This is a genomic window from Microbacterium gorillae (genome assembly GCF_000826185.2).
Lineage (GTDB): Bacteria > Actinomycetota > Actinomycetes > Actinomycetales > Microbacteriaceae > Microbacterium > Microbacterium gorillae.
The window spans coordinates 227,493-283,605 of sequence record NZ_LN648873.1; the positions used below are offsets into that span (position 1 = coordinate 227,493).

The following is a 56,113-nucleotide window of genomic DNA, read 5'->3' on the forward strand; positions in this document are numbered from 1 at the left end:
TACACCGACGCACAGGACGTGCCGATCACGACGCTCTGCCGCGATCGCCCGGACGGCATGTCCGCCGTGCTGCGGGACCGCGACCTGGTGTCCCCGGACGATTCCGCCTACGTCCGGCAGAGCTGCCCGGCCGAGTGAGTCCGACACGTCACCTAGGCTGGAGGGTGCAGCACCCCCGGAAGGACAGCACGTGACACTCGTCGACCACTACGTCGTCGCCACTGACGGAGCCTGCAAGGGCAATCCCGGTCCCGCCGGCTGGGCGTGGGTCGGGGAGGACGGTCACTGGTCCGCCGGCTCGATTCCGGAGGGGACGAACAACATCGGCGAGCTGCTCGCGGTGCTCTACGCGATCCGGGACCACGGCAACGTGCAACATCTGCTGATCCAGGCCGACTCGATGTACGCCATCGACACGTACACGAAGTGGATGGACGGGCACTACAAGCGCGGATGGAAGACCTCCGGCAAGCAGCCCACGAAGAACGTGGACATCCTGAAGGCGCTGATGGCGGCCCGGCAGGAGCGTCGCGAAGCGGGTCTGGACGACGTCGAGTTCGAACACGTGCGCGGCCACGCGGGACACCGTCTGAACGGTTGGGCGGACAACCGCGCGGTGCGCGCCTCCCAGCACGCGGCGCAGGGAGAATCCCTGATCTGGACGACTCACCGGGGGCTCGATCCGGTGGACGTCAGCATCGACGCACCCACCGCCGGTGAGGACAAGCCGCGTCGCCGATGACCGCCTGTGCGTGATGCATGACGCGCCCGAATCACAGGCTTGTCATTTCGTGATCCAACTGAGATGATGCAGGAGTAATCGAACACGTCCACGGACTCCGTGACAGGTCGTAGGGGAAGACGCACCTGACGAACGGAGGCAGATCGTGGCGACACCACAGGCGCGCGGAGTGATCTACATCCACTCTGCGCCGCGAGCGTTGTGCCCACACCTTGAGTGGGCTGTCGGGCGTGCCCTCGGGCGGGCCGTGAACTTCGAGTGGAGTGACCAGCCGGTCCTCTCCGGTAGTCGGCGCGCCGAGTTCTACTGGGAGGGACCCGCGGGCAGCGGCTCCGCCCTCGCCACCGCCATCCGCGGCTGGGAGCACCTGCGCTACGAGGTGTCCGAGGATCCGACGCCGCGCAGTGACGGCGGTCGCTGGATGCACACGCCGGACCTCGGCATCCACTTCGCGCAGACCGACTGCGCGGGCAACGTCGTGATCGGCGAAGACCGCCTGCGCTACGCCATGGAGATCGCCGCCGGCGACGCTTTCGAACTGCAGCGCGAGCTGGACATCGCCCTCGGCACCGCCTGGGACGCCGAGCTGGAGCCCTTCCGCACGGCCAGCGACGACAGCTCGGTCGTCTGGCTGCACAAGGTCGGCTGAGCCGATCCCACAGACTCGGGCGGGGAGGCGCGAGTAACGGGCATCGGTGACGAGTTCCCGGAATCCGACAAAGCGAATCTCCGCCCGATAGAGCTGGAGCCCCCGCGGGGAAGCGGGGGCTCCGTCACTTTCCATCTGCGAAACACCCAAGCACGTCCGGAACACCGCGCGATGCGGGGAGTTTCGGACGTGCCTGGGTGTCTCGCGGACTGAGGGTCTTTCAGGCGTTGCGGAAGGCCACGACGGCGTTGTGGCCACCGAAGCCGAACGAGTTGCTGATCGCCAGCTGGTCACCGGAGCCGAGGTCCTGCGTGGTCCCGGACAGGCGGAACGGCACAGCCGGGTCCGGTTCGGTCATGTTGATCGTCGGCGGAGCGATGCGATTCTGCAGTGCCAGCACCGTGAACATCGCCTCCAGGGCGCCGGTGCCGCCGAGCAGGTGGCCCGTGGACGCCTTGGTCGCAGACACCGGAATCTGGTCGATCCGCTCGCCGAACACCTGACGCAGCGCGTTGTACTCGTTCGGATCGCCGACCGGCGTCGAGGTGAGGTGCGCGTTGATGTGCGTGACCTCGTCCGCCGAGGCGCCGGCCATCTCCAAGGTCTGCTCCACGGCGCGGACGGCTCCGCCACCCTCGGGGTCGTTGGCCGTGATGTGGTAGGCGTCGGCGGTCACGCCACCGCCCACCAGGTAGGCGTAGATCTTCGCGCCCCGAGCCTTCGCGTGCTCCTCGGTCTCGAGGATCAGCACGGCCGCGCCCTCGCCCATGACGAACCCGTCGCGGTCGATGGCTCCGGGCCGCGAAGCGGTCTCGGGGGAGTCGTTGCGCCGGGACAGCGCCTGCGCGGACGCGAAGGACGCCATCGTGATCGGGTGGATGGCGGATTCCGCACCGCCGGCGATGACCACGTCGGCCAGTCCGTCCTGCAAGTGCTCGTACGCGTTCAGGATCGATTCCGTGCTGGACGCGCACGCGCTGACCACGGTGCGGGCGTAGGCGCGCGCAGAGAACTGCAGCGACAGGTTGCCGGCTGCGGCGTTCGGCATCAGCATGGGGACCGTCAGCGGCATGACGCGGCGCGGTCCCTTCTCGCGCAGCACATCCCAGGCATCCAGCAGAGTCCAGACGCCCCCGATACCGGTTGCGAAGTCGACGCCGAGACGCTCCGGCTCGACTTCGGGCGAGCCCGCGTCCTCCCACGCCTCACGGGCGGCGACGAGGGCGAACTGCGTCGACGGGTCCAGGCGCTTGGCCTCGTGGCGGGCGAGGACGGTGTCCGGTCGAACGGTCGCTTCGGCGGCGAACGTCACCGGAATCTCGTACTTCGCCACCCACTCGTGCTCGAGCGTGCGGGCGCCGGAGACGCCGGCGAGGAGGTTGGTCCAATTGTCCTCGGCGGTACCCCCGAGTGAGGAGCTGGCGCCGATGCCGGTGACGACGATGCGCTTGGTCATGCGCTCTCCCTGTCAGTGTGCGTTAGCAGTGTGCTGCGAAAGTCAAATGGGTCGGGCATGCCGCATGCTCTCAGAGCCGGCGGCATGCCCGGAAAGGATGTCAGGCCTGGTTGGAGGTGATGTAGGTCACCGCGTCGCCGACGGTCTTGAGGTTCTTGACCTCTTCGTCCGGGATCTTGACGCCGAACTTCTCCTCGGCGTTGACGACGATCGTCATCATCGAGATCGAGTCGATGTCGAGGTCGTCAGCGAACGACTTCTCCAGTGCGACCTCGTCGGCCGAGATGCCGGTCTCGTCGGTGATCAGCTCGGCAAGACCTGCGAGGACCTCGTCGTTCGTGAGTGCCATGGTTACTCCTTGTTGTTGGATTGGGCGTGGGACAGTCTAGGGGCCGGTCAGGGCAGGACGACGACCTGCGCGCCGTAGACGAGACCGGCGCCGAAACCGATCTGCAGGGCCAGGCCACCGCTCAGTTCCGGGTGCTCCTCGAGCAGGCGGTGGGTGGCCAGGGGCACGGAGGCGGCGGAGGTGTTTCCGGTCGTCTCGATGTCGCGACCGATCACGACGGACTCCGGCAGACCCAGCTGCTTGGCGAACTCGTCGATGATGCGCATGTTCGCCTGGTGCGGGACGAAGGCGGCGAGGTCCTTCGCCTCGATGCCGGCGGCCTCCAGGGCGCGCTTGGCGACCTTGGCCATCTCCCACACGGCCCAGCGGAACACGCTCGGGCCCTCCTGGCGCAGCGTCGGCCACGGCGCGGTGCCGTCGCGGAACTCGATCAGGGTGTGGTTCATCGACACGGTGTCGGCGCGCGACCCGTCCGAGCCCCACACCGTGGCGGAGATGCCGGGGAAATCGCTCGGGCCGATGACGACCGCGCCGGCCCCGTCGCCGAGGAGGAACGAGATGCTCCGGTCGGTGGGGTCGACGACGTCGGACAGCTTCTCCGCACCGATCACGACGGCGTACGTCCCGGCGCCGGCGCGGATCAGGGCGTCCGCCTGGGCCACGGCGTACGCGAATCCGGCGCACGCCGCGTTGGTGTCGTAGGCCGGTGCCGGGTTGGCGCCGATGGCGTCGGCGACGACGGCGGACATCGACGGTGTCTGGCGGGCGTTGGAGATCGTGGCGCAGATGACCAGGTCGATCTTCGCGGGATCGATGCCACTGCGTTCGACGGCTTCGCGAGCCGCGGTGATCGCCAGGTCGGTCGCGCTGGTCTCCGGAACCGCGCGGGTGCGCGTCACGATGCCGGTGCGCTGGCGGATCCACTCGTCCGACGAGTTGATCGGCTCGATCAGGTCGTCATTGGTGACGAAGTTCTCGCCACGAGCGGCGCCGTAGGCGTAGATGCGGGTGTGGGCGGGGCCGGTGGCCTGGGTGAGCGTGGGGGAGGTCACTCGTTCTCTCCGTTCAGCAGGGCGACGGCCGCTTCCAGGTCGTCCGGGGTCTTGACGGCGACGGTCGGGACACCGCGCATGCCGCGCTTGGCGAGGCCGGTGAGTGCGCCTGCCGGGGTCAGTTCGATCATCCCGGTGATCTCGCGATCGATCATGCCCGCCATGCAGAGGTCCCACCGCACCGGTGAGGTGACCTGGTGCACGATGAGCTCCAGCGCGCGCATGCCGTCGGTCACGAGCGATCCGTCGCTGTTCGTCCACAGCAGCTTGTCCGGCGTACCGACCGGTCCGCCCACCTCGGCGGCGTCGACGGCGGCCTGCAGGACCGGACGGGCGTGCTCCATGTAGCGCGTGTGGAAGGCGCCGGCGACCTGCAGCGGAATGACGCGAGCGCCGCGCGGGGCGTCCTCGGCGAGTTCGGCCAGACCTGTCAGCGAACCGGCGGCGACGATCTGTCCACCGCCGTTGAAGTTCGCCGGCTGCAGGTCGTGCGCGGCGATGCGCTGCAGGACGTCCTCTTCGACGCCGCCGACGATGGCGCTCATCCCGGTGGCTTCCTCGGCTGCCGCGGAGGACATCGCCCGGCCGCGTTCGCCGACGAGCGCCAGCGCGCGGTCGCCATCGATGACGTCGGCGATCGCCAGGGCGGCGACCTCACCGACGGAGTGTCCGGCGACGCCCGCGGCGCGTCCGCGCGCCTCGCCGAGCGCCTGCCAGGCGATCAGGCTCGCCGCCACGATCAACGGCTGCGCGATGGAGGTGTCGCGGATCGTATCCGCGTCCGACTCCGTCCCGTGCGCGAGCAGATCCACCTTCGCGGCGTCGGAGAACGCCTGGACGCGTTCACGGACACCGTCCAGCTCGAGCCAGGGGGTCAGAAAACCGGGAGTCTGAGAGCCCTGTCCGGGGCATGCCACGACGATCACCGGTCCAGTCTGCCAAGGATTCTCCGGAATCGGTGGCAGGACCATCACAGAAAACGGATCAGGCTTTGTGTGAACCCGACAGCGTGGACGCTCCCCGGCGTGTCGGACGACGTCGAGCGGCCTCCAGGGACCCGATCGAGCCGAGGATGAGGGCCGTCTGCAGGATGAGGGCCTCCCGCGGGCCGGTGGCGTCCCAGCCGATGATCTCGCTGACGCGCTTGAGCCGATAGCGCACGGTGTTCGGATGCACGAAGAGTTCGCGCGCGGTGGCCTCGAGCGAGCGACCGTTGTCCAGGTAGCTCCACAGCGTCGTGACGAGGTCGGACGAGTGCGCCTGCAGCGGGACGAAGATCCGCTCGACCAGAGTCTTCTTCGCCAGCGCGTCGCCGGCCAGCGCACGCTCCGGGAGGAGCTCGTCCGCTTCCACCGGCCGCGGTGCCGCACGCCAGGCGCGGGCGACGGCGAACCCGGCGAGGGCCGCGCGGGCGGAGCGCCCGGCGTCCACGAGCGCCGGAACGGTCGGACCGAGGACGAGGTGTCCGGCGCCGAAGCACGGCTCCAACTGCGCGGCGATGTCCGCGAACGGTGTCTTCGGTTCGGTGGACTCCACGTGATCCGCGGTCTCGGCCGTGTCCGGGTCCTGGGCGCGACCGACGACGAGGACGAGGCGCGAGCCCTGGACGCCGATCAGGATGTCGACGCCGAGCTTGCGGGCGAGGCGGCGCACCTGGTCCACGTCGAACTGCGCCGGCGTGGTGCCGACCAGGACCGCGCATTCGCCGTGACCGTGCCAGCCGAGGGCCGCGATGCGGCTCGGCAGTTCCTCATCGGTCTCGCCGGTGAGGATCGAATCCACGACGAGGGCTTCCAGCCGCGCGTCCCAGAGACCGCGCGCCTCGGCGGCACGGGCGTAGACGTCGGCGGCGGAGAACGCCAGCTCGCGCGAGTAGAGCAGGATCGCTTCACGCAGATGGTCTCCGCGGCCGGCGACCCGCTCCTCGGTCACCTCCACGGTGACCTTGATCAGCTGCAGCGTCTGCTGCAGGCTCACGCTGCGCAGCAGTTCGCGCGGAGCGACGGCAAAGATGTCGGCCGCGATCCAGGGCGTGGAGTTGGGGTCGTCGTACCAGTCGATGAACGAGGTGATCCCGGCCTGGGCGACCAGGCCGACCGACGAGCGCCGTGCCGGGGGCATCTCGGCGTACCACGGAAGCTTCTCCTCGAGTCGCTTCGTGGTCACCGTCGCCAGTTCACCCGAGATGCGGCGCAACCACGCCAGCGTCTCGGCCTTGTCCTGTGCGGTGCTGTCCCCGGCAGGCGCGTTCGCCACCGGCGTCAGGCCTCGCCGCCCGCGTTCCCGCTGGTACCGGCATTGACGTTGGGCAGGTCGTACTTGTCGATGGCCTGCTTCACGACGGAGCGGTCCAGCTTGCCGTCCTCGGCGAGCGAGAGCAGCGTGCGGACGACGATCGACGGTCCGTCGATCTTGAAGAACCGGCGCGCGGCGGCACGGGTGTCGGAGAACCCGAAGCCGTCAGCACCGAGCGCGGCGAAGCGGTTCGGCACCCACTGGCGGATCTGGTCCTGAACGGCGTGCATGTAGTCGCTGACCGCGGTCACCGGGCCCTCGGAATCGGCGAGCTTGGAGGTGACGTAGGCCACCTTCGGCTCCTCCTCCGGGTGCAGGTAGTTGTGCTCGTCGGCCGCCAGGCCGTCCTTGCGCAGCTCGTTCCAACTCGTCACGGACCATACGTCGGCGGTCACGTTCCAGTCGTCCTTCAGCAGCTGCTGCGCCTCGAGCGCCCACGGCACACCCACGCCGGAGGCGAGGATCTGGGCGCGCAGGCCGTCACCCTCGCCGGCCGAGATGCGATGCAGGCCACGGAGGATGCCATCGACGTCCACGTCCGCCGGCTCGGCCGGCTGGACGATCGGCTCGTTGTAGACGGTGATGTAGTACATCACGTCGGGGTTCTCGTGGTTCCCGCCGTACATCTGGTCCAGGCCCGCGCGCACGATGTGCGCGAGCTCGTAGCCGTAGGCCGGGTCGTAGGAGATCGTCGCCGGGTTGGACGACGCCAGCAGGTGCGAGTGACCGTCGGCGTGCTGCAGGCCCTCACCGGTCAGCGTCGTGCGACCGGCGGTGGCGCCGATGATGAAGCCGCGCGCCATCTGGTCGCCGGCGGCCCACTGGGCATCTCCGGTGCGCTGGAAGCCGAACATCGAGTAGAAGACGTAGACCGGAATCAGCGGCTCGCCGTGCGTCGCGTACGACGTGCCGGTGCCGGTGAACGCCGCCACCGCTCCGGCCTCGTTGATGCCGACGTGGATGATCTGGCCCTGGGGGCTCTCCTTGTACGCCAGCAGCAGCTCGCGGTCGACCGAGGTGTAGTTCTGGCCGTGCGGGTTGTAGATCTTGGCGGTGGGGAAGTAGGCGTCCATGCCGAAGGTGCGGGCCTCGTCCGGAATGACCGGAACGATGCGGTGGCCGATCTTCTTGTCACGCAGCAGGTCCTTCAGGAGGCGCGCGAAGGCCATCGTGGTGGCGACCTCCTGCGTGCCGGAACCCTTCTTCGCGAGCTTGTACGCGTCATCGCCCGGCAGCTCCAGGCCGACGTGCGTGGTGCGACGCTCGGGGAGGAATCCGCCGAGGTCCTTGCGGCGGTCCAGCATGTACTGGATCGTCTCGTCCTGCGCACCGGGGTTGTAGTACGGCGGCAGGTACGGGTTCTCCTCGAGCACCGCGTCGGTGACCGGGATGTGCATCGTGTCGCGGAAGAGCTTGAGGTCGTCCAGCGTCATCTTCTTCATCTGGTGGGTCGCGTTGCGGCCCTCGAAGTGCGGACCCAGGCCATAGCCCTTGACGGTCTTGGCGATGATGACGGTCGGCTGGCCCTTGTGCGCCACGGCGGCCTGGTAGGCGGCGAAGACCTTGCGGTAGTCGTGACCGCCACGGCGCAGACCCCAGATCTGGTCGTCGGTGTAGTCCTTGACCATCTCCAGCGTGCGCGGGTCGCGGCCGAAGAAGTGCTCGCGGACGAACGCGCCGGACTCCGCCTTGTACGTCTGGTAGTCCCCATCCGGGGTGACGTTCATGAGGTTGAGGAGGGCACCGGAGTCGTCGTGTGCGAGCAGGTCGTCCCACTCGCGACCCCAGACGACCTTGATGACGTTCCAGCCGGCGCCGCGGAAGAAGCTCTCCAGCTCCTGGATGATCTTGCCGTTACCGCGGACCGGGCCGTCGAGGCGCTGCAGGTTGGCGTTGACGACGAAGGTCAGGTTGTCCAGACCCTCGTTCGCCGCGACCTGGAGCTGACCGCGCGATTCGACCTCGTCCATCTCGCCGTCGCCGAGGAAGGCCCAGACGTGCGAGTCGGACAGGTCCTTGATGCCGCGGTTGGTGAGGTACTTGTTCGTCATCGCCTGGTAGATGGCGTTGATCGGACCGAGACCCATCGACACGGTCGGGAATTGCCAGTAGTCCGGCAGCAGACGCGGGTGGGGGTAGGAGGGCAGGCCGTTCGGGGCGGCGGATTTCTCCTGGCGGAATCCGTCCAGCTGGGACTCGCTGGGGCGTCCCTCCAGGAAGGACCGGGCGTAGATGTCGGGGGAGACGTGGGCCTGGTTGTAGAGGGAATTGCCAGTAGTCCGGCAGCAGACGCGGGTGGGGGTAGGAGGGCAGGCCGTTCGGGGCGGCGGATTTCTCCTGGCGGAATCCGTCCAGCTGAGACTCGCTGAGGCGTCCCTCCAGGAAGGACCGGGCGTAGATGCCGGGGGAGGCGTGGCCCTGGATGAAGATCTGGTCGCCGCCGCCCGGGTGGTCGTGGCCGCGGAAGAAGTGGTTGAAGCCCACCTCGTACAGGGCGGCGGACGAGGCGTACGTCGAGATGTGTCCGCCGACGCCGATGCCCGGGCGCTGCGCGCGGTGCACCGTGATGGCCGCGTTCCAGCGGATCCAGGAGCGGTATCGGCGCTCGAGCTCCTCATCGCCGGGGAACTCGGGCTCGTTCTCCGGGGCGATGGTGTTGATGTAATCCGTGGTCGGGACCATCGGTACCCCGAGGTGCAGCTCGCGCGACTTGGAGAGCATGCTCAGCATGATCTCGCGACCGCGCTGGTGGCCCTTGGCATCGACGAGTCCGCTGAGGGACTCCTGCCACTCGGCGGTCTCCTCCGGGTCGGAGTCGAGGGGTTCCTGAGAGTACGGATCCTGATCGTGAACAGTCACCGGGCGACCTTTCGTCAACGGGCAGATCATGCCGAGGGGTGCGTATTCGTGCGGCCGGGGTCTTTGTCGGAACCGCACAACCGCACGCCTCTCCACCCTACTCATAGTCGGAGGCATGGGCGGTGCGGCGGCAGGAGAAAACCCAGCCGCGGCCGACTCTTCCGGTTAGCGGAATCCGGGCCTGCCGTCCCGAACACGCGTGCCCCTGCGGCGGCCGGTAGGATCGTCCGCAGGGGCCTTTAGCTCAGCTGGTAGAGCGCCACGTTTACACCGTGGATGTCGTCGGTTCGATCCCGGCAGGGCCCACCGCAGGACTGCCGTGCGCTCAGCCGAGGGTGAGGAAGCCCAGGATCGCGGAGACGATGGCGAGCACGCCGAGGACGGCCGGCACGAGCGTCGCCTTGGCCGGGTCCTTCATCGACACGTGGGTGATGATCGCACCGACCATCGTCAGCGCCAGGCCGACCGCCGCGAGCGGCGTGAGGATCGGGGCGATCCCGGTGGCGAGCGGGGCGATCAGGCCGATCGCGCCGAGCACCTCAAGAGCGCCGACGAGCTTGACGACGGCGGGGTGGGCGTTACGGACCCAGCCCATGCCGCCGGCGAGCAACGCGTCCTTCGATTTCAGCAGCTTCATGCCGCCGACCGCCAGGAAGGCGAGGGCGAGGACGATGTTGAGAATCCAGAGGGCGATGAGCATGGGGTTCCGTTCCGTGGGGTCGGTTACGATCAGTTACCGACCATGATGAACGAACGCGGGCACGCGTACAAAAGGCACACGGAGGTAACAGGGTGACATCGGTCGACGCTGCCATCGTCCATCCCTACGAGGGAGCCTGCACGGGGTCGCGGGCCGATCACGCCCCCGCGATCCGCGGCGTCCTGGATCGGATCGGCGACAAGTGGTCGCTGCTGGTGATCGGGACGCTGCGCGAGAGCACGCTGCGCTTCTCCGAACTGCAGCGACACATCCCCGGGATCTCGCAGCGCATGCTCACGCTCACCCTGCGTCAGCTCGAACGCGACGGACTCGTCACTCGCACGGTCTACGCGGAGGTGCCGCCGCGCGTGGAATACGCACTCACCGATCGCGGCCGCACGCTCGTGGATGTCGCCGTCGAACTGGCGAAATGGTCGGTGGAGCACTTCCCGGCGATCGAGCGGTCTCGTGCGGATTATGACCGCACGCACGCGGCGTGAGTCCAGGCGGGAGATCGCGAGTTCGTTGAGCCCCTTCGGTTCGGCTCACGGGGCCAGCCGGACGACCTTCCAGGTGTCGCCGTCTCGCTCATAGCGCAGCCGGTCGTGCATGCGGGCCGGACGTCCCTGCCAGAACTCGACGCTCGTCGGTTCGATGCGGTAGCCGCCCCAGTACGGCGGCACCGGCACGACGGCGTCGGCGAAGCGTGACTCCACCTCGGCATAGGACCGCTCAAGCGCTTCCCGATCCGGCACCGGGGTCGACTGCGCCGAGGCCCAGGCGCCGAGTTGCGAGCCGCGCGGTCGCGTGTCGAAGTAGGCCTGCACCTCCGCCGGCGTCAACGCGCTCGCCGTCCCCGCGACCCGGACCTGTCGCTCGAGGGGGTACCAGGGAAAGAGCAGAGCGCACCGCGGATTGGCGGCCAGTTCCCGACCCTTGGCCGAGGCGGTGCTCGTGAAGAGGACGAATCCGGTGTCCAGGCCCTTGAGCAGCACGATCCGTGAGTTCGGCACGCCGTCGGCGTCCGCCGTGGAGAGGACCATGGCGTTCGGCTCGTGCAGCCCCGCCGCGATCGCCTCATCCAGCCAGCGGCGGAACATGGTGAGCGGATCGCCGGCGAGGTCGTCGACGTCGAGGCCGGCGAGGCCGTACTCGGTCCGCAGGCGCGCGATGGAGTCAGGGTCGATCATTCGGATTTCCGGGTCGTGGACTCGTCGGTCGCGTTGCAACGCGGGCCGCTCATGGCGGAGAGCCTACCCGGGAGGCCCGACGCGTTCTCAAGCCGATGCTGCCCCCACGGTCGACAAATATCAGCGATGTGCTGATATTTTTGCAGTATTAGTCATATACTTCAGTCATGGACACCATCACGGCTGTGATCGTCGACATCGTCGGCTCCCGCAAGGCGAAGGATCGAACGGCCGCGCAGGCGAGCGTGCACGCGGCGTTCGCGGCGGCGGATGAGTCCGTCCCTCCGCGCCGGACGCTGTGGTCCACCGCCGGCGACGAGTTCCAGGTGATCTACCCCTCGCTCGCGGCTGCCGCTGCCGCGACGACCCTCGTCCTGCTTTCCGACGAGCCCGTGGACGTGCGATTCGGCATCGGGGAGGGCGAGTCCGTGACCGTGTCCGGTTCCGCCGACGACGTGCCGATCTACGACGGCAGCGCCTGGTGGAACGCCCGGGCCGCGATCGAGCGCGTGCACCGGACGGCCGGACGCTCGGGGACCTCACGCACGTGGGCGGTCCGGGACGGTGACGATCCGCGCGACCTGAACGCGGCACTCCTGTTGCGGGACGACCTGATCGGCGCGATGAGTGCGCGCGAGCGAAGGATCGCTCGGGCGCTCATCGCCGGGCGCGTGCAGGGGGAGATCGCCGCGACGGAGGGGATCACGCAGTCCGCCGTGTCGCAGAGCGCGCGCCGCTCCGGAGCGGGCACGCTCGTTCGTGTGCAGCAACTCTGGACGGGAGCCGACACATGATGATGCTCGCAGCACTGATCGTGCTCGGCGTGGCCGGCGCGGACGTGGTCGGTTGGTTCATCACGAGATTCGCCCGGGGGCGCGATGCCGTCCTGTCGGCGATGATCGGCGTGGTCGGCTGGGCCGTCCTCGTCGCCGTGATCTCGCTGCCACTCGGCGCACCCGTGTGGGGCATTCCGGTGATCCTGGTGGCGGTCGTGCTGTGGCCGGTCCTGACCGGACTGTGGGCGGCAGCCGCTCTCGCGTACCTCGGCGTCGTCGCCCTGCTCGTCCTGCTGGCCGGACCTCTGGTGGTGGACCTCGCATTCGTCGCCGGGTCCCCGTTCGGCGGGGTTTCGAACGAGCGGGTCGTGGCGCTGATCGGTGTCGCGCTCTTCCTCGGGCTCAGTGCGAACCTGATCTGCCGCGGAGCACTGCGCCGCGCGCGAGCCGCCGAGGAGCCGTCGCTCGTGACCTCGACCGGTCACACGCAGCAGGGCGCGCCGGGGCTCCGTGCCCGCCTGGTGGAGTCCCTGCGGACGCGCTGGCTGACCGAACCCCTGCGGCCGGGGGAGATGCGCGGCGGGCGACTGATCGGGCCGCTCGAACGGTGGATCATCGTGGCCCTCGCGCTCACGGGAGCGCAGGGCGTGGTCGCGGCACTGATGGCGGCGAAGGGGATCGTGCGGTTCCCGGAGATCTCGAAGAACTCCGCGGACGGGTCGAAAGCCGAGGAGTTCCTCGTCGGCTCTCTGATCAGCTGGGGTCTTGCCGGGGCCGGTGCGCTGCTGATCTGGATGACCTGACGACCGCCTCGATCAGCCCCGGGCTGATGAGTGGTGAATATCAGCCCTGCGCTTATGTAGCGGGGACGTCCACCACGACGCGAGGCATCCGAGACACGGGGTCGCACGCGGTAGATTGGACGGGTGAAAGCGAGCCCCCAAGATCAGCGTTCCCTCCTCGATGTCGCGGACATCGACCGCCGCCTGGTCGTGGCGAACGCCCAGCGCACGAATCCGCCGCAGGTCGCTCGCATTCATGAGCTCCAAGCACAGCGTCAGACGCAGACGCACGAGCTGACCGTCCGCGCCGGTGCGCGCGACGACATCCAGGCCGAGATCGCCCGCGTTGAGAGCGACGTCAACACCGCTCGCACCCGTCTCGAGCGCGACGAACAGCGCCTGACCGCGGCATCGGCGAAGGAAGCCGTGGCGCTGGAGAACGAGATCGCCAGCCTCCGTCGACGCATGTCGAGCCTGGAGGACACTGAACTCGAGGCCATGGAGCGTCTGGAGGCGGCGGAAGCGGAGGTCGAGCAGACGCGCGCGGCCATCGCCGCCACGAACGAGGAGGGCGCCCGCCTGAGTGCCGAGGCGAAGGAACTCGTCGCCGACGCGACCACGGCCATCGAAGGTCTCGATCGCGACCGTGCCGCCGTGCTGGGGCGGGTGCCGGAGGCGCTGTCGACGCTGTACGACCGGATCGCCCGCAATGGCGTGGGTGCAGGCCTCTTCCGAGAGAGCATGTGCAACGCGTGCCGCGTGATCCTCACCGCCAGTGACGTCGCGACGATTCGCAGCGCTGCCGACGACGAGGTCCTGTTCTGCCCCGAGTGCGGCGCGATCCTCGTGCGCACGGAGGACTCCGGTCTCTGACCGGTGACCTCGGGAGAATCCGTGACCGCGACCTGGGCGGTCGTCGGCGCGGACCCGGACTCCGACGCGATCGTCGTCGCGCTGTGGGATGACGCGGAGATCGAATCGGTGCGCCTGGCTCGGGCGGATTTCCCGGGCTGGGTCGCGGCGCGCGCGGCCGCGCATCGGTGGGTGTGGGGTGACACCACGGCGTGGTACCCGGACCTGCTCGCCGCCGGCGTCCGCATCGAACGATGCCAGGACCTGCGCCTGTGCCACGCGATCCTGCGCGACACGATGTTCGTGGACGCGACGGCCCTCCGCGCGGCGCACCACTGGGACATCGCCGCGGACGTGGACGGGGGAGCGCGTGTCCCGACGCTGTTCGACGTGGACGTGCCGACCGGCACGGTGCCGCGGGAGATCGGCGAGACGGTCGCCGAGTTCGTCCGACAGCGCGATGTCCTCGAGCGGACTGATGCTCGCCTGCGGCTGCTGACGGCGGCGGAATCCGCCGGCGCACTCGTGGCGGCGGAGATGCGTCACGCCGGGCTGCCGTGGAACGTCGCGGAGCACGAACGCATCCTCACCGCGGAGCTCGGCACACGAACCGCCGGCGGAATGCCGTCGAAGATGATCGAGACGGCGGCGCGGGTCCGACAGGCGCTGGGCGATCCCGCGGTGAGTCTGGACAGTCAGCCGAAGCTGCTGCGTGCGCTGCACCGCGCGGGCGTCCTCGTGGAGTCGACCAGCAAGTGGGAACTCGCCCGCCAGACGCATCCCGCGATCGAGCCACTGCTCGCGTACAAGCGGATGAGCCGCCTGCTCTCGGCCAACGGGTGGACCTGGCTGGACGAGTGGGTCCACGACGGCCGTTTCCGGCCGGTCTACATTCCCGGTGGCGTCGTCACCGGTCGGTGGGCATCCGCCGGCGGCGGTGCGCTGCAGCTTCCCCGGCAGCTGCGTGCGGCCGTGCGCGCCGATCCCGGCTGGCAGCTGGTCACCGCGGACGTCGCCCAGTTGGAGCCGCGCGTGCTCGCCGGGATGGCCCGTGACACCGCGATGGCGACGGCCGCGCGCGGGCGCGACCTCTACGCGTCCCTGGTCGAGCAGAAGATCGTGGAAACGCGGCAGGAGGCGAAGTACGCCATGCTGGGTGCCCTGTACGGCTCCACGTCCGGGGAATCCGGACGCCTCGTGCCGCGGCTGCGTCGCGCGTTCCCCCGTGCGATGGGCGTCGTGGATGCGGCGGCGAAGACCGGGGAGGACGGCGGCCTCGTGGCCACCCTCCTCGGGCGCACCTGTCCACCGGCGTCCGCGGAGTGGACGCGCGTGCAGCGCGCGGCCACGGACGCGGACGTCTCCCCGGGTGAGGAACGACTGGCTCGGTCCCGGGCACGCGAGCGGGGCCGCTTCACCCGCAACTTCGTGGTGCAGGGGACGGCGGCGGAGTGGGCCCTGGCGTGGCTGGCCGACCTTCGTCTGCGCCTCGCGAGGCTCGGCAGCGACGACGCCCCGCCGCACCTGGCGTTCTTCCTCCACGACGAGGTCATCGTCCACGCGCCCGCCGAGGCCGCAGAGGCTGCCGCTCAGGCGATTCGGGACAGCGCCGACGCGGCGGGGAAGCTCCTGTTCGGCGACTTCCCGATCGATTTCCCCCTGGACGTCACGATCGGCACCGACGCCGTCAAGGCGTGACGCCCGCCCACCCCGGTTGTCGACCGAGCGCGCACGGGTCCCAACGTGGTGAGCCGCTTCAGCGAACGGTGAAGGAGGCGCGCAGCAGAGCCGACTCGCGCGAGGACGGGCCGACGCGCAGCTCGAAGGCGCCGGATTCGACGCGGCGGATGCCTTCGGCGTCTACGATCGAACACGCGGCCACGGGGACTTCGATGTCGACCGTCACGGACGCGCCCGGCTGCACGTCGACCTGGCGGTACGTCTTCAGTTCCTTGTCCGCCCAGCTCACCGTCGTCACGGTGTCGCTGACGTAGACCTGGACGGTCTCGCGCGCGGGGCGGTCGCCGGTGTTCGTCAGCGTGACGCGCGCGCGGACCGTGTCGTCGGAGTCCAGTTCCGACTCTTCGAGCACGAGATCGGAGTATGCCACCGTGGTGTACGAGCGGCCTTCGCCGAACGCCCAGGCCGGGCTCTGCGTCAGGTCGGCGTAGCGGTCGCCGTGCTGTCCGCGGATCTGGTTGTAGTACGTCGGCTGCTGGCCGACGTGACGAGCGAACGAGATCGGCAGACGCCCGCTCGGCTCGATGAGTCCGAGCGCGAGTTCTGCGATCGCCCGGCCACCGGCCATTCCGGGAGACGCGACCCAGAGCACCGCGGCGGCGTGGCGTGCCGACTCCGGAAGCACGAGGGGCTTGGACGCCATCAGCACGACGACCAGGGGAGTGCCGGTTTCCGCCAGGGCGTCCAGCAACGCCACCTGGCCGCCGACGAGTTCCAGGGTGGCCGTGGAGCGACCCTCGCCGACCAGTTCGATGACATCGCCCACGACGGCGACGACGTAGTCCGCATCCCGGGCGGCGGCGACGGCCGCGGCGATCTGGTCGGCGTCCGGCGGGGTGGGGCGCACGACCTGCGGGGTCCGGGAAGTGTGTGCCGGCCGGGTCATCCTGCAGCGTCAGGATCTCCGCGCCGCGTTCGTACGTGACCGTCCAGCTCTCCGGGCTGAAGCGGTGGAAGCCGTCCAGCACGGTCGTGATCATCTCGCGCGGGTGCCCGTCCGGCATCCAGCCGGCCTGTCCGGAGTTGCCGGCCCAGTCGCCGAGCTGGGTCTGCGCGTCGTCGGCGAGGGGACCCACGACCGCGATGCGGCGGGGCTCTGCGCTGACGGCACGGCCGGAGTCATCCGCGCTGAGGCCGCCGGCGAACGGCAGCACGCCGTCGTTCTCCAGCAGCACCAGCGAGCGGCGGGTGAGCTCGAGGTTGAGCGCGGTGTGCTCAGGGGTGGCGAGCTCGGTCGCGATCCGCTCCGGGTCCGGGTGGCGCGGGTTCTCGAACAGCCCGAGCTCGAACTTCAGGGTGAGGATGCGCGCGACGGCGGTGTCGAGGTCAGACTCCGCCAGCAGGCCCTGCGCGATGGCGTCGAGCGCGCCCTGGTGGAAACCGGGCGTGGTCATGATCATGTCGTTTCCGGCGCGAACGGCCGCGGCGGCGGCGTGCGCGTAGTCCGGCTGCACCTGCTGCTCCCAGACCATGCGACCGACGTTGTCCCAGTCCGTCACGAGGGTGCCGGTGTAGCCCCACTCTCCGCGCAGGACGTCGGTCAGCAGCCAGTCGTTGACGGTGATCGGCACGCCGTCCATGGTCTGATAGCCGAGCATGAACGTCCGGCATCCCTCCGCCGCCACGCGTTGGAACGGCGGAAGGAACCAGGACCGGAGCTTGCGGCGGGAGATGTCCGCCTCGCTGGCGTCACGGCCGCCCTGCGTCTCGGAGTAGCCCGCGAAGTGCTTCGCCGTGGCGAGGATCGCGGTCTCGTCGGTCAGTCCGTCGCCCTGGTAGCCGCGGACCATCGCCGAGGCGAACTCGCCGATCAGGAACGGGTCCTCACCGAACGTCTCATCGACCCGGCCCCAGCGGAGGTCCCGGCTGATGCACAGCACGGGGGAGAAGGTCCAGTGGATGCCGGTGGCGGCCACCTCGACGGCCGTCGCCCGTGCGGCACGCTCGATGAGCGCGACGTCCCAGGACGCAGCCATGCCCAGCTGGGTGGGGAAGATCGTGGCGCCGTCGAAGAACGAGTGGCCGTGAATGCAGTCCTCTCCCACGATCAGGGGAATCCCGAACTCGGTCTGCGCGGTCAGCGCGTGGGCCTGGGCAAGACGCTCCGGCGAGGCGTGCAGGATCGAGCCGACCTCCACGCGCATGACCTGATCCTCGATGTCGTCGCGGGCATCCAGCTGCATCATCTGGCCGACCTTCTGCGGCACGGACATGCGGTCGATGAGGTCGGCGACGCGCTCCGGAATCGGCAGTGCGGCGTCACGGTAGGCAAAGGTCACGGGATGCTCCAGTGTGGTGATGCGGCGCCCGAGGGCAGCGGGGGAGTCAGTCTTCGGGGTGCGTCGCGAGGGGGTCGAGCACCGGGATCTCGGCGTCCGGATCCGGCAGCGGGTCGGCGACGATCGGATCAACGGGAGCCAGGTCGGTGCGCACGGCGGTCACGCCGCTGTGGGGCTTGATGCCCTTCTTGCGCTGGGCGCGCGCTCGTTCGCCGGCCGATCGGAGGCGCGGGTTGACATACTCGTCGATGCCGAAGTTGATCAGGGACAGGGCGATGCCGATGAGCGCGATGCACAGACCGGCCGGGACGTACCACCACCAGTAGTCCGGGAACGCGCCGTTCTGCTGCGCCCAGAACAGGATCGTGCCCCAGTTCAGGTTCGTGATCGGGATGACCCCGATGAAGGCGAGGGTGGTCAGGCCCAGAATCGCGGCGGTGACGGTGCCGACGAAGCTCGAGGCGATGATCGCGATGAGGTTCGGCAGCATCTCGACGGTGATGATGCGCCACAGGGACTCGCCGTTCGCGCGAGCCGCCTGGACGAAGTCCCGGTTGCGCAGGGACATCGTCTGCGCGCGCAGCACGCGCGCGCCCCACGCCCACCCCGTGATGGCCAGCACCGTCGCGATCACGAGCAGGGGCGGGTCCTCGTACTGGGAGGCGATGATGATCACCAATGGCAGGCCGGGCACGACCAGGAAGACGTTGGTCAGCGCCGAGAGACCCTCGCTCTTCCACCCGCTGACGTAGCCGGCGGTGACACCGACGGCGACGGCGATGATGGTGGCGATGATGCCGGCGGCGAACCCGACGATCAGCACGCCCCGCGTGCCGTAGATGATCTGGCTGAGCACGTCCTCACCCATGTGGGTGGTGCCGAGCCAGTGCGCGGCCGATGGTGGCTGACGCAGGGCGCTGTAGTCCTTCTCGAGCGGGCCGTACGGGGCGATGAGGTCGCTGAACAAGGCGACCAGGACGAACACCCCCAGGATGATCAGTCCGGTCAACGACTTGCCGTTGCGGAACATCGCGAACGAGCGGCCGAGCTGTCCGAAGAACGTCAGTCGCTGGGGCGGTTCGGCGGGCGCGGAGGCCTGCGCGAGGGTTGCGGTCTGGCTCATCTCAGGACTCCATCTGGCGGGTGCGCGGATCCAGCACCGCGTAGGCGATGTCGGCGACGATGTTCGCGACGAGAACGGTCAGGGTGATCACCAGGAACAGCCCCTGCATGAGCGGATAGTCCTTGGCCGACGTGGCATCCAGCAGCAGCTTCCCGACGCCCGGGTAGGAGAAGACCAGCTCCATGACGAGCGTGCCGCCGACGATGAACCCGAGCGAAAGCGCGAAGCTGGACAGCTGGGGGAGGACGGCGTTGCGAGCGGCGTAGGCCACGAGGACGCGGCGCGGCGCGAGGCCCTTCGCCTCGGCTACGGTGACGTAATCCTCATCCAGGACGGTGACCATCATGTTGCGCATGCCGAGCACCCAGCCGCCCAGCGAGGACACCACGATGGTGATCGCCGGCAGCGTGCCGTGCTGGATGACCTGTCCGATGAAATCGAGGTTGAATCCGGGAACCGAGCCCTTGTCGTAGGCGTGCGAGGCCGGGAACCAGCCGAGCCCGGTGGAGAACACGGCGATCACGATCAGGCCGAGCCAGAAGTACGGCACGGTCGAGAAGAACGTCGTGATCGGAACGACGATGTCCGCGCGGCTGCCGCGTCGCCACCCGATCCACGCACCCACGGCAGTACCGAGGAAGAACGAGATGACCGTCGCGATGCCGACGAGACCGATGGTCCAGGGCAGTGCCTGGCCGATGACCTGCGTGACGGGGGCCAGGCCGTTGGAGAACGACTGGCCGAGGTCGCCGTGCAGCAGCAGGTTCCAGTACTGGATGTACTGCTCGAACAGCGTCTTGTTGGTGTCCAAGCCGAACAGGATGCGGAGCGATTCCGCGGCCTCGGGGGAGATCCGGCCCTGGTTCTTGTTGATGTAGGTGGTGACCGGGTCACCCTTCATGAACCGGGGGAGGAAGAAGTTGAGGGTGATCGCCGCCCATGCGGTGAACAGGTAGAACGCGCCGCGGCGCAGGAAGAATCGCATCAGGCTCGGCCTCCGTCGGTTCCGGCGAAGTGCTTCTCGGGGTCGGGGGAAGCGTCCCGCAAGGCGCGGGTGTACTCGTCCTTCGGGTGCAGGATGACGTCGTCCGCGGGGCCGTGCTCCACGACGCGGCCGTGGTGAAGGACCATGATCTCGTCGCTGAAGTGTCGCGCGGTGGCGAGGTCGTGGGTGATGTAGAGGACCCCGAGGTCGGACTGGCGCTGCAGGTCGGCGAGGAGGTTCAGCACGCCCAGACGGATGGAGACATCGAGCATCGAGACGGGTTCGTCGGCGACCAGCAGTGACGGGCGTGACGCGAGCGCCCGAGCGATGGCGACCCGCTGGCGCTGACCGCCGGAGAGCTCGTGCGGACGCCGATCGATGGTCTGCGTCGGGTCGAGCTGGACGAGCTCGAGGAGACGGCGGACCTCGGCGTCGACCTCTCCGCGCGGCACGACGTGGTCCAGTTCCAACGGCCGCTCGATGTGGTGGCGAACCGTGTGATAGGGGTTGAGCGACGCGAAGGGATCCTGGAACACCATCCGCAACTGCTGGCGGTAGTGGCGCAGGCCGCGTCCGCGGCGGGGGATCGGCTTGCCGTCCAGGAGCACGTCGCCCGTGGTGGCGCGCTCGAGCTGAGTGAGGATCTTCGCGATCGTGGACTTGCCGCTGCCGGACTGGCCGACGAGGGCGATGGTCTGCCCGGACTTCAGAGTGAATGAGACGTCATCGAGCGCGAGCAGGGAACCGGAACCGCGGATGCGGTAGCGCTTGGTCAGGCCACGGACTTCAAGGGTCGTCATGCCTTCTTCTCCTCGCCGCGAAGGAATCCGCCGCGCTCGCCGGTGAGGGACGGGAACGATGACAACAGCTTCTGGGTGTAGGGGTGTGTGGGGTGGTGGTAGATGTTCGACGCGGTGTCGAGCTCGACGATCTCGCCGGCGCGCATCACCGCGATGCGGTCCGAGATCTCCAGCAGCAACGGCAGGTCGTGCGTGATGAAGATCACGGAGAAGCCGAACTGGTGACGAAGCTCCGAGATCTGCTCCAGGATCTCCCGCTGCACGAGCACATCGAGCGCCGTGGTGGGTTCATCCATGATCATCAGCTGGGGCTTGAGAGCCAGAGCCATCGCGATCATGACGCGCTGGCGCATGCCGCCGGAGAGTTCGTGCGGGTAGGACTTCAGGCGATTGGCGTCGATGCCCACGATCTGCAGGAGCTCCGCGGAAGCAGCGGTGCGCTCGGCACGCGACATCCCCGGGCGGTGCGCACTGAACACGTCGGCGAGCTGCTTGCCGATCTTCATGACCGGGTTGAGAGAGTTCATCGCGCCCTGGAAGACCATGGACGACTTGTCCCACCGGAACGCGCGGATCTGGCCGACGCTCAGCGTCCCGAGGTCGATGGTCTCGCCGTCGGCGTCGTGGAAAAGCGCCGTTCCGCCGGTGATCACCGCCGGGGCCTTCAGCAATCGCTGGATGCCGTAGGCGAGGGTGGTCTTGCCGCATCCGGATTCGCCGGCGAGACCGAGGATCTCACCGCGGTCGAGGTCGAAGGACACGCGTTTGACGGCTTGAACGGGAGGATCGACGTCGTAGGTGACGCTGAAATCGGACACGCTCAGGAGGGTGGAGGTTTCGGACACGCTGCTTCCCGGGGTCGAAGTGGACGGGTGGGGCGGGGCCGCGTGCGCGACCCCGCCCCGTGTCGTCAGTTGGCGGGCTTGAGCTTGGTCAGGATGTAGGCCACCGACGGCTTGGTCGGGTCGGCGGAGGCGTACGGGTCCTCATCCGTCGGCCAGCCGACATAGTTGCGCGTATTGTACTGCGCGATGTCGGGGCGGGCAGCGATCGGCATCGCCGGGACCTGGTCGACGTAGATCTTCTCGATCGTCGCCAGGGCACTGGTGCGGGCCGCCTCGTCGCTCGTCGAGGCGTACTCGGCGAGCGCCTTCGTGGCGTCCGCGTTCTGGAACTTGCCGAAGTTGTACTGCAGCTTGCCGTCCGCGGCGCCCGTGACCCACTTGCCGTCCATCTGGTCGCTGTAGAAGTCGTACGGCGTCGAACCGCTGTCGGTCCAGTGCAGTGCGGCGTCGAAGTTTCCGGTCTGGATGTTCTGCGTCCAGGTGTCGGCGTCCGGGGTGTCCGTCTTCGCCTCGACACCGATGGACTTCACGGCGTCGGCGATGAGGCTGATACCCGTGACGTAGTCCGTCCATCCCTGGGGAACGGTCAAGGTGAACGAGACGGCCTTGCCGGACGGGTCCTTGAGCTTGTCACCATCGAAGGTGTAACCGGCGTCCGTGAGCACCTTCTTGGCGCCGTTGACGTCGACCTTGAGGTCCTTGCCCTTGAAATCGCTCGCGACGAACGCATCGCCGGCCGGGCTCGGCAGTCCCGTGACGCTCTTCAGCGGGTCGACGCTGCCTTCGCGGGCGATGTCGACGTACTGTCCGCGGTCGATCACCATGTTCACGGCCTGGCGGAACGCGACGTTGTCGAACGGCGCCTTCGCGGTGTTCACGAACAGGGTGTCGATGCCGAGGTTGGCCGGTGCCCAGTAGACGTTGTGGTCCTTGTCCTTGTCCAGGTAGGCGCTCTGGCGGTTCGGGATGTTCGACTGCGCCCAGTCGACCTCACCGGTGGCGAGGGCGGTGGTCAGCGCCGTGTTGTCGTTGTAGGACGTGTAGAACAGCGTCGGCACGGCGAGCTTGCCGCCCCAGTAGTCGTCCCGTGCGGTCAGCTCGACGCTCTGGTTGGTGAACTGCTTGAGCTTGTAGGGGCCGGTTCCGACGGCGTCCTCGACGTTGTCCTTGGCCGGGTCCTTGACCTTTTCGAAGATGTGCTTCGCCACGATCTGGCGGTTGAGCACCTTCTCCTGCTTGACGAACATCGGGTCCGTGAAGGTGACCGTGACGGTGTCGCCGTCCGTGGCCACGGAGGCGACGCCGATGCCCTGCGTGTCGAGGCCGGGGACGTCCTTGAGCAGCTGGAAGGTGTACGCGATGTCGTCAGCGGTAAACTTCTCGCCGTCGTTCCACGTGACGCCGTCGCGCGCGACGATCTTGATCGACTTGTAGTCCTCAGCCCAGGTGAACTCCTTCGCCAGCCACGGCACCGGGGCTTCGCTCGGCTTGATGGCGTTCGTGATCGCGAGCGGCTCGTAGATGGCGTTCGTGTATCCGAGTTTGTTCGCCGAACCGTCGACGAACGGGTTGTTGTTCTCCGGCGGGATCGCGCCGTCCGGCTTGGCGACGGTGATCGACGCGCCGGCCTTCGGGCTCTTCGCATCGCCCGAGTCGCCGTTGCCACCGGAAGAACATCCGGTGAGCGCCGTGATCGAGAGCGCGACGATGATCGCTGCCCCCGTGAGAGTGGACTTCAGCCTCACTGCTGTCTCCTTCGTCGGGGTTCGGCGACTGCGCCGAACGCTCGGAGCGATGTGCTGGTGCCGTCATCGCTTGGTGGTTATCCTTACTCATGAGTAAGTAAGTTCGCAAATAACGATCCGGCCACGCAGTTTCACCCCGTGAGGTCACCGCCCGATGGTGGCGAGTGGGGCAGGATCTTCTCGAAGGTGAGGTGGGATCGGAACCATGGTGGACGTCAAGAAGGCTTCTGGCCCGCGCCCGGAAACGCTCGCGAAGCGGCGCGCGATTCTGGCGGCGGCGACCGATGTGTTCGGCAGCAAGGGATATGCGAACGGCACGCTCGCCGAGATCGCCGATCAGGTCGGCATGACCCACGCCGGGATCCTGCATCACTTCGGCTCCAAGGATCAGTTGCTGCTCGAGGTGCTGACCTACCGCGACGAGTCCGACGTCGACCACCTGGACGGGCGGCACATCCCCGGTGGCGCGGAGCTGTTCCGCCACCTGGTGCGCACGGCGGAGCTCAACGAGAACCGGGCGGGCATCGTCCAGGCCTTCGCCGTGCTCTCGGGGGAGTCGGTCACCGACGGACACCCGGCGCAGCAGTACTTCATCGAGCGGTACGACCGGCTGCGCGAGGACATCGCGTCGGCGTTCCGCGAGGTCTGCGCCCAGCGCGGTGTGTCCGAGCCTGCGCTCATCGATTCCGGTGCGGCGGCGATCGTCGCGGTCATGGACGGCCTGCAGGTGCAGTGGCTGCTCTCGCCCGGCGCGATCGAACTGGCCCGAACGACGCGCTTCGCGATCGAGGCCATCGTGTCGGCTGTGCTCGATCACACCCCGGCCGGCATCGACCCCTCGGTCTGACGACGCGCCCGAGCGAACTGCATTCGGCGTGAATTTCCGCGTGCCCGCGGCGGGATGCCGTAGCTCGCGGAGGACGGGCGTTCAGCCGCGGAATTCCGTCCGTTTCGACGGGGCGCACCTCGTCGTCGGCACCATCCCGGTGAGGTCGGCAGCGGTCGATTTCGGGTACTACCCCCATCCGGGGGTATAGCAGGAGTCTGAGAGTTTCCTACGATCGTCCGCAGTCGAGACGACGCCGTCTCGATGTCGATTCCGGCGACGACGCCGGTGCGACGAGGGCGAGGAGGCCTTTCTATGACGGAGACATTCCACCCGACACCCGGTGAGGAGTCGATCGACTACATCGAGGTCCAGACGAGCGCGCGCTTCGGTGAGCTGCGTCGTCGTCACCGGAGCTTCGTGTTCCCGCTGTTCGCGCTGTCGCTGGTGTTCTACCTGGTGTTCGTGCTGCTCGCCGGCTTCGCGCCCGAGTTCATGTCCATCCGCGTGTGGGGCTACATCAACATCGGCCTGCTGATGGGGCTGTTCCAGTTCGTGTGGACGTTCTTCGTGACCGGGCTGTACGTCTGGTACGCGAACCGGAAGCTGGACCCGGTCGCGACGGAGATCCGTGACGAACTCGAGGCGACGGAGGCTCGCGCATGAACGGGATTCTGGCGGCCGTGGAGCCCACGCAGGTGGAGAACAACCCGGTCCTGAACATGACCATCTTCGGCCTGTTCGTCGCGGTGACGCTGTTCATCGTGATCCGAGCGAGCCGCAACAACAAGTCGGCGGCGGACTACTACGCCGCCGGTCGCTCTTTCAGCGGCACCCAGAACGGGTTCGCGATCGCCGGTGATTACCTGTCGGCGGCGTCGTTCCTCGGAATCTGCGGCGCCATCGCGATCAACGGCTACGACGGGTTCCTCTACTCGATCGGCTTCCTGGTGGCGTGGATCTGCGCGCTGCTGCTGGTCGCCGAGCTGATGCGCAACACCGGCAAGTTCACGATGGCGGACGTGCTGTCCTTCCGCCTGAAGCAGGGTCCGGTCCGGATGGCCGCAGCCATCACGACGCTCGCCGTCTGCCTGTTCTACCTGCTCGCGCAGATGGCAGGTGCCGGTGGTCTGGTGTCGCTGCTGCTGGGCATCGATGACAAGGTCGGTCAGTCGATCGTCGTCGCGGTGGTCGGCGTCCTGATGATCATCTACGTCCTCGTGGGCGGTATGAAGGGCACCACCTGGGTGCAGATCGTCAAGGCGGCTCTGCTGATCGCCGGTGCGATCATCATGACGGTCTGGGTGCTCGCGCTGAACGGCTTCAACCTGAACACGCTGCTCGGTGCCGCGGTCGAGGCGTCCACCACGACGCCGCCGGACGCCATCCTCGACCCGGGTCTGCAGTACGGCCACAACCCGTGGGACTTCCTGTCGCTCGGTCTCGCGCTCGTGCTCGGCACCGCCGGTCTGCCGCACGTCCTGATGCGCTTCTACACGGTTCCGACCGCGAAGGAAGCCCGAAAGTCGGTGGTGTGGGCGATCATCCTGATCGGAATGTTCTACCTGCTCACGCTGGTGCTCGGCTACGGTGCCGGTGCGATCGTCGGTCCGGATGCCATCAAGAACGCGCCCGGTGGCGTGAACTCGGCGGCGCCGCTGCTCGCGAACGCGCTCGGTGGCCCGATCCTGCTCGGCCTGATCTCGGCGGTCGCGTTCGCGACGATCCTCGCCGTGGTCGCCGGTCTGACCATCACGGCGGCGGCGTCGTTCGCGCATGACATCTACGCGAACGTCATCAAGAAGGGCAAGACCCAGCCCGACGCCGAGGTCAAGATCGCCCGTCGCACGGTGATCGTGATCGGTGTGCTGGCCGTCGCCGGTGGTATCGGCGTGCAGGGCCAGAACGTGGCCTTCCTGGTCGCGCTCGCCTTCGCCGTCGCGGCTTCGGCCAACCTGCCGACGATCCTGTACTCGCTGTTCTGGAAGCGCTTCACCACGCGTGGCGCGGTCTGGAGCATGTACGGGGGGCTCGCCAGCGCGCTGATCCTCATCGTCCTGTCGCCGGTGTTCTCCGGCGCGGAGACGAGCATCTTCCCGAACGTGAACTTCGCGATCTGGCCGCTGAACAACCCGGGCATCGTGTCCATCCCGCTCGGATTCATCCTGGGCTGGCTGGGGTCGATCACCGACCGCCGTGCCGAGGACGCGCGCCTCGCGGCGGAGATGGAGGTCCGCTCGCTCACCGGTCACGGCGCCGAGGGTGCCATCGACCACTGATCCGTATCGGAACGAACGGCGGGCGGCGCAGTGAATGCGTCGCCCGCCGGCGTTCTAGAATGGACGGTGAACGGGTCGGCTGGACGGTCGCGTGGCGGGCAACCGCACCGAGGAACGTCCGGGCTCCGCAGGGCAGGGCGGTGGGTAACACCCACCCGGAGAAATCCGCGAGACAGTGCCACAGAGAGAAGACCGCCGGGACTCGTCCCGGTAAGGGTGAAAGGGTGGAGTAAGAGACCACCAGGGGCCGTGGTGACACGGTTCGCTCGGTAAACCTCGCCCGGAGCAAGACCAGACAGAGGATGTTGACGCGGCTCGCCGAGTCCTCGGGTAGGTCGCTGGAACGGCACGGCAACGTGTCGTCGAGAGAGATGGCCGTCGATGGGACTTCGGTCTCGGGACAGAACCCGGCGTACAGGCCGGCCCGTTCCCTGACGTGAGAAAGGCCCCGGCACTGCCGGGGCCTTTCGTCATCGGGTCATCAGTCGCCCGCGAGGCTCGCCGCGCCGATGATGCCGGCGAAGTTGCGGTGCACAGCCGGCACGATGGGCGTGTCGAGCTTGAGCAGCGGCAGGAATTCATCGGCATGCTTCGAGATGCCGCCGCCGACCACCAGGAGGTCGGGGGAGAAGAGGAACTCGACGAGCGAGTAGAACACCTGCAGACGCTTGGCCCACTTCTTGTAGGACAGCTCCTTGTCCTCCTTGACGGAGACCGCAGCGTACTTCTCGATGGACTTGCCCTTGTAGAGCAGGTGGCCGAGCTCGGTGTTCGGCACGAGCACGCCGTTGTACAGGAACGCGCTGCCGATGCCCGTCCCGAGAGTGGTGAGGATCGTCAGACCCGGCTTGCCCTTCGCGGCGCCGTATCGCACCTCGGCCACACCGGCGGCGTCGGCATCGTTGACGAAGTGGATGTCACGGCCCAGGCCCTTCTCGAAGAACTTCTCCGCCTCGAAGTCCTTCCAGTCCGCGGACACGTTCGAAGCGGACAGGGTGCGTCCGTTCTTCACGATGGCGGGGAAGTCGATTCCGATCGGCACGCGGTCTTCGGCGACGCCGAGGGTCGTGAGCACCTCTTGGACGGCGCCGAGAACATCCTGCGGCTTCGCCCCCGACGGTGTCGCCACCCGCACACGGTCGCCGATGAGCTCGCCCTTCGCGAGATCCACCAGACCCGCCTTGATTCCGGTTCCCCCGATGTCCACACCCACCGCACGTGCTGAAGTCATGGGGCCAGATTATCGGCTGGACGCGGACCGTGGTGCGCTGCGCGCGTTCCGCTTTCGCTTTGACCGGACTGTGGATGGTGGCGTTCCGCAGGACGGGTCGCGTTCTCGTCGGGCCGGGGTCTTCCGCCTAAGACGTGCGCGTGGGTGGGGACGTTGCGGACGCCGGGTCGCGTTCTCGTTGGGCCGGGGTCTTTCGCTTATGACGGGCCCTCGGGTGGGGACGTTCCGGACGTCGGCTCGCGTTCCGTGCCGCGTCAGGTCTTCCGCTTAAGACGGCCCCGCGGATGGGGACGTTCCGCTCGCCGGCTCGCGTTCCAAATCGGGGCCGCGGCGCTGGTCGTTCGGCGAGCGTCAGCGAGACGAAACGACGGTCAGTTGGTCGGCGGGATCGGGGGTGAGAGAAACCTCATCTCCACAGGCCGAAATCCATCCACAGCCTGGGATATTCAACGTCGAATGTCGGTGCCCCGGCGTAAAATATGGGTTATGAACACGACGATGGAACGGACCCGGGAAACGATGGCTCATGCCGTCGCCGACCTCCGCTCCATCCTGGTTTCCGGCACCCTCGACACGGCCGACCGGGACGATGTTCTCGGGTTCCTGATCGGAGTCGGCGATCTGTACCGGCAGGTCGAAGCCACCCTGGTGGTCGGCACCGGCGTCATCGAGAAGCGCTCCGCATCTGCAGAGCGCTTCGACGTTTCTTCCGACTGCCGTTCAGCGAATGAAGTGATGCAACGCACCACCGGTGCCGCACCCACCACCGTCAAGCGATGGAGCCGACTCGCGGCCGTCGTGAAGCCGAAGCGCACGCTCGCGTCGGGTGAGATCCGGCCGGCTGAGTTCCCCGCCCTCCGTGAAGCGCTCACCACCGGAGCCATCGGGGCGGACGGGCTCGAGGCCGCAACCCGGCCCCTGCGGGAGGTCAAGGACCGCGTCGACGCGGCCGACCTCGCGGAGGCCAATGAGGTTCTCGCCGCGATGACCACGACCACCGGTGCGCCGGTCATGTGCGACACCCTCCGGGACGCTTCCCTCCGCCTGGCCACCGACCTGGACATCACCGGTGCCGAGGCGGAAGAGGAGAAGGCGTTCCCGGGTCGGGCCTTGCGGCTCGGGGTCAAGCGGAACGGGCTCGTGCCGATCACCGGTCAGCTCGTCCCGGATGTCGCCGGTGCGCTCTCGGTGCTGCTGGATTCGATCAACAACCCGCACGGCCAGCCCGCGGGCGTGAAGTTCCGGCCCACCGACGAATCCGACGAGAACGCGGATGTGCGGACGATGGCGCAACGCAACCACGACGCCCTCGGCACGATCCTTGCCGCGGTCCCCAACGCTCCCGACATGCCGACGAACGGCGGCGGCGCACCCGTGCTGGTGATCCACGCGACGGAAGACACCGTTCGTGCCGGTGAGGGGTGGGCCACGATCCCCGGGGCAGATGCGACGGGCACGGATGTGCCGGTTCCGTTCGCCGCGGCGAAGCATGTCGGATGTTGTGGCACGATCCAGCACCTCACCACCGCCGCCAACGGACGGATCGTCAAGCTCACCATCGACAAGCGGGTGTTCAGCACTGACCAGCGGCGTGCGATCAGTGCCCGGGACCGGTCCTGCGTGATCCCGGGATGCCACACCCCGGCACGGTGGTGTGAAATCCACCACGTCACCGGATGGGCGCAAGGTGGTGAAACCGATGTCGATAACGGGGTGCTGATCTGCTGGCACCACCACCGATTCATCGACCGAATGGGCTGGGACATCCGGATGACAGAGGGCGTCCCCGAAGTGCGACCACCCGACTGGATCGACCCCACGAAGACCTGGCATTCGACCGGCCCACGGGCCGCGGGACTGCCGAAGCGGGGTGCGTGATGTCCGGGGAGAACTCCGCCTCCACCACGCCCACGGCGCGCCCCGCGACGTTTCGTTTCTCCGGCGCTGACCCAACGACCGAGAACGGGGTCGCCAACGGGATCGCGGCCGGTGACGGGGTAGCGACCCCAGGGGCGACCGGCGTTGGGATGCCGACCGGTCGGCCAATGCCCACCCCAGGAACGCGACCCGGCGACGGGAGCCGATCCGCGACGGGCGGTCTTAAGCCGAAAACGCAACCCCGCCGGAACCCTCAGCGCAGAACGCAGAGCAGCCACGGCACCCCGAGCGCATCCAGCGCAACCACCCCGACATCCGTGCGCCGACACGTGAACAGCACCACCCCGAAAACCCGTGTCGTCTTAAGCCGAAATGAACGCGACAAGGCTGGAACGAGAGCCGGCCACCTCCGCCACGCACGGGCCAACCTGTCGCAAAGAGGGCACTCGCGCAAAGACAGGGATCGCGACCGCGCGCCGACCAATGAAAAACAGCACCGCCCCCAAGAATCCGGGTCCTCTCGGCGAGAAGAGCGCGAGCACCAGAGCCAGTGCAGGTCCCCAGCAGCGCCCGCACGCGCCACGCGAACGGAGGAACCTGCCCGTGGCGAACATCCCGCCAAGCCGACACACCCTCGCTCGACCCGGCGAGCGCCCATAGGCTGGCCCTGAACGAAGGAGGACTCATGTCCGAGAAGGAATTCATCGACCCGTCCGACGACGACGCCTACTGGTACAACTCCGACACCGGCGAGGTCGAGCATGGTCGGATCTCGCCCGCACCGGAGCGTCTCGGCCCATTTGCGACCCGCGAGGAGGCGGAACGCGCGCCGGAGATCATCAAGGAGCGCTCCCGCGCCTGGGCCGACGAAGACGCCCGCGAAGACGACTGGGGCAAGGACTGACCGGGGCCGGTGACCGGGGCGGGCATCCCGCCCCGGTAGCCTGACAGAAGCACGACGAGAGGATCCGGATGGACAAGCAGCGCGACTTCGTTCTTCGCACCATCGAGGAGCGCGGGGTGAAGTTCGTCCGCCTCTGGTTCACGGACGTCACCGGCACCCTGAAGTCGGTCGCGCTCGCACCCGCAGAAGTCGAGGGAGCGTTCGCCGAGGGCCTCGGCTTCGACGGCTCCGCGATCGAAGGCCTCACGCGCACCTACGAGTCGGACCTGCTCGCGCAGCCGGACCCGTCCACCTTCCAGATCCTGCCGTGGCGCGGCGAGATCGACCCCACCGCCCGCATGTTCTGCGACCTGACGACGCCGGACGGACAGCCCGCCGTGGCCGACCCCCGCCACGTCCTCAAGCGCACGCTGGCGAAGGCCGCCGACCGCGGCTTCACCTTCTACACGCACCCCGAGGTCGAGTTCTACCTGCTCAAGTCCTCGCGCCTCGGGGCGAACGGCCAGCCGGAGCCGGTCGACTCCGCGGGCTACTTCGACAACGTCCCGGGCGGCACCGCCCACGACTTCCGCCGCCGCTCGGTCCGGATGCTCGAGGACATCGGCATCTCCGTCGAATACAGCCACCACGAGGGCGGCCCCGGCCAGAACGAGATCGACCTCCGCTACGCCGACGCGCTCGCCACCGCGGACAACATCATGACGTTCCGCACGGTCATCAAGGAGGTGGCGATCGAGCAGGGCGTCTACGCGACCTTCATGCCGAAGCCGCTGTCCGGCCAGCCCGGTTCCGGCATGCACACGCACATGTCGCTGTTCGAGGGCGACAGCAACGCGTTCTACGAAGAGGGCGCGGAGTACCAGCTCTCCCGCGTCGGACGCCAGTTCATCGCCGGTCTCCTCAAGCACGCCAACGAGATCACCGCCGTGACGAACCAGTTCGTCAACTCGTACAAGCGCCTCTGGGGCGGCGACGAGGCGCCGAGCTTCATCTGCTGGGGACGCAGCAACCGCTCCGCGCTCATCCGCATCCCGCTCTACAAGCCGAACAAGTCGCAGTCGACCCGCATCGAGTACCGCGCCCTCGACTCCGCGGCGAATCCGTACCTCGCTTACTCGCTCATGCTGGCCGCCGGCCTCAAGGGCATCGAAGAGGGCTACGAGCTCCCCCCGGAAGCGGAGGACAACGTCTGGTCGCTCACCGAGACCGAGCGCCGCGCCCTTGGCTACGCGCCGCTTCCGGCCAGCCTCGACCATGCTCTGGAGTACATGGCCGAGTCCGAGCTGGTCGCGGAGACGCTCGGCGAGCAGGTGTTCCAGTACTTCCTGAACAACAAGCGCAAGGAATGGGCCGACTACCGCGCCCAGGTGACGCCCTTCGAGCTGAATACCAACCTCGAGATGCTGTAGGTCGCCGTGGCGACCAGCGCCCGATCGGGTTCCCTCACCGACCTCGCCCGCCGCGGATTCAGCGAGCTGAGCGCGGCGAACGAGATGCTCGATGAGCTCGCCACCGCCACCGGCCTGTCGCGCGAGACGATCCTCGTGTCCGCTCCCGAGGCGGCGGACCCGGACGCCGCGCTGCGCGCCATCATGCGCGTCGTCCGTCGCGACGGGGACCGCGCTCGCGCGGACCGCCTCACCGCGGACAGCATCGCGAACCTGTGGCGCACCCTGGGCGCCTCGGACGGCCTCGCCGACTTCGCCTACCGCCACCCCGAGCAGCTGGTGCTGCTGGCGGGCGTCCCGAGCGCACTTCCGGAGGAAGGCGAGATGGCCGACGTGTTCACTGCGGCGCTCGGCATCGTCGACGGATTCGCGGCGTCCGGTGACGAGTCCGCCTGGAACGACCTGCGGGTGTCGTACCGCCGCCAACTCGCTCGCATCGCGACGTGGGACTTGGCGCAGGAAGACCCGATCGCGGCGGTCTCTGACGTCAGCGCGGCCCTTGCGGACCTCGCCGGAGCCGCCATCGAGGCCTCCCTCGCCGTTGCTCGCACCCGCGTCGCCGCTCGGGCACGCTTCTCCCGGGCCGAGGTCGACGCCACGCGGCTCGCCATCATCGGCATGGGCAAGACCGGCGCCCGCGAGCTGAACTACGTCAGCGACGTCGATGTGATCTACGTCGCCGAGTCCGCGGACGAGAACGTGCTCAGCCAGGCCCGTGCGATCGACGTGGCCACCGCTCTCGCCGTCGAGACGATGCGCGGCGTGTCCGGCATGGAACGCGAGCCGGCGCTGTGGGAGGTCGACGCGAACCTCCGTCCGGAGGGAAAGCAGGGCGCCCTCGTGCGCAGCCTGGAATCGCACGTGACGTACTACGACCGCTGGGCGGCCAGCTGGGAGTTCCAGGCCCTGCTGAAGGCCCGTCCCATCGCCGGTGACCCGGACCTCGGTGACGCCTACATCGCCGCCGTTCGGCCGAAGGTGTGGCAGAGCTCCGGGCGCGACAACTTCGTCGAGAGCGTGCAGCGCATGCGCAAGCGCGTGACGGACAACATCCCCGCCGACGAGGTCGACCATCAGCTGAAGCTCGGGCCCGGGGGACTGCGAGACGTCGAGTTCACCGTTCAGCTGCTGCAACTCGTGCACGGGCGTCACGACGAGTCCATCCGGGACCGAGGGACGCTCGACGCGCTCGATTCCCTCGTCGCCGAGGGATACATCGGACGAGAAGACGCCGCGGTGTTCGCCCGCGACTATCGAATCCTGCGTGTTCTCGAGCACCGGCTGCAGCTGCGTCAGCTCCGCCGCACCCATCTGATGCCGGACAGTGCGGAGGGGATGCGATTCCTCGCCCGCGCTTCCCAGCTCGCCGAGACGGGCCCCGCCGTCCAGAGTCTCTGGGAGCGCGTCAAGCGGGAGATCCGAGAGATCCACGTGCGGCTGTTCTACCGGCCGCTGCTGTCCGCTGTCGCGGCCCTCGGCACGGATGAGCTCGTGCTGACCAGCGAGCAGGCCCGCGATCGACTCGCCGCCATCGGCTTCGCGGACCCCGCCGGTGCCCTGCGCCACATCGCGGCACTCACCGCCGGATTGAGCCGCAAGGCCACGATCCAACGGCACCTCATGCCGGTGATGCTGCTGTGGTTCAGCGACGGCGTCGACCCGGACTACGGGCTGCTCGCGTTCCGGCGCATCTCGGAACGACTGGGGGACTCGCCCTGGTTCCTGCGCATGCTGCGCGACTCCTCGGCCGCCGCCCAGCACCTCACGCAGGTGCTGTCCAGCTCACGATACGTCGGTGAACTGATGGAGTGGATTCCGGAATCGGTCGCCTGGCTCGACGATGACGCGGCGCTGCGTCCGCGCGGCTCCGTCGCGCTGCTGGATGAGGCGCGGGCGATCCAGAAGCGGCACGCGACCATCGAGAGCGCGATGCGCGCGGTCCGCGCCCTCCGGCGTCGGGAGCTGCTGCGCACGGCGATGGGCGCACTCCTGGACGTCCTCACGATCGAGGACGTCGCCGAGGCGCTCACCTCGATCACCGAAGCGACCATCCAGGCGACGCTGCGCGCGGTGTTCCGCGAGGTCGTTCCCCCGGAATCGGACACCCTCGATTTCACCGTGATCGCGATGGGTCGCTTCGGGGGACGAGAGCTGGGCTTCGGTTCGGACGCGGACGTCATGTTCGTCTTCGACCCGCAGGAGGTCGACCCGCAGGAGGCCACCACGCTCTCCCTGCGCATCGTGGCCGAGCTCCGTCGCCTGAGCGAGGACCCGCGGGTGCCCCTCGATCTCGATGCCGATCTGCGACCGGAGGGGCGCAACGGCCCGCTCGCGCGATCGTACGACGCGTACGTCGAGTACTACGCGCGATGGTCCGAACCCTGGGAGGCGCAGGCGCTGCTGCGCGCCGAAGCGTCCGCGGGCAGCCGAGCGCTGACGGCGAAGTTCATGGCCCTCGCCGACTCCGTCCGGTACCCGGTCGACGTCGATGAGCGCACGATCCGGGAGATCAAGCGGATCAAGGCGCGGGTCGAGAGCGAGCGCCTGCCGCAGGGTGCCGACCGATCCCGGCATCTCAAACTGGGTCCCGGGTCGCTCAGCGACGTGGAGTGGCTCGTGCAGCTGTGGCAGCTGGAGAACGCACACGCCGTGCCCGCGATGCGCACGACGTCCACTCTCGGTGCCCTCGCCGCAGCGGAAGCAGCCGGCATCGTGGGGGCGGAGGACGCCGAGAAGCTGCGGGAGGCCTGGCTGCTTGCCAGCCGCCTGCGGTCGGCCAACACTCTGCTGACCGGGCGGACCAGTGACGTGCTGCCGACCGACCGCAAGGCCCTGGACGGCATCGCCCGATTGCTCGGCTATCCGCAGCACTCCGCCACGCAGGTGGAGGAGGACTACCTCGCCACCACACGCCGGTCGAGGCGCGTGTTCGACCGGCTCTTCTACGGCTGAGTCGGGGCCATGACCTACGCTCGGTAGTCGGAGGTTTCGTCATGCCGTTGGACCCGTTCTTCGCCGAACGATTGCGCGTGCACCGTCGCTATCTGCTGGGGCAGGCGTGGGACGGCGCGCGCGAGAAGGCCACCGCGGCCTGGCACCGGGTTCGTCCCGGCCATCGGTCCGTGGCCGCATCGGTACCGAACCCGGTCACGCCGACGCCGAAGAAGGCGCGCGGGCCGCACGACACCGCACGCGCGAAGCATCGTCGCGCCGCCCTGCGCTGGGATGCCAAGGAGCTGGAGACGGTCGGAGCAGTCGGACCGGAGGTGTCGATCTCGGAGCATGTCGTTCCCGTACCCGGCTACCCGGACGTGCGCCTGCGGGTGTACCGACCGCTCACCTCCATCGAGCAGACGCTGCCGGTGGTCCTGGCGTTCTTCGGCGGGGCGTTCCGCATCGGCGGCATCGACTATCCGACGACCGACGCGGCGTATCGCCGCCGGACCGCCGACGCGGGGGTCGTCACGATCGCCGTGGACTACGCGCTGGCTCCGGAGCACCGGTTCCCGACGCAGATCGAGCAGGGCTATGCGGCGCTGTGCTGGGTGCGCGACCACGCGGACGCGCTGGAGGTGCGCGCCGACCGGATCGCGGTGCAGGGCACGTCCGCCGGCGGCTGCATCGCGGCCGCCGTGACGCTGATGAATCGCGATCGCGGGGGAGCGCCGCTCGCTCTGCAGGTGCTTGAGGTTCCGGTCGTCGAGCTGACCGGCCGGACGGTGGACTTCCGGGCGACGTGGGCGCTTGGCATCCCGATGTTCATCGCGGTCAAGGAGCTGCTGTCGGTCGCGAAGACCTACCTCGGCGACCGTTCTCGCGCCACCGATCTGTACGCCTCACCGCTGCTGGCGAGCAGCCACGCCGGTCTGCCGCCGGCCGTGATCCTCACGGCCGAGTACGACCCGCTGCGCGGTAACGGCGACGCCTACGGCGCCGCGCTGCGCAAGGCCGGCATCGACGCCAGCGTGGTTCGGTACCAGGGTGTCAACCACGACGTCGCGATCTTCCTCGGCGCGCTTCCCGCCGCCCGCCGCTGGCACGCGGACGTCGTCTCCGCCCTGCGCCGCCTGCACGCCTGAGATTGGGCTGTCGTTCAGTACCCGAGCAGCTGCTTGGCGATGCTGATGGCTTGTTCGGGGGTGGTGGGCTGATCGGCGCTGAGGCTCGCGCCGCCGATACTGATCTCGACCTCGGGCGTCTCGATCTTCGTGATCAGAACAGTCGCCGACTCCGGACTGGCGTCGAGGTAGTAGGCGATCCCTCCATGCTGCGCCAGGACGGCGTCCTCAACCACGGTCAGGCCGCCGGCGATCAGGTCTTCGACTGCGGTGACCTCGAGATCGTTGGAAGCGAAGTTGGCCCCGAAGTTGCTCTCGCCGAACGATTCGAGCGTCGTGTGCCACTCGCACGATGCGCCGCGCTCATCCACGAAGTTGCGTTCCTCCGGCTCCAGTCCCTCGATGAGGGGACCGACCACCGCGGCCACGTCGTCGCAACTGTCGATCAGCGTGAAGACGACATAGCCCTCCTCGTCCAGTTCCACCCCGGCCGGTACCTTTTCGGCGGGCGCCGGTTCGGCCGGTTGCGGAGCGGCCGGAACCGCGGTCGGACCGGCGGAGCATCCGACCAGAGCGAGCACGAGGGCGAGAACCGGAAGGACGACGGCGCGGCGGAGCATGGATCGAGCCTAACCTCTCCCCGTCACACGTCGGTGAACGACGGAACGGCCCCGCAGCCACGCTGCGGGGCCGTTCCGGATCGGGGTCAAACGCCGTAGTAGAGCTCGAACTATCCGTGGGGTCTTGGGTGGTGACGGGGATGGGTGAGTTCCGCGGAATCACGCGCTTCGCTTGATGTGAGCGAACGCGTCGACACGCGCACCGCTGAGACTTTTGCGGACCAAATGCGGACTAACGGGTGGATACGGCGAGACCCACCCTGCTCCAGTCGATGCTCATGACAGACATGCACGCGTCGAAGAGACGTTGCGCGATCGCAAAGAGGTCTGCCTGGTCGACTGTGTCGATTGCGTCTGGGTAGCGTGGGTGAAACACGGCGGAGCGACCGTTCGCGTCATTGCCGAGGATGACGCTGTGGAGCATCTTGTTTCGAGCGACGAGGGCGTCGGTGGCCTGCTCAAGTACGCTCAGCGCAAGATCGTCGGGGTCGGCGGACCGGCTTACTAGTTTGCGCATGGCATTGACGATGTCGGATGACTTCATTCGGTGGACATCCGACACGAGCGGTTCGGCGACATCAGGGTGATCGGACATCATCATGCACGATTGAGAGATGGCATGTTCGAGCCAAGCCGCCCAATAAGCGATAAGGCCGAGCATCTCGGCGCCTTGGTTGGCAAGCGGCTGGGTTAGGGCTGTCCACTCCGCGCCGAAGCCGTCTCGCCACTCAATGACTCCGTCGACTTCACGGCGTTCCATTCTCATGGTTGTCCCTGGCCAGGCCAAGCAGCGACGTCGAACGTTCGATTGACCATCCAGTAGGAATTCGTGAAGGCGGTGAACTCGTAAGTCGTGAAGGAAACCTTGCACTCAGTGCTGGTATTCAGAGGCGGGTTGTCGTCCTCGCAGTCGAGCCGAGGTTGTCCCCAAGCCTCATTCATCGCGGCCGACTCGGGACTCTCGCCGGGCTCGAACCAGAACGAGACACCTTGGTCGATGTCCCTGTCCGGCCATGCGTCTTGAATGCGGGCGACCGTCACCACCGACGTCATAGTGGCGGTCCGCCAGCCATCGTCGGAAGTAATTGTCGGTGGTTGAGCGATAGTGAGCGCGAAATCTGAAGCTCGAAGATCAGAGTTGACGAACGACTTGCCAATTGGGTGAGCGACCTGCTGGCCGAACCCAATTCGTTCATTTAGCCAGTAGTCGCGCTCAGGCCAGACACCGTCCGTCGGCACCCAGCTGGGTATGGTGGCCGGCGGTTCCGTCGAGGGCACCGCCGTGGTGGTGGTGTCGTTTGACGTCGGCGACGCCCCCGAGTTGGCTGTTTTCGCCTCCTGCGGTGTCGACGGCACCTGTATCGCACATCCGACCAGAGTGAGGGCGAGGGCCGGGATTAGCGCTACGTGGGGCGAACGCCGCGAGAAGTTCATGCCTGCATGATGGCATGTCCGGCGGACACGATAGTGCCGCGTCACCAGGTGTGTGCGCGCCGGCCACCATAGTGGGACCGCGCCGGCCGTTCCCAGATGTCGATGGGCTTCTCCTGCTCGGCGCGCAACGCCTCGCGAACCTCCGATGCGAGGAATCGATGGTGTGTGCCAATCCGGTATGTCGGCACAGCGCCTGTGTTTGCGAGGCGGTACACGTACGCGCGGCTGCATTGAAGCATCGTCGCTAGTTCCGCGGCCGTCAGGAACCGCTCGGGCTCGTCCATGCTCTCGATGATACGAACCCGAGCAGATCACCTGACGCGCGTCCTTACGCGCTGCCCGCTACCCGGTGAACTTTGCCCGATGAGTTCACGCCGACCCAGTCCAGGCCTTCGCCAGAGTGGGGCGGTAGCGACTCGAAGAAGTGCCCGTCATCGGTGATGGTCATGCTGTAGATCCCGGCCCCGATTTCGGCTCGGCCGTCGCCGACTGTGATGCTTCCGCTGGTGTCGGAGAACAGGCCCACGAAGTTCTGCGCGTTCTGCTGGAGCTTCGCCCCGGCGGGGAACTCGATGCGCGAGTTCTGGATGACCATGTCACCTGACGCGCCGGAAACGGTGACCTTTCCTGCGCCCGCGCCGGGTTCGAGGGTCACGCCGGTCCCGACCTTGATCTTTCCGCCGGCGAGAACCGACAGGATGCCTTTGACGTCCACGGGGCCGATGAGTGTCGCGCGTCCGGTCGCGGTGAGGTCTCCTGCCATGTCGACGTCTCCGTCGATCTTCCCGTTTCCGATCAGGAACCATTCGCCATCGACGTAGAGCAACCCTCCGCCGGTGATGCGGAGGTATCCGCCGTCATCGATCTTGATACCACCTCCGTCGTGGAAGCGGACACCGCCGCGACCGACCGCGGCGTTTTCGAGCATCGTGTTCGCTTGGAGCCTGTGCACGTCGCTCTGTAGTTTTCGGAGTTCGGCGTAGAGGTCGGAAAGGTCATCAGCCATGGTCGGGTTCCTTTGGTTCGTTGTCGGGCTGGTCGGGTCGGCGTTCGAGTGCTGCGGCGGCGTTGAGTAGAGCGCGGCGCCGGGCGGCGGCGTCGCGGAGTCGCGCGGCGATCAAGGGTGCGGCGCGGCGGTGTTCGTCCCACAGCGCCGTGAGGTAGCTCGTCACGTGGGACTGGGTCTGCTGCGCGAGCCGGTCGAGGTCGCGAGCGACGAGCGTGCGTGCGGTGATCGTGGCGGCGACAGTCGCGCTCGACGCGGTCGCGGCGGGAATGTAGCCGGTGATCCATCGTTCGTTCGGTGTCCACCCGAACGGCTCGCTGGGGCCGCTGTACGGCCACCAGACGACGCCGCGCATCAACTGGTCGTCGGTGGCTGTGACATCGGCACGCAGGGCCGTCCAGTCGACGACGGGGAGTGTGATGGTGGTGGCATCGTGGATCATGCGGTCGAGGTCGAGCGCGTCGAGTTGGGCGAGGGTGGCGCGCTCGATGACGCTGCGTGCGCGGTGCTCTCGCGAGTCGAGTTCGTCGGCGAGGGTAGTGCGGGAGAACAGCCGTTCGGTCACAGCGACTGTCGGTGTCATGGTGGTGGTTCCTTTCACCAGTTCTGGCCGGGGCGGCGCGGTGCTCGCGGCGGCGGGGTCGATAAACGCGGCTGGGGGCGCGGCACACGTGTGTGTGAGGGGCGCGTGCTGGCGCGGCTCACGTGTGTGTGAGGCGGTCGGGAATGCGTGCGCCCGCCTGCCGGTCGGAGAGGGTCGGCAGGCGGGCGGCGGGTTGGTGTCAGCCGTCCATGTCTGACACCTGGGTCGGGGCGCCCCCGCTCGCGCGGATTTCCAACGGGCGCCCCGGCCGGGTCAGGGGGTCTTGGTGATCTTGACGATGCCCGCGGCGTGCGGGAATCCGAAGCCGACGCGGCACACTGCACGAATCACGGTCTGGTCGAAGCCGAAGCGGAAGGACTTGTCGACGGCGATCTCCGCGCGTTCGCGCATGATGATCATGCTGCGGTCGCGAGGAATACCCCAGACGGTCCCCGGGAGCACGTACGGAGACACCACGAGAGGGACACCGAGCACCTGGCGGGACGGGCCGTTCTCGGCGCCCTGGCCGAGCAGGAACACGTTCGAGCCGGTGCCGGTTTTGAGCTTGGCGAGTGCCTGAGCGGTCGCGGGGTCGGTGACCCATGTCGACGGTTCGGTTCCGACTGCTTCGGCGGCGGCGAGGGCGTCGACCCATGCTTCGAGGGAGGTTGCCGGGTTGGCGTCGATGTGGGTGAATTCGCCGGTCGGGATGGATTCGAGCCCCGACTGCTGGACGACGTTCGCGCTCTCGGGTCCGAAGAATGCGGCGTCGATCTTCTTGGCGATGTCTCGCGCGAGTGCGAGTCCGGCGATGCCGGCGGCTGTCGGGTTCGAGTCGTTCGCGATCTCGTTGCTGATGTGTGTCAGCCCCGCGAGCTTCGTCGGCTTGATGTTGATCGAGGCGCCTGCGGCCTCTGACATCGGGATCTCTTCGTTCTCGGCGACCCATGACGCACTCGGGTCGGTCGTGATGATCGGGAAGCTGATCGATTCGTCGCGGATTTCCATATACGTGGATGCGGCGATCGCGACCGACTCCGTCTGTAGCGGACGGATGAGCAGTGGGGCGATCGCGGCGCCGGTGAGGACTTTGAGGCTTGGGATGTTGGGATGGGTGTCGGGCATGATGAGCCTTCCGTGAGAGTGCGCAGACCAGTTGGGATGTGTCCGACGTTCCGCGTCTCGCGTTCTTCGTCGGTGCCCTCTGGGCGCTTCGGCGGTGGATTCGAGAGAGCCTGCTCAACCAGGAATCCCCGTCAGAATCAAGCGTAGCCAGTTCTGACGGGGTTTCCTGGCGTCACAGGTGGGCTGTTCGTTACCGCTTGACTGCGGCACCCCATGCCGCGTAGGGGTCGCCGGGCGCGTTGGACTCACCGGTGGTCCGCAAGATGGCGTTCAGAAGAGCATGCGGATCACCCGGGCCGGGAACCTCCTTGCCAAGGTAGGGACGTTCCTGGGTCATCGTTTCGGCGGCGGCGCGAACCTTCTCCGGATCGATCCGGCCGTCCTCGCCGGTGAGGTCGGCGGCGTCGTACCCGCCGATGTCCCAGAGGTCCGCGGGGCGTTGAAGACGCATCGTCTGGTCGTGCTCGATGGCGTGTTCAGCCATCTGGCGGCGCAGGACGGACACGCTGGCTGTCAGGGCGTCGACCTGTCCGCGGTAGTCGTCGCGCTCGGCTTCGGCGGCGCGGAGCTGCTTGCGGCGGCGTGCGGCTTCGGCGTTACCGTCCCGCGCACCCCGCTCGCGTCCTTCGTCGTCGGCGTCCGCGTCCGCGTTGGTGTCGAGCTCGATCGCATCGTCGTCGTGGGTCGTCTGTGTCGTGTCAGCCGACAGGTCGCCGTCGTCGGATGGGCCGGTGGTCGTGGCGGTGGTGGTCATTGGTGCTCCTTCGATGGTGGGTATGGCTTGCCGGCCCAGTAGCCGGCGGTCGGTCGTTCTGCGTCCGCGAACGCGCGGCAGAGGGTGCGGACGGGGCAGGAATGGCAAATGGTCGCCAACTCGGTGAGTTCGGTTGGCGACCATTCGTCGTGAGTGAATCGGGTATCTCCGGTGCACGGTGGTGGGCTGTCGTGTAGCGCGTCGTGCAACGCGCGAGACTGCCGCAGGCTGCGCGTGCTCGGACGTCCGCCGCCGATCATGCGGCTCGCTCGCTGATGGCGTCGCCGCAGGCCACGCATTCCGATCGACCGTTCCGGTCGGGGGCCGTTTTCATCACGTGCTTGCAAACCCCCGTCCCTGACCTAGACGGTCGGGACGGGTTGGGTAGGGGTGGTGTTACTCCCCGGCCACGTTTGGTGTCACGTAACGCGTTACACGACGTGCACGTGCTGTGGTCGCCCGCCTCGTGCCGAGCCATTCGGTCACGGTAGGCGCGCTGTCGATCTGCGTTTCCGCCGCGCCTGATCTTGACGCGCTCAGCCGGTTCCTGGTCCTTCCATTCGACCTGATACCCGCCGTCCGCGGCCTGCCACAGTCCGGCTGTGCAGAGGGCTTCGACATGCGTTGCCGTGCTGTCGTCGACGGCGATACGGTGGAGCGCTTTCATCGGGATGAGTCCGTCCGAAAGCGAACGGTTCGACCACACGAGCGCGTGCATGTGTAGGCGGAACGCGGCATCCGATAGGTTCATGACGTCGACACGGTCGGTGAAGTCGTCGCTGAGGCGCGTCCACGTCATGGGTCTACCTCCCCGGCGGAAACCCGCGCTGGCTCAGGGAGAATGGTCATTGGGTTACTTCGAGGAACCGCCGTCCGATGGTCAGTCGGGCGGCGGTTTTGGCGTTGCGGGGTCATGCCGCGGGTGTCGCGGCGCTCTCGCTGGCGCCCTCGGCGGAGAGCTGCGCGGCCACGTCAATGAGGCGGCGGAGCTCGTCAACGTAGATCAGCGCGGTTTCGATCGTCATCCCGTCGAAGACGGGGACGGGAGACAGTCGAAACTCGCCCCCTTCGGCGTCGACGTAGTGCGCCTGGCACGGCCGGATTCCGCTGGCGAGCCCATACCGCGTCACGCCTTCGGTGTCCTCCGTGGTGACGTAGTAGTTCGGGAACCACGTGACGCGCTGAGAGTAATGGTTCCCCGAGTGCGCAGGCTTCCCGATGCATCGGGTTCCGGTCGGCCCCGCGACGGTGCACGCGCCGGTGTAGTCGTCGCCATACCACTCGGCGGGCGGGGCAGTCAGTTCGAGGTCAGTCATGGTGTCGGGCCGGTAGGGCGATCGGCGAGAAGGCGTGGTGGCGGGTACAGTGGGCATGTCGAATCCTTCAGTGACGTGGTGGTTTTGGCTTGGAATCCGCGGCTGCAACCGCGGATTTTCTCTTTCCCCAGATCAGTCCCTTGCGGGACATCCGGAAGTGGAGGCGGGCGAGGAAGGGGCGGACATCGTCAACGTCGAGGAAGATGGTTGCCCCGTTCTCCCATGACATCTGCACGGTCCGGCCCGAAAGGTTCCGCACAGCCGTTTCCCCTGTGGGGTCCCGGTAAGTCAGGGGGTAGAAGTTGTCGCGCGAAATGTCAGCGCCACGTGGGGAGTCGGTCATCCGGCGTCTTCGGCGAACGCATCCGCGAAGAAATCGTCGAGCTGCTTCTGCGTCACCACTCGTCGTCCTGCGAGCTTCGATGACTTGAGTGTCTTGGTCTGAATGAGCCACCGAACGGCGGCTTCTGAGCGGCGGAGCTCCCGCGCGATCTCAGGTACGAAGAAGAACCGCGGGTGGGGTGGGAGCGTGGGCATTGACTTGCCTCCTGTGTTTGAGTGCGAACACAAATGACGATATGCCGAGATGTGTTGATTGTCAATGCTGACTCGTGAGAGGATTCATCCGTGACTGAGAATCAAGGGCGCAGGCCGGACCTCACGGCGATTATCGACGGATCGATCGGGCGCAATATCAAGGCGCTGCGCGAACGTAGGGGCTTGTCCCAGGCGGAACTGGCTTCGCGCTTGGCAGAGCTTGGCGTACGTGGGATGCATCAAACGACGATCGCGCGCCTGGAGTCCGGCGGACGACAGCTCCGAGCGTCCGAGGCGATCGCGTTCGCGCGAGTGCTTGGTACGTCCGTGGAGGATCTGGCGGCACTTGAAGGGGAGTCGTCAATAGGCGTTGCGTTCGAGGACCTGCGCACCGCCCAGCGAGTGTTCATGCAAGCACTTCACACCCTCGGCGTCGAGCGAATGACGCTAGCAGGTCAGTTGGACGACACATGCGTGTGGGGCGGGCGGCCCCCCACGCGCGACGAGATACTCGCTCAGACGACCACCAATCCCGACCTGATTCTCGTGGCCGACGACGTGCTAGCCCTCTCAGAACTCCATCACGTGCGCGCGGGAATTGAAGCCCTCGTCGCCACATACCGGGATGAGCTTGGCGATGCCACGCCTACCGAGTCCAGGATGGCGAGCGTGCTCGCCGGGTGGAAGCGGGCGCTCGAAGAGGTGTCGGGGGCAGATGATGCCGACATATAACGTCAAGCAACGCCCCGACGGCGTGTGGCGCGTCCGGTGGCGCGATGACGCTGGCAAAGAGTCGTCGAAGCACTTCAGGCTGAAGCGTGACGCAGAGGCGCACGGTGCCGCGCAGGTCGCGGCGCTTCAGGCAGGTACATACATCGACCCCCGGCGAGCGAAGACGACGGTCGCGGATTGGTGCGATACCTGGATCGTCGGATACGCGAAGCACCGTGACTCGACAGTGAAACAGGCGCGCGTACACCTCGCGGTCATCAAGAGCGATCTCGGCTCCCGACTGCTGCGATCAATCCGCCCATCTGACGTGAAAGCGTGGGTCGTGGAACTACAGACCCGCGGGCTGGCACCGTCGTACGTGTACGCGCTTCACGCCAGACTCGCCCAGGTGTTCACGGACGCAGTCCACGATGGTCTCGTCAGCAAGTCCCCGTGCTCGCGGCGCACATCGCCGGCGGCGGCGAAGCAACGGGCCTACGTAGCCACCACGGATCAGGTGTGGGCGCTACATGATTCGATCGACCGAGGCTTTCGACCGGCGATCCTGCTCGGCGCGTTCGCGGGCCTGCGGGTCGCGGAGGCGGTCGCACTGCGCGTCGAGGACGTCGACTTCATGCGCGGGGTAGTGACGCCGGCGATCCAATACCCGGACCTGCCATTGAAGACCGAGATGTCGAAGACGCCGATCCCGATCCCGCCCGAACTCGCGGTGATGCTGAATGCGAACGTCGTCGAGTGGGGGAGCGGCACGATCGTCGTCGGCACATTTGGTCGAGCCGTCACGCCGTACCGGATGGAAGAAGCATTTCGGCAGGCGCGGGCGAAGGTCGACGGCCTTCCAGACGGGTTCCGATATCACGATCTCCGCCACTACTTCGCGTCACTGCTGATTGCGGCGGGGCTGGACATCAAGACGGTTCAGGCACGTCTCCGCCACGCATCGGCGAAGACGACGCTCGACACCTACGGGCACTTGTGGCCGGACAAAGATGAGTCCTCGCGTGCGGCGGTCGCGGCCGCGCTCGTTCGTCCCTTACCCAAAGAAATGGATATCACGGCATGACCTCTCCCGAAGATCGCTACTACGAAATCTCCGAAGAGATCGCGGGGGTCCGTGACGGGCTCATGCGTGCTGATTCGATGCTCGACACGCTCGCGATGACGATCGAGAAAGTCGAGTACGGGGACCGTGGCCACGCGCTCAGCGGTGCGACCGAGGTGGCGTTGGACCTTCGTGAGGTCTCGGCAGAACTCCGCCGAATCGCCGAGTGGGCTGATGGCTGCGCGCACGTTCTCAAACCCAGGTGAGAACAGCGAAGCGCCCGCCCTTCACAGGGCGGGCGCTTCGTTTTTTGCGGACTAGATGCGGACTACGTGCGATCTACGCCGCGTCCACCCCCGGAAAATCAGGGCGACGGAATTAGACGCCGTAGTAGAGCTCGAACTCGTAGGGGTGCGGGCGAGCGGCCATCGGGCGGATCTCGTTGTCGATCTTGTAGTCGATCCACGTGTCGATGAGCTCCTGTGTGAACACGCCACCCTCGAGGAGGAAGTCGTGGTCGGCGCGCAGTGCCTCGAGCGAGTCCAGCAGCGAGTTCGGCACCTGCGGGATGTTCGCGGCCTCCTCGGGGGGCAGCTCGTACAGGTCCTTGTCGATCGGCTCGAGCGGCTCGATGCGGTTCTTGATGCCGTCGATGCCGGCCATCAGCTGCGCGGCGAAGGCGAGGTACGGGTTGCCGGACGCGTCCGGAACGCGGAACTCGATGCGCTTGGCCTTCGGGTTCGAGCCGGTCAGCGGGATGCGGATGGCGGCCGAGCGGTTACCGGCGGAGTAGGCCAGGTTCACCGGCGCCTCGTAGCCCTTCACCAGGCGGTGGTAGGAGTTCAGCGACGGGTTCGTGAACGCGAGCACGGCGTTGGCGTGCTTGAGCAGACCACCGATGTACCAGCGGGCGATGTCGGAGAGCTGGCCGTAGCCCTTCTCGTCGAAGAACAGCGGCTTGCCCTCCAACCACAGCGACTGGTGGGTGTGCATGCCCGAGCCGTTGTCGCCGAACAGCGGCTTCGGCATGAAGGTGACCGTCTTGCCCCAGAGCTCGGCGGTGTTCTTGACGATGTACTTGAACTTCAGGATGTCGTCCGCGGCGTGGACCATCGTGTCGAAGCGGTAATTGATCTCCTGCTGGCCGGCGGTTCCGACCTCGTGGTGCGAGCGCTCGAGCTCGAGGCCCGCGTCGATCAGACGCAGCGACATGTCATCGCGCAGGTCGGCGGTCTTGTCGACCGGTGCGACCGGGAAGTAGCCACCCTTGAACGGGGTCTTGTTGGCGAGGTTTCCGCCCTCTTCCTTGCGGCCGGTGTTCCACGCGGCCTCCTCGGAGTCGACGGCGTAGAAGCTCTTGCCGGCGCTGACCTCGTAGCGGACGTCATCGAAGATGTAGAACTCGGCCTCGGGGGCGAAGAACGCGGTGTCCGCGATGCCGGTGGAGGCGAGGAACTTCTCGGCCTTCTTGGCGACCTGACGCGGGTCCTTGCTGTAGACCTCGCCGGTGCGCGGGTTGAAGATGTCGAAGACCATGATCAGCGTCTTCTCGGCGCGGAACTGGTCGATGTAGGCCGTGGACACGTCCGGGATCAGCTGCATGTCGGACTCGTGGATGTTCGCGAACCCACGGATGGAGGAACCGTCGAAGAGCTGTCCGACCGAGAAGAACTCCTCGTCCACGGTCGAAGCGGGGATGTTGAAGTGCTGCTGCACACCGGGCAGGTCGGTGAAGCGGATGTCAAGGAACTTGACGTCGTTCTCCTTGATGTAGGCCAGGACTTCGGACGGTTCGCTGAACATTCAGACTCCAATGATTTCGCCGGTGGCTCCGGGAGTTGAGCTACGCCGACGATAACGAGATGGGATTGCTCAACCGTATCCCGAATGTTTCGGGTGTGTTACACGCGCGGCGATAGCCTGGAGGGGTGAGCACCGATGTCAACCTCTACCCGGGCGAACGCCTCGGCCTGCCCGAAGACGGCCCCGGATCGATCGGGAAGCTCGGTCGCCGCATCGCCGCCCTGGCCATCGACTACATCCCGGTGATCATCATCGCGATCGCCTTCTTCGACTACGACTCGATCGCGGTCATCGTGCTCTTCGCCGTGATCCAGATCCTCTTCATCCCGACCATCGGCGGCAGCCCCGGGCACCGCATCATGGGCTTGCGGCTGGTCCGCTCGGACGGCGCCTGGACCGGCGTCTGGCGTCCGATCGTCCGCACGATCCTGCTGGTGCTCGTGATCCCGGCCGTCATCTGGGACGCTGACCACCGCGGCCTGCACGACAAGATCGCCGGCACGATCCTCGTTCGTGCTCGCTGACGGCGCCACGAGAGCGCAGAACGGCCCCGGCGATGCCGGGGCCGTTCTCGTGTGTGCGGGACTCAGCGCGGACGCGGAGCGCGGACCTTGGTCGGGTCGATGCCCTTCGGGATCGGCAGCGAGCCGAGGCCGGAGTTCATCGAGGCGAGGCGCTGGATGACGGCGGCGCGCGTGGCGCGGTCGATCTTCTTCGGCATCGCCTTGATGGTCTTGGCGAGCTGCGCGATCGTGACGTCCTCGGGGCCGTCGCCGACGTAGAGAACGGTCACGGGGACACCGCTGGCGACGCGGCGCGCCTTCATCCGCTCCTCATTGACCAGCCGCGTCAGCCGCGCACGGTGGCCCTCGCCGACGAGGACGATGCCCGCCTTGCCGACGGCGCGGTACACGGCTTCCTGGGTCTTGGCGTTGACCTGAACGGGCTCGTCCGAGGCGGTCCAGGACCGGGGCAGGCCGGTCGACAGGACGTGGCCGCTGGCGCCGGGCATGCCGTCGATCTTCTTGTACATGGCGCGCGTCGCGAGGCGCGTCATCAGGATCATCGAGGCGAGCACGCCGAGCATGAGCCCGGTGATGCCCCACAGGATCACACTCCAGATCTGGGCGGGCGGGATCAGGGACCCGATACCGACGCCGACGGCGATGCCCACCACGAGAATCGCGATGAGCACCCACGGGAGCCAGGAGTAGACATCACGGGTGAACGTGAACAGCGTCTTGAGCTGGGAGAAGAACCCCGGACGTTTCTCGGGGGCAGCGGAGCGTGCAGCCATGCATCCAGGATACCGGGCTCGACGGGCGACTCCTCCCCAGTGCAGACGGATTCCACGTCCTTCCGTGTGCGGTCCGTTCGCCCTGCGCGGACGTGCGGGACCGACGAGGCTGTCCCGATGACCCAGAACCTCCTTGACGGCGTGTACCGCCCGGTTCGATACATCGCTCCACCCGACGTCCCGACGGCCGGCCTCCTCGCCGCCATCGACGAGGAGTCCGGCGAAGGCGAGCGCGTGCTGCTGATCGACGTGGACGCGGTGCCGGAGGTGCTGTGGCGACTTGATGCCGCGGAACACCTGTGGGCGCCGACGGACCTCGCGAGCAGCCCGCCGGGCCACGTGGCCGTCATGCCGTGGTGTCCCACGCCGCTGTCGGCGCTCCTGGAGCGGCGCGGGACCGTCGGCGGGGGAGAGGCGGTGACGCTCGGGGTCAGCGTGATGCGCGGGGTCGAGGAGGCGGCCGGGGCCGTCGAACCCGGCGGAGGCCCTGCCAGCGGGACCTGGTGGGTGAGCGACGCCGGGCGCCCGCTGTTCGTCATCGGGGACGGCACGGACGTGCGGGCGGCATCGGCGAGCGCCTTGGCGGACACCGCGGAGCGATGCGCGGACCGGACGGTTCGTCGGTTGTTGGAGGAGGCGTCCGAGCAGGTCGTCCGAGCCGGGACCCGTGCCGCGCGGGTCGAGCTCGAAACTCGCCTGTTCGAGACCTGCGCGCCGCAACCCATCGCGTCCGGCGGGGATCCCGCGAACACCCGGGCCGACGTCGTCGGTCGAGAGCGCGCCGCCGGTCTCCCGCTGCGGAACCGGACGCGTGCCGCGCGACCCGTGGTCGGCCGCGCCGCCGGCGCTCGGCTGCGGGGCGCCCTCACGCACGCGTTCGCGACCGTCCGGGAGCGGACCGCCGGAGGCCGGCGTCGGCCGCTGCTGGTCGCCGCCGCCGTGGCCGTGCTGGTCGTGCTGGTCGGCGCGCTGTGGCCGGACGCGAAGGACGGTGCGGGGGCGGCACAGGAACCGACGAGCCTCCGTTCCACCTCCGCACGGAGTGCTTCACCTGCCGCGGCCGATGCCGCGACCGCCCCGGCATCGAGTGCGGGGCCGACGCCGGCGGACCCGGTCGCGACGATGCGGGACCTGCTCGCCCGCGTCGGGACGTGCCGCGCCGCAGACGATCCGTGTGCCGACGCCCTCGCCGACCCGGCGCTGCGGGACCTGCTCCCGGCCGCGGACACCGTGGACGTCGCACTCGTGGACGATTACGGCGGGATCGCCGTGCTGCGTCTGACCGGGGACGGGCGGGACGACATCGTCGAGATCGAGCGCCGAAATGAGAAATGGCTGGTCCGCGACGTCCATGACGTCGCGGACCAGCCGTGAGATCGTGCGATCAGATCCCGAGGTCAGCCGCGAAGTTCGCGTCCTCAAGGCGAGCCTTGACGGCGCTCAGGAAGCGAGCCGCGTCGGCACCGTCGATGATCCGGTGGTCGTACGACAGCGCGAGGTAGACGTAGGACCGGATCGAGATCGCATCCTTGCCGTCCACCTGGACCAGACCGGGGCGCTTCACGACGGTACCCGTGCCCAGGATCGCGGACTGCGGCAGGAACACGACGGGCGTGTCGAACAGTGCGCCACGCGAACCGGTGTTGGTCAGCGTGAACGTGCCGCCGGCGAGCTCGTCGGGCTTGAGCTTGTTGTCGCGCGAACGTGCGGCGAGGTCAGCGATCTCGTGAGCGATCTGCGCGAGGTTCTTCGAACCCGCGTCTCGCAGCACCGGGGTGAGCAGTCCGCGTTCGGTGTCCACCGCGATCGAGACGTTCTCCGAGGCCGGGTAGACGATGTCCGTGCCGTCGACCGTCGCGTTGATGATGGGGAACGCCTGCAGCGCCTCGGCCGCAGCCAGAGCGAAGAAGGGCAGGAAGGACAGCTTGTCGCCGGTCTTGGACTGGAACTCCGCCTTCACCTGGTCCCGGTAAGCCGAGACCTTCGTGACATCGACCTCGACGACCGTGGTCAGCTGCGCGGTCTGCTGCATCGAGGCGACGGCACGCTCGGCCACCACCTTGCGCAGGCGCGACATCGGCACCGTGGTGCCGCGCAGCGGCGAAACCTCGAGCTTCGGAGCGGGCGCTGCCGCGGTCGGCGCCGCGGCGGGAGCCGCAGCAGCGGGAGCAGACGCGGCGTTCAGGACGTCCTCCTTGCGGATGCGTCCACCGACGCCGGTGCCCTTCACGGAGTTGAGGTCGACTCCCTGCTGCGCCGCGAGGCGACGCACCAGCGGGGTGACGTACAGCTTCTCGTCACCGGACGCCTCGGCGGGTGCCGGTGCCGCGGGAGCCGCGTCGGTCGGCTTGGCGGCCTCGGACACCTGCTCGGTCGTCGCAGCCGACGGGGCCGGTGCAGCCGACGGGGCCGGTGCAGCGGGAGCAGCTGCGGCAGGTGCCGGTGCGGGCTCCGCGGCGGGTGCCGGTGCGGGCGTGGCCTCTGCGGCGGGCGCCTCCGGTGCCGGGGTCGGCTCGCTCGGCGCTGCGGCAGCGGGCGCGCCGGAACCGATCTTCGCCAGCACGGCGCCGACCTCGACGGTCTCGTCCTCCGGAACGACGATCTCCTGCAGCGTGCCGGCGACCGGCGACGGGATCTCGGTGTCGACCTTGTCGGTCGAGATCTCCAGCAGCGGTTCGTCGACCGCGACGTCGTCGCCGACCTGCTTGAGCCAGCGGGTGACGGTTCCCTCGGTGACGCTCTCGCCGAGTTCCGGCAGCGTCACGTCAGTGGCGTCTCCGGAAGCGGTGGTCGTGGCCGGCGCGGCTTCGGTGGCGGGCTGCTCGGCGGCGGGGGCCTCGGCGGTTTCGGACGCGGGCTCCTCGGCGGCGGGCGCGTCGTCGGACGAGGCAGCACCGCTGCCGTCGCCGATCTTGGCCAGGACGGCGCCGACTTCGACGGTCTCGTCCTCCTGCGCGAGGATCTCCTCGATGACGCCGCTCACCGGCGACGGGATCTCGGTGTCGACCTTGTCGGTCGAGATCTCGACCAGGCCTTCGTCCGCCTGGACCGTGTCGCCCACCTGCTTGAGCCAGCGGGTGACGGTTCCCTCGGTCACGCTCTCGCCGAGCGCGGGGAGGACGACGGATGTGCTCATGTCGATGTCTCCTTCAAAATGACAGAATTCTGTGACAAGTCTAGTGATGCCGAACGGGTCTCGGGGACCATCACAGCGCGTGCAGCGGCTTTCCGGCCAGGGCCAAGAAGGCTTCGCCGAGCGCCTCGCTCTGCGTGGGGTGCGCGTGGATCAGCGGCGCGAGGTCCTCCGGGAAGGCCTCCCAGACCACGGCGAGCTGTCCCTCGGTGATCAGTTCGCCGACGCGGTCGCCCAACAGGTGCACGCCGATGACGGGGCCGTCGACCTGGCGGATCACCTTCACGAATCCACCCGTGCCGATGATCTCGCTCTTGGCATTGCCGGCGAGGTTGAATTCGTACGCGGTCACCCCGTCCGCGCCGTGCGCGGCCTCCGCCTGCTCCTGCGTGAGCCCGATGGAGGCGACTTCGGGGTGACTGTAGGTAACCTTCGGGACGTGCACGTCCGGGATCGACACCGGCCGTAGACCGGAGATGCGCTCAGCCACCGCGATGCCCTGCTGGAACCCGCGATGCGCGAGCTGCAGACCCGGCGTGATGTCTCCGACCGCCCAGACATGCTCGGCGGTCGTGCGCAGATCCTCGTCGACCACGACGAAACCGCGTTCCAGGTTGACCCCGGCCTCCTCGAAGCCGAGGTCCGACGTCACGGGGCCGCGTCCGACGGCGACCAGGAGGTAGTCGGCGGACAGCTCGGTGCCGTCCTCCAGAGTGACGGTGACGGCATCGTCGGTCTGCGTGGCGGACGCGAATCGCACGCCGAGCTTCTGGGCGATGCCGCGACGGCGGAACGCCCGCTCCAGACCCTTGCTGACCGCGAGGTCCTCGTTGGGCACCAGGTGATCGAGGGCCTCCACGATCGTGACCTCGGCGCCGAACGAGCGCCACACGCTGGCGAATTCGACGCCGATGACGCCGCCGCCGAGGATCAGGACGCTGCTCGGGACCTCTTCGAGCGCGAGCGCGCCCTCACTGGTCAGAATTCGTCCGCCGATCTCGAGCCCGGGCAGAGAACGGCTGTACGAACCGGTCGCCAGGATCACGTCGGTGCCGGTGTAGACGTCATCGCCCACGGCGACGGTCCGGTCCGACTGCAGCCGCCCCTCGCCGTGGACCGTGGTGATCCCGCGCTTGCCGATGAGCCCTTCAAGACCCTTGTGCTTCTTCGCGACGATTCCCTCGCGGTATCGCGCGACCGCGGCCGCATCGACACCCCCAAGCTCTGCCGAGACGCCGTAAGTGCCGGCCTCACGGACGGTGTCGGCGACCTCGGCGGCGTGCAGCAGCGCTTTGGTCGGGATGCATCCGCGATGCAGGCAGGTGCCGCCGACCTTGTCGCGCTCGATCAGCGCGACGGACTTGCCGAGTTCCGCGGCACGAAGCGCGGCGGCATAGCCGCCGCTGCCGGCCCCGAGCACGACGATGTCGAATGAGTGATTCACCATTGATCCTCCTGTGAGCGGGTGCCGGCAGCTTGTGGCTAGCGCGACACCAGTTCGATGAGCGAGCGCACCGTCGCGCCCGTGATGCCCTTGTCGGTGTAGCCGAAAGGAGCGCTTTCATTGGTCGCCGAACCGGCGATGTCCAGGTGCACCCAGCGGATGCGGTCCGCACCTTCTTCGTCGGAGACGGGCCCGACGAAACGGCGCAGGAACAGGCCCGCGAAGGACGAGCCGGCGGCGCGGCTGCCCATGTTCGCGTTCTTCATGTCTGCGATGGGGGAGTCCAACTCGCTCTCCATGAACTCCGGCAGCGGCATGCCCCAGGCGGCCTCGCCGGCGCTCTGCGCGGCGTCGAGGTATTGGGCGGTCACCTCGTCATCACCGAACACACCGGTGTGACGGTTGCCGAGCGCGACGACGATGGCACCGGTCAGGGTCGCGATGTCGATGATGAGGTCCGGGTGCTCGGAGCTGGCGATCGAGAGGCCGTCGCCGAGGACGAGGCGCCCCTCCGCGTCCGTGTTCAGGACCTCGACGGTCTGACCGTCGTGCATGCGCAGGACGTCGCCGGGGCGCGTCGCGCGACCGGAGGGCATGTTGTCCGCGATGCACAGCCAGGCGGTGAGGTGGACGGACAGCTTCAGCTGCGCGGCGGCCTGGACGACGGCGAGGGCCGTGGCGGCCCCGATCATGTCCGTCTTCATGCCGACCATGCTGGCGGCCGGCTTGAGGGAGAGGCCACCGGTGTCGAACGTGATCCCCTTGCCGACGAGTGCGATGTGACGCTCGGCGCCGGCGGGTGCGTAGTCCAGCCGGACCAGACGCGAGGGCCGGTCCGATCCGCGCCCGACACCGAGAATGCCACCGAAGCCCTCGGCCTCCAGGCGGTCCTGGTCCCACACGGTGACCTCCACCGGCAGGTCGGCGACGGCGGACTGGGCCGACTCCGCGAGCTGCGCGGGGCTCTGCCACTCGGCGGGAGTGGCGCCGAGGTCCTTCACCAGCGCGACGGCCGTGGCCACCGCCGTGGCGGCCGCGACATCGACATCAGCGTCGGTGTGCAGCACGATCTCGGACGCGCGGACGGTCCGGCCGGAGGTCTTGTACGTGTCGAACGTGTAGCCGCCGAGCAGTGCGCCCTCAGCGGCGGCCGCCGCAGTGCCGTCCTCGGCGCCGAGCACGTGCACGTGCAGCTTGTCCACGCCCGTGAAGGACCGCACGCCCGCACCCACGGCGTCGCGAACCGCGTTCGCGCCGGTGGCCGTTCCCAGGCCGACCACACCGACCGGCTTGTCGGTGAGCTCGAGCAGTGCCACGCGAGTGAAGGCGCCGGCGGTCCCGGTGTACTCCACCGCCTGCAGAGCCGCAGCGAGACCGGGCCAGTCGGCGAGGACCTCATCTGCGGGGAGAGCGGGGACGACGAGGAGGGTGGCCTCGGCTTCCGGGTCGAATGCTGCGGGGGACACGGAGATCTGCGGAACCGACATGCCTCCATCCTAGGGAGCCGGAGGTGCCCCGCACGCGGTCCGCGTGTTCGCTGACAGCGCGCGCCCCCGGACCCGGCGCTCCTCGGCGCCTCGTAGCATGGGGGGATGCCCCTCTCCGACGACATCTACGAGCGCGCCGTGCCCCTGCGGCCGGTGCCGCGCGGATTGCCGCTGCTGGTGCTGCTGACCGGATTCACCGACGCCGGCGGCGTCGTGGCCGGGCTCATCGAGCGCTTCCGGGAGAACGAGAGCCGTGAGGTCCTCGGGATGTTCGACAACGACGTGCTGCTGGACTATCGCGCTCGGCGACCGATCATCACCTTCGATCGCGACCACCTCACGGACTTCCGCCCCGCGCGCCTGGAGCTGACTCTCGAGCATGACCTGCTCGGTCAGCCGTTCCTGCTGCTCAGCGGATACGAGCCGGATTTCGCGTGGGAGGCGTTCGCCGAGGTCGTGCTGGATCTCGCCGACGAATACGCCGTGACCGGGATGACCTGGCTGCATGCGATCGGCATGCCGGTTCCGCACACGCGTCCGCTCGGCGTCACCGTGAGCGGCAACCGCTCCGACTTCATCGAGGCGCAGTCCGTCTGGCAGCCGCACACGCAAGTGCCCGCCACGGCCGGACACCTCTTGGAATATCGCTTCGTTCAGGAGGAGGTGCCCGTCGCTGGTCTCGTGCTGCTGGTGCCGCACTACCTCGCCGAGACTGAGTACCCCGGTGCGATGGAGATCGCGCTGGAGAAGATGACGGCGGCCACCGGGCTGGTGTTCCCCGAGGACGGGCTGGCCGATTCCGATCGGGAGTTCCGTGAGCGGGTGGACGAGCAGGTCGCGGGCAACGAGGACCTGCAGCGAATGCTGTCCGGTCTGGAGCAGCGCTACGACGCGTACAGCGCCGGGCGGAGCACGGATGAAGGTGAAACGCTCCTGGGCGGCGCGCCGCTGCCCAGCGCGGATGAGATCGCCGCAGAACTGGAGCGCTTCCTCGCGACGCGCCCGCGTCCGGACGAGGACGCCTCCTGACCGACGGGAACATTTCTCGGCTCCGCGACGTTGCGATGCATAAATGTGCGCGGGCTGTCAAGAGGTGACGCTCGCGTGTGAGACAATGAGTGACCGACCCATTGTTCAGGCGAACGCGGATTCCGATCCGGCAGCGAACTTGACAAGGGTCTTACTAGTGTCCGAAAACCTCCGGACCCGTCCGGTGAAAGGTGAAACGTGACCCCTGCCAGCACGAAGAACGCACGTACCGCGGCCCAGGACACCGAGACCGAGGAGACGAAGACTCCCGCTCGTAAGAAGGCCGCAGCCAAGACGACCGGCACGGCTGCCGCCACCCCCGCGGCGAAGAAGCCGCGCGCGACCACGGCGAAGGCCGCCCCCAAGGGCCGCAAGAAGAAGGCTGACGACGACGAGGGCGAAGACCTCGGCGACGACGCCGCGAGCGACGAGTCCGACGACAAGGCCGCCGGCGACGACGAGAACACCACCAAGCCGGTGGCGGAGCCGCTGCCGACCGGCGCGATCGTGCTGACGTCCTCCGACGAGGATGACGTCCCGGTCTTCTCCACGCAGATCTCTGGCGCGACCGCCGACCCGGTCAAGGACTACCTGAAGCAGATCGGTAAGGTCCCCCTGCTGAACGCCGAGCAGGAGGTCGAGCTCGCGATGCGCATCGAGGCCGGCCTGTTCGCCGAGGAGAAGCTGTCGGCGATGACCCCCGCGGAGAAGTCCGCGCAGCTCGGTCTCGACCTGCAGTGGGTGGCCCGCGACGGTCAGCGCGCCAAGAGCCACCTGCTCGGAGCCAACCTCCGCCTGGTCGTCTCGCTCGCCAAGCGCTACACCGGTCGCGGCATGCAGTTCCTGGACCTGATCCAGGAGGGCAACCTCGGCCTCATCCGCGCGGTGGAGAAGTTCGACTACACCAAGGGCTTCAAGTTCTCGACGT

General features: G+C 67.9%; 53 protein-coding genes, 1 tRNA gene, 1 other RNA gene and 2 pseudogenes (2 of these 57 only partly in view). 25 read left to right on the forward strand and 32 right to left on the reverse strand.

Going from position 1 to position 56,113, the window contains the following annotated elements; translation table 11 throughout:
• The 3 genes from BN1193_RS04060 to BN1193_RS04070 all read left to right on the forward strand — a co-directional run.
• On the forward strand, positions 1–138 hold the 3' end of the coding sequence (locus tag BN1193_RS04060) for an endo alpha-1,4 polygalactosaminidase (RefSeq protein ID WP_230206405.1). The gene continues 711 nt to the left of window position 1, outside the view; 138 of the gene's 849 nt are visible here — the last part of the coding sequence; its start codon lies off the left edge, out of view; the stop codon is at positions 136–138.
• Positions 139–190: 52 nt separating this feature from the next.
• Positions 191–742 carry a ribonuclease H family protein gene (locus BN1193_RS04065; protein ID WP_040164261.1) on the forward strand — a complete coding sequence of 184 codons (552 nt, stop codon included), beginning with the start codon at positions 191–193 and terminating at the stop codon, positions 740–742.
• Positions 743–887: 145 nt separating this feature from the next.
• Complete coding sequence (locus BN1193_RS04070; protein WP_040164263.1) at positions 888–1,391, forward strand: DUF3145 domain-containing protein; 504 nt, start codon at positions 888–890, stop codon at positions 1,389–1,391.
• Positions 1,392–1,611: 220 nt separating this feature from the next.
• Here BN1193_RS04070 and BN1193_RS04075 read toward each other — a convergent pair whose 3' ends face one another.
• The 7 genes and pseudogenes from BN1193_RS04075 to BN1193_RS18595 form a co-directional block, all read right to left on the reverse strand.
• Positions 1,612–2,847 (reverse strand): beta-ketoacyl-[acyl-carrier-protein] synthase family protein, encoded by a 1,236-nt coding sequence (locus tag BN1193_RS04075; protein WP_040164265.1) that lies wholly within the window; start codon positions 2,845–2,847, stop codon positions 1,612–1,614.
• Positions 2,848–2,947: 100 nt separating this feature from the next.
• Positions 2,948–3,196 (reverse strand): acyl carrier protein, encoded by a 249-nt coding sequence (locus BN1193_RS04080; RefSeq protein WP_040164267.1) that lies wholly within the window; start codon positions 3,194–3,196, stop codon positions 2,948–2,950.
• A gap of 47 nt (positions 3,197–3,243) precedes the next feature.
• Positions 3,244–4,248, reverse strand: a complete 1,005-nt coding sequence (locus BN1193_RS04085; protein ID WP_040164269.1) for a beta-ketoacyl-ACP synthase III — start codon at positions 4,246–4,248, stop codon at positions 3,244–3,246.
• Positions 4,245–5,174, reverse strand: a complete 930-nt coding sequence (locus tag BN1193_RS04090) for an ACP S-malonyltransferase (RefSeq protein WP_040164270.1) — start codon at positions 5,172–5,174, stop codon at positions 4,245–4,247. Before BN1193_RS04090 ends, BN1193_RS04085 begins: the two co-directional genes overlap by 4 nt.
• Positions 5,175–5,232: 58 nt before the next feature.
• Positions 5,233–6,513, reverse strand: a complete 1,281-nt coding sequence (locus tag BN1193_RS04095) for a PucR family transcriptional regulator (protein ID WP_407662087.1) — start codon at positions 6,511–6,513, stop codon at positions 5,233–5,235.
• On the reverse strand, positions 6,510–8,777 hold the full coding sequence (gene aceE / locus BN1193_RS04100) for a pyruvate dehydrogenase (acetyl-transferring), homodimeric type (RefSeq protein WP_456085527.1): 2,268 nt from the start codon (positions 8,775–8,777) through the stop codon (positions 6,510–6,512). The genes BN1193_RS04095 and aceE overlap by 4 nt, the downstream gene beginning before the upstream one ends.
• A 43-nt stretch (positions 8,778–8,820) precedes the next feature.
• Positions 8,821–9,402 (reverse strand): annotated as a pseudogene (locus tag BN1193_RS18595) (pyruvate dehydrogenase (acetyl-transferring), homodimeric type); the annotation flags it as partial.
• Positions 9,403–9,635: 233 nt separating this feature from the next.
• On the opposite strand from BN1193_RS18595, the gene BN1193_RS04105 reads away from it, so the two are divergent.
• Positions 9,636–9,708, forward strand: a tRNA-Val gene (locus BN1193_RS04105).
• Positions 9,709–9,727: 19 nt separating this feature from the next.
• On the opposite strand, the gene BN1193_RS04110 is transcribed toward BN1193_RS04105, so the two are convergent.
• Positions 9,728–10,102, reverse strand: coding sequence for a DoxX family protein (locus BN1193_RS04110; protein WP_040164271.1), 375 nt, complete (start codon positions 10,100–10,102; stop codon positions 9,728–9,730).
• 92 nt (positions 10,103–10,194) lie between these two features.
• On the opposite strand from BN1193_RS04110, the gene BN1193_RS04115 reads away from it, so the two are divergent.
• Positions 10,195–10,602, forward strand: a complete 408-nt coding sequence (locus BN1193_RS04115; protein ID WP_040164272.1) for a winged helix-turn-helix transcriptional regulator — start codon at positions 10,195–10,197, stop codon at positions 10,600–10,602.
• A 45-nt stretch (positions 10,603–10,647) separates the two neighbouring features.
• On the opposite strand, the gene pdxH is transcribed toward BN1193_RS04115, so the two are convergent.
• Entirely contained in the window at positions 10,648–11,292 is a 645-nt protein-coding gene (pdxH, locus tag BN1193_RS04120; RefSeq protein WP_040164273.1) for a pyridoxamine 5'-phosphate oxidase, read from the reverse strand.
• Positions 11,293–11,459: 167 nt separating this feature from the next.
• Between pdxH and BN1193_RS04125 the strand changes: the two genes are divergently transcribed.
• The 4 genes from BN1193_RS04125 to BN1193_RS04140 all read left to right on the forward strand — a co-directional run bounded on the left by BN1193_RS04125 (position 11,460) and on the right by BN1193_RS04140 (position 15,400).
• Positions 11,460–12,086, forward strand: coding sequence for a SatD family protein (locus BN1193_RS04125; protein WP_040164274.1), 627 nt, complete (start codon positions 11,460–11,462; stop codon positions 12,084–12,086).
• A complete protein-coding gene (locus tag BN1193_RS04130) occupies positions 12,083–12,871 on the forward strand; it encodes a hypothetical protein (protein WP_141396613.1) in 789 nt (262 codons plus the stop codon). The genes BN1193_RS04125 and BN1193_RS04130 overlap by 4 nt, the downstream gene beginning before the upstream one ends.
• 123 nt (positions 12,872–12,994) lie before the next feature.
• A complete protein-coding gene (locus tag BN1193_RS04135; RefSeq protein WP_040164275.1) occupies positions 12,995–13,723 on the forward strand; it encodes a zinc ribbon domain-containing protein in 729 nt (242 codons plus the stop codon).
• A gap of 21 nt (positions 13,724–13,744) precedes the next feature.
• Positions 13,745–15,400, forward strand: coding sequence for a bifunctional 3'-5' exonuclease/DNA polymerase (locus BN1193_RS04140; protein ID WP_094770297.1), 1,656 nt, complete (start codon positions 13,745–13,747; stop codon positions 15,398–15,400).
• Between the two features lie 58 nt (positions 15,401–15,458).
• Here BN1193_RS04140 and BN1193_RS04145 read toward each other — a convergent pair.
• The 6 genes and pseudogenes from BN1193_RS04145 to BN1193_RS04170 form a co-directional block, all read right to left on the reverse strand.
• Positions 15,459–17,742: pseudogene (locus tag BN1193_RS04145) on the reverse strand (exo-beta-d-1,3/1,6-glucosidase).
• Positions 17,743–17,767: 25 nt separating this feature from the next.
• Positions 17,768–18,844, reverse strand: coding sequence for an ABC transporter permease (locus BN1193_RS04150; RefSeq protein ID WP_052460416.1), 1,077 nt, complete (start codon positions 18,842–18,844; stop codon positions 17,768–17,770).
• A 1-nt stretch (position 18,845) separates the two neighbouring features.
• Positions 18,846–19,829, reverse strand: coding sequence for an ABC transporter permease (locus BN1193_RS04155; protein WP_040164277.1), 984 nt, complete (start codon positions 19,827–19,829; stop codon positions 18,846–18,848).
• Positions 19,829–20,629, reverse strand: coding sequence for an ABC transporter ATP-binding protein (locus tag BN1193_RS04160; RefSeq protein WP_040164278.1), 801 nt, complete (start codon positions 20,627–20,629; stop codon positions 19,829–19,831). The genes BN1193_RS04155 and BN1193_RS04160 overlap by 1 nt, the downstream gene beginning before the upstream one ends.
• On the reverse strand, positions 20,626–21,474 hold the full coding sequence (locus BN1193_RS04165) for an ABC transporter ATP-binding protein (RefSeq protein ID WP_040164279.1): 849 nt from the start codon (positions 21,472–21,474) through the stop codon (positions 20,626–20,628). Before BN1193_RS04165 ends, BN1193_RS04160 begins: the two co-directional genes overlap by 4 nt.
• A gap of 65 nt (positions 21,475–21,539) precedes the next feature.
• The gene (locus BN1193_RS04170) at positions 21,540–23,219 is read right to left on the reverse strand and encodes an ABC transporter substrate-binding protein (protein ID WP_040164280.1); all 1,680 of its coding nucleotides are present in this window, start codon (positions 23,217–23,219) and stop codon (positions 21,540–21,542) included.
• 205 nt (positions 23,220–23,424) lie between these two features.
• On the opposite strand from BN1193_RS04170, the gene BN1193_RS04175 reads away from it, so the two are divergent.
• The 4 genes from BN1193_RS04175 (at position 23,425) to rnpB (ending at position 26,755) form a co-directional block, all read left to right on the forward strand.
• Positions 23,425–24,066, forward strand: coding sequence for a TetR/AcrR family transcriptional regulator (locus BN1193_RS04175; RefSeq protein WP_040164282.1), 642 nt, complete (start codon positions 23,425–23,427; stop codon positions 24,064–24,066).
• 294 nt (positions 24,067–24,360) lie between these two features.
• On the forward strand, positions 24,361–24,711 hold the full coding sequence (locus BN1193_RS04180) for a DUF485 domain-containing protein (protein WP_040164283.1): 351 nt from the start codon (positions 24,361–24,363) through the stop codon (positions 24,709–24,711).
• Positions 24,708–26,324 carry a solute symporter family protein gene (locus tag BN1193_RS04185; RefSeq protein WP_040164285.1) on the forward strand — a complete coding sequence of 539 codons (1,617 nt, stop codon included), beginning with the start codon at positions 24,708–24,710 and terminating at the stop codon, positions 26,322–26,324. The genes BN1193_RS04180 and BN1193_RS04185 overlap by 4 nt, the downstream gene beginning before the upstream one ends.
• A 71-nt stretch (positions 26,325–26,395) precedes the next feature.
• An RNA gene (gene rnpB / locus BN1193_RS04190) (RNase P RNA component class A) lies at positions 26,396–26,755 on the forward strand.
• A gap of 50 nt (positions 26,756–26,805) precedes the next feature.
• On the opposite strand, the gene ppgK is transcribed toward rnpB, so the two are convergent.
• Positions 26,806–27,555: a polyphosphate--glucose phosphotransferase gene (gene ppgK / locus BN1193_RS04195; RefSeq protein WP_040164287.1), complete on the reverse strand. Its 750-nt coding sequence runs from the start codon at positions 27,553–27,555 to the stop codon at positions 26,806–26,808.
• A 486-nt stretch (positions 27,556–28,041) separates the two neighbouring features.
• Here ppgK and BN1193_RS04200 point away from each other — a divergent pair, with 486 nt between their 5' ends.
• From BN1193_RS04200 to BN1193_RS04220, 5 genes are all read left to right on the forward strand, one after another.
• A complete protein-coding gene (locus BN1193_RS04200) occupies positions 28,042–29,433 on the forward strand; it encodes an HNH endonuclease signature motif containing protein (RefSeq protein WP_040164288.1) in 1,392 nt (463 codons plus the stop codon).
• Between the two features lie 685 nt (positions 29,434–30,118).
• Positions 30,119–30,337 carry a hypothetical protein gene (locus tag BN1193_RS04205; protein WP_040164289.1) on the forward strand — a complete coding sequence of 73 codons (219 nt, stop codon included), beginning with the start codon at positions 30,119–30,121 and terminating at the stop codon, positions 30,335–30,337.
• A 68-nt stretch (positions 30,338–30,405) separates the two neighbouring features.
• Complete coding sequence (gene glnA / locus BN1193_RS04210; protein ID WP_040164290.1) at positions 30,406–31,746, forward strand: type I glutamate--ammonia ligase; 1,341 nt, start codon at positions 30,406–30,408, stop codon at positions 31,744–31,746.
• A gap of 6 nt (positions 31,747–31,752) precedes the next feature.
• Positions 31,753–34,737, forward strand: a complete 2,985-nt coding sequence (locus tag BN1193_RS04215) for a bifunctional [glutamine synthetase] adenylyltransferase/[glutamine synthetase]-adenylyl-L-tyrosine phosphorylase (protein ID WP_040164292.1) — start codon at positions 31,753–31,755, stop codon at positions 34,735–34,737.
• Positions 34,738–34,778: 41 nt separating this feature from the next.
• Complete coding sequence (locus tag BN1193_RS04220; RefSeq protein WP_040164293.1) at positions 34,779–35,864, forward strand: alpha/beta hydrolase; 1,086 nt, start codon at positions 34,779–34,781, stop codon at positions 35,862–35,864.
• A 14-nt stretch (positions 35,865–35,878) separates the two neighbouring features.
• Here the strand turns inward: BN1193_RS04220 and BN1193_RS04225 are convergent, their stop codons facing one another.
• From BN1193_RS04225 to BN1193_RS04275, 11 genes are all read right to left on the reverse strand, one after another.
• Positions 35,879–36,463 carry a hypothetical protein gene (locus BN1193_RS04225; protein ID WP_052460417.1) on the reverse strand — a complete coding sequence of 195 codons (585 nt, stop codon included), beginning with the start codon at positions 36,461–36,463 and terminating at the stop codon, positions 35,879–35,881.
• 232 nt (positions 36,464–36,695) lie between these two features.
• On the reverse strand, positions 36,696–37,223 hold the full coding sequence (locus BN1193_RS04230; protein ID WP_040164297.1) for a hypothetical protein: 528 nt from the start codon (positions 37,221–37,223) through the stop codon (positions 36,696–36,698).
• Between the two features lie 2 nt (positions 37,224–37,225).
• Positions 37,226–37,897: a hypothetical protein gene (locus BN1193_RS17815; protein ID WP_141396615.1), complete on the reverse strand. Its 672-nt coding sequence runs from the start codon at positions 37,895–37,897 to the stop codon at positions 37,226–37,228.
• Between the two features lie 41 nt (positions 37,898–37,938).
• Positions 37,939–38,181 (reverse strand): helix-turn-helix domain-containing protein, encoded by a 243-nt coding sequence (locus tag BN1193_RS04245; RefSeq protein ID WP_040164300.1) that lies wholly within the window; start codon positions 38,179–38,181, stop codon positions 37,939–37,941.
• 44 nt (positions 38,182–38,225) lie between these two features.
• Positions 38,226–38,903 (reverse strand): hypothetical protein, encoded by a 678-nt coding sequence (locus BN1193_RS04250; RefSeq protein WP_040164301.1) that lies wholly within the window; start codon positions 38,901–38,903, stop codon positions 38,226–38,228.
• Positions 38,896–39,486, reverse strand: a complete 591-nt coding sequence (locus tag BN1193_RS04255; RefSeq protein ID WP_141396616.1) for a hypothetical protein — start codon at positions 39,484–39,486, stop codon at positions 38,896–38,898. Before BN1193_RS04255 ends, BN1193_RS04250 begins: the two co-directional genes overlap by 8 nt.
• A 273-nt stretch (positions 39,487–39,759) precedes the next feature.
• The gene (locus BN1193_RS04260; RefSeq protein WP_040164303.1) at positions 39,760–40,611 is read right to left on the reverse strand and encodes a phage major capsid protein; all 852 of its coding nucleotides are present in this window, start codon (positions 40,609–40,611) and stop codon (positions 39,760–39,762) included.
• A 190-nt stretch (positions 40,612–40,801) separates the two neighbouring features.
• Entirely contained in the window at positions 40,802–41,365 is a 564-nt protein-coding gene (locus tag BN1193_RS04265; protein ID WP_040164304.1) for a hypothetical protein, read from the reverse strand.
• Entirely contained in the window at positions 41,362–41,664 is a 303-nt protein-coding gene (locus tag BN1193_RS18550) for a WhiB family transcriptional regulator (RefSeq protein ID WP_407662084.1), read from the reverse strand. Before BN1193_RS18550 ends, BN1193_RS04265 begins: the two co-directional genes overlap by 4 nt.
• A 612-nt stretch (positions 41,665–42,276) precedes the next feature.
• Positions 42,277–42,738 (reverse strand): hypothetical protein, encoded by a 462-nt coding sequence (locus tag BN1193_RS04270; protein WP_141396618.1) that lies wholly within the window; start codon positions 42,736–42,738, stop codon positions 42,277–42,279.
• Between the two features lie 282 nt (positions 42,739–43,020).
• Entirely contained in the window at positions 43,021–43,218 is a 198-nt protein-coding gene (locus tag BN1193_RS04275) for a helix-turn-helix domain-containing protein (protein WP_040164306.1), read from the reverse strand.
• A gap of 90 nt (positions 43,219–43,308) precedes the next feature.
• On the opposite strand from BN1193_RS04275, the gene BN1193_RS04280 reads away from it, so the two are divergent.
• From BN1193_RS04280 to BN1193_RS04290, 3 genes are read left to right on the forward strand one after another with little or no spacing between them, the layout of a single operon-like run.
• Positions 43,309–43,950, forward strand: coding sequence for a helix-turn-helix transcriptional regulator (locus BN1193_RS04280; protein WP_052460418.1), 642 nt, complete (start codon positions 43,309–43,311; stop codon positions 43,948–43,950).
• Positions 43,934–45,013, forward strand: coding sequence for a tyrosine-type recombinase/integrase (locus tag BN1193_RS04285; protein ID WP_230206406.1), 1,080 nt, complete (start codon positions 43,934–43,936; stop codon positions 45,011–45,013). Before BN1193_RS04280 ends, BN1193_RS04285 begins: the two co-directional genes overlap by 17 nt.
• Entirely contained in the window at positions 45,010–45,258 is a 249-nt protein-coding gene (locus tag BN1193_RS04290) for a hypothetical protein (protein WP_040164307.1), read from the forward strand. The genes BN1193_RS04285 and BN1193_RS04290 overlap by 4 nt, the downstream gene beginning before the upstream one ends.
• Positions 45,259–45,370: 112 nt before the next feature.
• Here the strand turns inward: BN1193_RS04290 and glnA (BN1193_RS04295) are convergent, their stop codons facing one another.
• Positions 45,371–46,795, reverse strand: coding sequence for a type I glutamate--ammonia ligase (glnA, locus tag BN1193_RS04295; protein WP_040164308.1), 1,425 nt, complete (start codon positions 46,793–46,795; stop codon positions 45,371–45,373).
• A gap of 125 nt (positions 46,796–46,920) precedes the next feature.
• Between glnA (BN1193_RS04295) and BN1193_RS04300 the strand changes: the two genes are divergently transcribed.
• Entirely contained in the window at positions 46,921–47,319 is a 399-nt protein-coding gene (locus BN1193_RS04300) for an RDD family protein (protein ID WP_040164309.1), read from the forward strand.
• Between the two features lie 62 nt (positions 47,320–47,381).
• Here the strand turns inward: BN1193_RS04300 and BN1193_RS04305 are convergent, their stop codons facing one another.
• Positions 47,382–48,092, reverse strand: coding sequence for a DUF4191 domain-containing protein (locus tag BN1193_RS04305; RefSeq protein WP_040164310.1), 711 nt, complete (start codon positions 48,090–48,092; stop codon positions 47,382–47,384).
• Between the two features lie 117 nt (positions 48,093–48,209).
• On the opposite strand from BN1193_RS04305, the gene BN1193_RS04310 reads away from it, so the two are divergent.
• On the forward strand, positions 48,210–49,466 hold the full coding sequence (locus tag BN1193_RS04310) for a hypothetical protein (RefSeq protein ID WP_040164311.1): 1,257 nt from the start codon (positions 48,210–48,212) through the stop codon (positions 49,464–49,466).
• 10 nt (positions 49,467–49,476) lie between these two features.
• Here the strand turns inward: BN1193_RS04310 and sucB are convergent, their stop codons facing one another.
• The 3 genes from sucB to BN1193_RS04325 form a co-directional block, all read right to left on the reverse strand.
• A complete protein-coding gene (sucB, locus tag BN1193_RS04315; RefSeq protein WP_040164312.1) occupies positions 49,477–51,228 on the reverse strand; it encodes a 2-oxoglutarate dehydrogenase, E2 component, dihydrolipoamide succinyltransferase in 1,752 nt (583 codons plus the stop codon).
• 70 nt (positions 51,229–51,298) lie between these two features.
• Positions 51,299–52,672 carry a dihydrolipoyl dehydrogenase gene (gene lpdA / locus BN1193_RS04320; protein ID WP_040164313.1) on the reverse strand — a complete coding sequence of 458 codons (1,374 nt, stop codon included), beginning with the start codon at positions 52,670–52,672 and terminating at the stop codon, positions 51,299–51,301.
• A gap of 35 nt (positions 52,673–52,707) precedes the next feature.
• Positions 52,708–54,156, reverse strand: coding sequence for a leucyl aminopeptidase (locus tag BN1193_RS04325; RefSeq protein WP_040164314.1), 1,449 nt, complete (start codon positions 54,154–54,156; stop codon positions 52,708–52,710).
• A 105-nt stretch (positions 54,157–54,261) separates the two neighbouring features.
• Between BN1193_RS04325 and BN1193_RS04330 the strand changes: the two genes are divergently transcribed.
• Positions 54,262–55,185: a proteasome assembly chaperone family protein gene (locus tag BN1193_RS04330; RefSeq protein WP_040164315.1), complete on the forward strand. Its 924-nt coding sequence runs from the start codon at positions 54,262–54,264 to the stop codon at positions 55,183–55,185.
• A gap of 198 nt (positions 55,186–55,383) precedes the next feature.
• On the forward strand, positions 55,384–56,113 hold the 5' portion of the coding sequence (locus BN1193_RS04335) for an RNA polymerase sigma factor (protein WP_040164316.1). 551 nt of this gene lie beyond the right edge of the window; only the first 730 of its 1,281 coding nucleotides appear in the window; it begins with the start codon at positions 55,384–55,386; its stop codon lies off the right edge, out of view.

What these genes read in the sequence shown, in the direction of transcription:
- BN1193_RS04110 (WP_040164271.1), bottom strand. Translation starts at nt 10,102, where the DNA reads ATGCTCATCGCCCTCTGGATTCTCAACATCGTCCTCGCCCTCGCCTTC.
- BN1193_RS04260 (WP_040164303.1), bottom strand. Translation starts at nt 40,611, where the DNA reads ATGCCCGACACCCATCCCAACATCCCAAGCCTCAAAGTCCTCACCGGC.
- BN1193_RS04305 (WP_040164310.1), bottom strand. Translation starts at nt 48,092, where the DNA reads ATGGCTGCACGCTCCGCTGCCCCCGAGAAACGTCCGGGGTTCTTCTCC.
- BN1193_RS04290 (WP_040164307.1), top strand. Translation starts at nt 45,010, where the DNA reads ATGACCTCTCCCGAAGATCGCTACTACGAAATCTCCGAAGAGATCGCG.
- BN1193_RS04330 (WP_040164315.1), top strand. Translation starts at nt 54,262, where the DNA reads ATGCCCCTCTCCGACGACATCTACGAGCGCGCCGTGCCCCTGCGGCCG.
- BN1193_RS04285 (WP_230206406.1), top strand. Translation starts at nt 43,934, where the DNA reads ATGATGCCGACATATAACGTCAAGCAACGCCCCGACGGCGTGTGGCGC.
- BN1193_RS04220 (WP_040164293.1), top strand. Translation starts at nt 34,779, where the DNA reads ATGCCGTTGGACCCGTTCTTCGCCGAACGATTGCGCGTGCACCGTCGC.
- BN1193_RS04245 (WP_040164300.1), bottom strand. Translation starts at nt 38,181, where the DNA reads ATGGACGAGCCCGAGCGGTTCCTGACGGCCGCGGAACTAGCGACGATG.
- BN1193_RS04075 (WP_040164265.1), bottom strand. Translation starts at nt 2,847, where the DNA reads ATGACCAAGCGCATCGTCGTCACCGGCATCGGCGCCAGCTCCTCACTC.
- BN1193_RS04270 (WP_141396618.1), bottom strand. Translation starts at nt 42,738, where the DNA reads ATGCCCACTGTACCCGCCACCACGCCTTCTCGCCGATCGCCCTACCGG.
- pdxH (WP_040164273.1), bottom strand. Translation starts at nt 11,292, where the DNA reads ATGATCGACCCTGACTCCATCGCGCGCCTGCGGACCGAGTACGGCCTC.
- BN1193_RS04230 (WP_040164297.1), bottom strand. Translation starts at nt 37,223, where the DNA reads ATGGAACGCCGTGAAGTCGACGGAGTCATTGAGTGGCGAGACGGCTTC.
- BN1193_RS04250 (WP_040164301.1), bottom strand. Translation starts at nt 38,903, where the DNA reads ATGGCTGATGACCTTTCCGACCTCTACGCCGAACTCCGAAAACTACAG.
- BN1193_RS04155 (WP_040164277.1), bottom strand. Translation starts at nt 19,829, where the DNA reads ATGCGATTCTTCCTGCGCCGCGGCGCGTTCTACCTGTTCACCGCATGG.
- BN1193_RS17815 (WP_141396615.1), bottom strand. Translation starts at nt 37,897, where the DNA reads ATGAACTTCTCGCGGCGTTCGCCCCACGTAGCGCTAATCCCGGCCCTC.
- BN1193_RS04265 (WP_040164304.1), bottom strand. Translation starts at nt 41,365, where the DNA reads ATGACCACCACCGCCACGACCACCGGCCCATCCGACGACGGCGACCTG.
- BN1193_RS04205 (WP_040164289.1), top strand. Translation starts at nt 30,119, where the DNA reads ATGTCCGAGAAGGAATTCATCGACCCGTCCGACGACGACGCCTACTGG.
- BN1193_RS04200 (WP_040164288.1), top strand. Translation starts at nt 28,042, where the DNA reads ATGAACACGACGATGGAACGGACCCGGGAAACGATGGCTCATGCCGTC.
- sucB (WP_040164312.1), bottom strand. Translation starts at nt 51,228, where the DNA reads ATGAGCACATCCGTCGTCCTCCCCGCGCTCGGCGAGAGCGTGACCGAG.
- glnA (WP_040164290.1), top strand. Translation starts at nt 30,406, where the DNA reads ATGGACAAGCAGCGCGACTTCGTTCTTCGCACCATCGAGGAGCGCGGG.
- BN1193_RS04175 (WP_040164282.1), top strand. Translation starts at nt 23,425, where the DNA reads ATGGTGGACGTCAAGAAGGCTTCTGGCCCGCGCCCGGAAACGCTCGCG.
- BN1193_RS04125 (WP_040164274.1), top strand. Translation starts at nt 11,460, where the DNA reads ATGGACACCATCACGGCTGTGATCGTCGACATCGTCGGCTCCCGCAAG.
- BN1193_RS04130 (WP_141396613.1), top strand. Translation starts at nt 12,083, where the DNA reads ATGATGATGCTCGCAGCACTGATCGTGCTCGGCGTGGCCGGCGCGGAC.
- BN1193_RS04310 (WP_040164311.1), top strand. Translation starts at nt 48,210, where the DNA reads ATGACCCAGAACCTCCTTGACGGCGTGTACCGCCCGGTTCGATACATC.
- BN1193_RS18550 (WP_407662084.1), bottom strand. Translation starts at nt 41,664, where the DNA reads ATGCGTGGCCTGCGGCGACGCCATCAGCGAGCGAGCCGCATGATCGGC.
- BN1193_RS04225 (WP_052460417.1), bottom strand. Translation starts at nt 36,463, where the DNA reads ATGCTCCGCCGCGCCGTCGTCCTTCCGGTTCTCGCCCTCGTGCTCGCT.
- BN1193_RS04255 (WP_141396616.1), bottom strand. Translation starts at nt 39,486, where the DNA reads ATGACACCGACAGTCGCTGTGACCGAACGGCTGTTCTCCCGCACTACC.
- ppgK (WP_040164287.1), bottom strand. Translation starts at nt 27,555, where the DNA reads ATGACTTCAGCACGTGCGGTGGGTGTGGACATCGGGGGAACCGGAATC.
- BN1193_RS04275 (WP_040164306.1), bottom strand. Translation starts at nt 43,218, where the DNA reads ATGCCCACGCTCCCACCCCACCCGCGGTTCTTCTTCGTACCTGAGATC.
- glnA (WP_040164308.1), bottom strand. Translation starts at nt 46,795, where the DNA reads ATGTTCAGCGAACCGTCCGAAGTCCTGGCCTACATCAAGGAGAACGAC.
- BN1193_RS04160 (WP_040164278.1), bottom strand. Translation starts at nt 20,629, where the DNA reads ATGACGACCCTTGAAGTCCGTGGCCTGACCAAGCGCTACCGCATCCGC.
- BN1193_RS04185 (WP_040164285.1), top strand. Translation starts at nt 24,708, where the DNA reads ATGAACGGGATTCTGGCGGCCGTGGAGCCCACGCAGGTGGAGAACAAC.
- lpdA (WP_040164313.1), bottom strand. Translation starts at nt 52,672, where the DNA reads ATGGTGAATCACTCATTCGACATCGTCGTGCTCGGGGCCGGCAGCGGC.
- BN1193_RS04325 (WP_040164314.1), bottom strand. Translation starts at nt 54,156, where the DNA reads ATGTCGGTTCCGCAGATCTCCGTGTCCCCCGCAGCATTCGACCCGGAA.
- BN1193_RS04080 (WP_040164267.1), bottom strand. Translation starts at nt 3,196, where the DNA reads ATGGCACTCACGAACGACGAGGTCCTCGCAGGTCTTGCCGAGCTGATC.
- BN1193_RS04150 (WP_052460416.1), bottom strand. Translation starts at nt 18,844, where the DNA reads ATGAGCCAGACCGCAACCCTCGCGCAGGCCTCCGCGCCCGCCGAACCG.
- BN1193_RS04180 (WP_040164283.1), top strand. Translation starts at nt 24,361, where the DNA reads ATGACGGAGACATTCCACCCGACACCCGGTGAGGAGTCGATCGACTAC.